The 45,461-nt window shown below is 49.2% G+C and carries 34 protein-coding genes; 24 read left to right on the top strand and 10 right to left on the bottom strand.

Annotated elements, in window-relative coordinates:
* The first annotated feature begins 258 nt into the window (after positions 1 to 258).
* The 3 genes from NATSA_RS10365 (at position 259) to NATSA_RS10355 (ending at position 2,033) form a co-directional block, all read left to right on the top strand.
* Positions 259 to 561 carry a hypothetical protein gene (locus NATSA_RS10365; protein WP_210512335.1) on the top strand — a complete coding sequence of 101 codons (303 nt, stop codon included), beginning with the start codon at positions 259 to 261 and terminating at the stop codon, positions 559 to 561.
* Positions 562 to 723: 162 nt separating this feature from the next.
* Positions 724 to 1,110: a hypothetical protein gene (locus NATSA_RS10360; protein WP_210512333.1), complete on the top strand. Its 387-nt coding sequence runs from the start codon at positions 724 to 726 to the stop codon at positions 1,108 to 1,110.
* A gap of 119 nt (positions 1,111 to 1,229) precedes the next feature.
* Complete coding sequence (locus tag NATSA_RS10355) at positions 1,230 to 2,033, top strand: PGN_0703 family putative restriction endonuclease (protein ID WP_210512331.1); 804 nt, start codon at positions 1,230 to 1,232, stop codon at positions 2,031 to 2,033.
* 303 nt (positions 2,034 to 2,336) lie between these two features.
* Here the strand turns inward: NATSA_RS10355 and NATSA_RS10350 are convergent, their stop codons facing one another.
* Complete coding sequence (locus NATSA_RS10350; protein ID WP_210512329.1) at positions 2,337 to 3,605, bottom strand: transposase; 1,269 nt, start codon at positions 3,603 to 3,605, stop codon at positions 2,337 to 2,339.
* A gap of 378 nt (positions 3,606 to 3,983) precedes the next feature.
* On the opposite strand from NATSA_RS10350, the gene NATSA_RS10345 reads away from it, so the two are divergent.
* From NATSA_RS10345 to NATSA_RS10320, 6 genes are all read left to right on the top strand, one after another.
* On the top strand, positions 3,984 to 4,205 hold the full coding sequence (locus tag NATSA_RS10345; RefSeq protein ID WP_210512327.1) for a DUF433 domain-containing protein: 222 nt from the start codon (positions 3,984 to 3,986) through the stop codon (positions 4,203 to 4,205).
* Entirely contained in the window at positions 4,202 to 4,537 is a 336-nt protein-coding gene (locus NATSA_RS10340; RefSeq protein ID WP_210512325.1) for a DUF5615 family PIN-like protein, read from the top strand. Before NATSA_RS10345 ends, NATSA_RS10340 begins: the two co-directional genes overlap by 4 nt.
* 203 nt (positions 4,538 to 4,740) lie before the next feature.
* Positions 4,741 to 4,965: a DUF433 domain-containing protein gene (locus NATSA_RS10335; RefSeq protein WP_210512324.1), complete on the top strand. Its 225-nt coding sequence runs from the start codon at positions 4,741 to 4,743 to the stop codon at positions 4,963 to 4,965.
* A complete protein-coding gene (locus NATSA_RS10330; protein ID WP_210512323.1) occupies positions 4,962 to 5,303 on the top strand; it encodes a DUF5615 family PIN-like protein in 342 nt (113 codons plus the stop codon). Before NATSA_RS10335 ends, NATSA_RS10330 begins: the two co-directional genes overlap by 4 nt.
* 210 nt (positions 5,304 to 5,513) lie before the next feature.
* Positions 5,514 to 5,732 (top strand): ribbon-helix-helix protein, CopG family, encoded by a 219-nt coding sequence (locus NATSA_RS10325; protein WP_210512322.1) that lies wholly within the window; start codon positions 5,514 to 5,516, stop codon positions 5,730 to 5,732.
* A complete protein-coding gene (locus NATSA_RS10320; RefSeq protein ID WP_210512320.1) occupies positions 5,729 to 6,130 on the top strand; it encodes a putative toxin-antitoxin system toxin component, PIN family in 402 nt (133 codons plus the stop codon). Before NATSA_RS10325 ends, NATSA_RS10320 begins: the two co-directional genes overlap by 4 nt.
* Positions 6,131 to 6,670: 540 nt before the next feature.
* Here NATSA_RS10320 and NATSA_RS10315 read toward each other — a convergent pair.
* Positions 6,671 to 7,558 (bottom strand): IS110 family RNA-guided transposase, encoded by an 888-nt coding sequence (locus tag NATSA_RS10315; RefSeq protein ID WP_210512318.1) that lies wholly within the window; start codon positions 7,556 to 7,558, stop codon positions 6,671 to 6,673.
* Here NATSA_RS10315 and NATSA_RS15900 point away from each other — a divergent pair.
* From NATSA_RS15900 to NATSA_RS10295, 5 genes are all read left to right on the top strand, one after another.
* Positions 7,519 to 7,761 carry a hypothetical protein gene (locus NATSA_RS15900; RefSeq protein ID WP_473763343.1) on the top strand — a complete coding sequence of 81 codons (243 nt, stop codon included), beginning with the start codon at positions 7,519 to 7,521 and terminating at the stop codon, positions 7,759 to 7,761. The two genes, NATSA_RS10315 and NATSA_RS15900, sit on opposite strands and share 40 nt — an antisense overlap.
* A 126-nt stretch (positions 7,762 to 7,887) precedes the next feature.
* Positions 7,888 to 8,298, top strand: a complete 411-nt coding sequence (locus NATSA_RS10310) for a VOC family protein (protein ID WP_210512317.1) — start codon at positions 7,888 to 7,890, stop codon at positions 8,296 to 8,298.
* 230 nt (positions 8,299 to 8,528) lie between these two features.
* Complete coding sequence (locus tag NATSA_RS10305; RefSeq protein WP_210512315.1) at positions 8,529 to 9,437, top strand: homocysteine S-methyltransferase family protein; 909 nt, start codon at positions 8,529 to 8,531, stop codon at positions 9,435 to 9,437.
* A gap of 374 nt (positions 9,438 to 9,811) precedes the next feature.
* Entirely contained in the window at positions 9,812 to 10,174 is a 363-nt protein-coding gene (locus tag NATSA_RS10300; protein ID WP_210512313.1) for a hypothetical protein, read from the top strand.
* Between the two features lie 274 nt (positions 10,175 to 10,448).
* Positions 10,449 to 10,871, top strand: a complete 423-nt coding sequence (locus NATSA_RS10295) for a hypothetical protein (protein ID WP_210512311.1) — start codon at positions 10,449 to 10,451, stop codon at positions 10,869 to 10,871.
* 162 nt (positions 10,872 to 11,033) lie between these two features.
* Here NATSA_RS10295 and NATSA_RS10290 read toward each other — a convergent pair whose 3' ends face one another.
* The 7 genes from NATSA_RS10290 to NATSA_RS10260 form a co-directional block, all read right to left on the bottom strand.
* On the bottom strand, positions 11,034 to 13,082 hold the full coding sequence (locus tag NATSA_RS10290; protein WP_210512309.1) for a tetratricopeptide repeat protein: 2,049 nt from the start codon (positions 13,080 to 13,082) through the stop codon (positions 11,034 to 11,036).
* Positions 13,083 to 13,089: 7 nt separating this feature from the next.
* Positions 13,090 to 15,132, bottom strand: a complete 2,043-nt coding sequence (locus NATSA_RS10285; protein WP_210512307.1) for a fibronectin type III domain-containing protein — start codon at positions 15,130 to 15,132, stop codon at positions 13,090 to 13,092.
* A gap of 18 nt (positions 15,133 to 15,150) precedes the next feature.
* A complete protein-coding gene (locus NATSA_RS10280; protein ID WP_210512305.1) occupies positions 15,151 to 27,273 on the bottom strand; it encodes a hypothetical protein in 12,123 nt (4,040 codons plus the stop codon).
* Entirely contained in the window at positions 27,218 to 28,888 is a 1,671-nt protein-coding gene (locus tag NATSA_RS10275; RefSeq protein WP_210512303.1) for a hypothetical protein, read from the bottom strand. Before NATSA_RS10275 ends, NATSA_RS10280 begins: the two co-directional genes overlap by 56 nt.
* Positions 28,889 to 29,176: 288 nt before the next feature.
* Positions 29,177 to 30,397: an ABC transporter permease gene (locus tag NATSA_RS10270; protein ID WP_210512302.1), complete on the bottom strand. Its 1,221-nt coding sequence runs from the start codon at positions 30,395 to 30,397 to the stop codon at positions 29,177 to 29,179.
* A gap of 197 nt (positions 30,398 to 30,594) precedes the next feature.
* Complete coding sequence (locus NATSA_RS10265; protein ID WP_246481786.1) at positions 30,595 to 31,356, bottom strand: ABC transporter ATP-binding protein; 762 nt, start codon at positions 31,354 to 31,356, stop codon at positions 30,595 to 30,597.
* Positions 31,357 to 31,392: 36 nt separating this feature from the next.
* Positions 31,393 to 32,544 carry an efflux RND transporter periplasmic adaptor subunit gene (locus NATSA_RS10260; protein WP_210512300.1) on the bottom strand — a complete coding sequence of 384 codons (1,152 nt, stop codon included), beginning with the start codon at positions 32,542 to 32,544 and terminating at the stop codon, positions 31,393 to 31,395.
* Between the two features lie 509 nt (positions 32,545 to 33,053).
* On the opposite strand from NATSA_RS10260, the gene NATSA_RS10255 reads away from it, so the two are divergent.
* The 9 genes from NATSA_RS10255 to NATSA_RS10215 all read left to right on the top strand — a co-directional run bounded on the left by NATSA_RS10255 (position 33,054) and on the right by NATSA_RS10215 (position 41,456).
* On the top strand, positions 33,054 to 34,013 hold the full coding sequence (locus NATSA_RS10255) for a hypothetical protein (protein WP_210512298.1): 960 nt from the start codon (positions 33,054 to 33,056) through the stop codon (positions 34,011 to 34,013).
* 252 nt (positions 34,014 to 34,265) lie between these two features.
* Positions 34,266 to 34,910, top strand: a complete 645-nt coding sequence (locus NATSA_RS10250) for a SatD family protein (protein WP_210512296.1) — start codon at positions 34,266 to 34,268, stop codon at positions 34,908 to 34,910.
* A complete protein-coding gene (locus tag NATSA_RS10245) occupies positions 34,907 to 35,227 on the top strand; it encodes a hypothetical protein (RefSeq protein WP_210512294.1) in 321 nt (106 codons plus the stop codon). The genes NATSA_RS10250 and NATSA_RS10245 overlap by 4 nt, the downstream gene beginning before the upstream one ends.
* Before the next feature lie 103 nt (positions 35,228 to 35,330).
* A complete protein-coding gene (locus tag NATSA_RS10240; RefSeq protein ID WP_210512292.1) occupies positions 35,331 to 35,552 on the top strand; it encodes a LapA family protein in 222 nt (73 codons plus the stop codon).
* 376 nt (positions 35,553 to 35,928) lie between these two features.
* Positions 35,929 to 36,954, top strand: coding sequence for a synaptic vesicle VAT-1 family membrane protein (locus NATSA_RS10235; RefSeq protein ID WP_210512290.1), 1,026 nt, complete (start codon positions 35,929 to 35,931; stop codon positions 36,952 to 36,954).
* A gap of 15 nt (positions 36,955 to 36,969) precedes the next feature.
* Positions 36,970 to 37,701, top strand: coding sequence for an SDR family NAD(P)-dependent oxidoreductase (locus NATSA_RS10230; RefSeq protein WP_210512288.1), 732 nt, complete (start codon positions 36,970 to 36,972; stop codon positions 37,699 to 37,701).
* A 78-nt stretch (positions 37,702 to 37,779) separates the two neighbouring features.
* A complete protein-coding gene (locus NATSA_RS10225) occupies positions 37,780 to 38,367 on the top strand; it encodes a LemA family protein (protein ID WP_210512286.1) in 588 nt (195 codons plus the stop codon).
* Positions 38,368 to 38,394: 27 nt separating this feature from the next.
* The gene (locus NATSA_RS10220) at positions 38,395 to 40,404 is read left to right on the top strand and encodes a M48 family metallopeptidase (RefSeq protein WP_210512284.1); all 2,010 of its coding nucleotides are present in this window, start codon (positions 38,395 to 38,397) and stop codon (positions 40,402 to 40,404) included.
* Between the two features lie 11 nt (positions 40,405 to 40,415).
* Positions 40,416 to 41,456 carry a stealth family protein gene (locus NATSA_RS10215; protein ID WP_210512350.1) on the top strand — a complete coding sequence of 347 codons (1,041 nt, stop codon included), beginning with the start codon at positions 40,416 to 40,418 and terminating at the stop codon, positions 41,454 to 41,456.
* Here the strand turns inward: NATSA_RS10215 and NATSA_RS10210 are convergent.
* The gene (locus NATSA_RS10210) at positions 41,419 to 41,838 is read right to left on the bottom strand and encodes a hypothetical protein (RefSeq protein WP_210512282.1); all 420 of its coding nucleotides are present in this window, start codon (positions 41,836 to 41,838) and stop codon (positions 41,419 to 41,421) included. The two genes, NATSA_RS10215 and NATSA_RS10210, sit on opposite strands and share 38 nt — an antisense overlap.
* A 201-nt stretch (positions 41,839 to 42,039) precedes the next feature.
* Here NATSA_RS10210 and NATSA_RS10205 point away from each other — a divergent pair, with 201 nt between their 5' ends.
* A complete protein-coding gene (locus NATSA_RS10205; protein WP_210512280.1) occupies positions 42,040 to 45,396 on the top strand; it encodes a T9SS type A sorting domain-containing protein in 3,357 nt (1,118 codons plus the stop codon).
* Positions 45,397 to 45,461: the final 65 nt, after the last annotated feature.

The raw sequence follows: 45,461 nt of genomic DNA, 5'->3' as shown, positions 1-45,461 counted from the left end.
TGCCGCTATCCTGAAAATGTGTAATCTTGATCATAAGGCATCCTCACTGTTTGAGTTGGTAGCTTGGACAAAGAAGTTGACGTGCTGAAAAGTACGTCAACTTGGAGGATGCCTAATTATAAGATTCGTGCGGACGTGTAAACAATAGTTACCCAATTACTTAACACCTTGCCACGCCGCACAAATGCCGCACCGTTATACCCATTGTTCCTAATCAATAAAACATCAATTTATTCACATTTATATAGGAGTCTTAATATGGATTCGGACGAAATCCTACAAAAAATCATACAGATATTTAGAGATACTCAAATTTCCGAAGTCCCTGGATACAACAAATTTGGTTACATTAGGGAAACAATTTCTGCTGTAATAGTATCTCGTCAAAATGGAGAAGATACAAGAATTCCATTTTCAAAAATAAAGCAAGGAATTGAAGCAGTCAAAGTCGACAAAAAAGTTTATGATGATGGGCCTGCTAGTTTAAGGAAATATGGAATTACTCATATAAATTCTCCAATATGGTCTCTACTTAGGCTCGTTCCAAAATCAGACTATTAACATTTTCTGCGCTGAAGCATTAAATGTATTTAAGTACATCTTAAGTATTACACATCAACATAATATATGAGGGTAACAATGATAAAATATATATCAATATTCGCCTTATTACTGTCGGGATGTGCCACAAGCTTACCCCCGGCAGCTCCAAGCTCAGTACCTATGGAAAGAGCCAATCAAATTATCATTCAGACTCAAGATGAGCCAGAAGATGCTTATAGAAACATTGCAAGCATACTTACAGGACAAGGGCTTACGATTTCAAGTTCTGATCCAGTTTTGTATAGCATTACTACTGAGCGTAAACAACTTGATGCAAGTTTCATTGACGAAGCAATAACAAGTAGAGCAATTATTCAAATATCTTCTCAGGTTAGAAGCACAAGTAATAATACTCAAATCTTATTAACAGGTCGATTGTGGATTGGAGGTGCTGAAAGGCAAATTGAACGTCGTACTGCAAGAGGACAAGCTCGTAATGCGTGGAATGCTTTAAATGATCTCGCAAATAAATATCCCAATGGACGACTTATGTATGCTCGAAATTAGATTAATTTGAATGGATGGGTATAACAAAAAATTTCAAGCGGTCGCGTCCTCTATCCTGCTCGAATTCAAAGATCTTGCCGCGCCGCTCAAATTTAGGCCGTTATACCACAACCATCGTCATGAACTGGTCTGAACGACTTAAAGAACAAATCCGTGAACGAGCAATTGCTTGGACTGAAGATGTCAATGCAAAGTCATACCGTAGCATAGGCAATCCTGGTACAGTTATGTTTCCTTACCATGAAAACCAACACGGAAACTTCTTTCCTGAAGTCTGGGACATCATAACTTCAAATAGCGAGTGGTTTTCTAGGCTCAATAAGCCACATTCTCAACGACGACACCTTCCATTAGAATTTCGAGCAAATGCAAAAGAACTCGATTCCAGTAACAGTTCTGATGCTTTGTTAATGAACTTTTTCTGCTTTCCAAATGCTGCACAAAGACTTGCACCAGCCTTCGGAGCCACTTTCGTCGAGCCTTATCCACAATTCGGAGTTCCTGGTAAAATACAACTTCATAATGGATCATTAGATGCAACGGAGCTTGATATGGTGCTCGGAGATACTATAGTTGAAGCAAAGCTTACGGAGCAAAACTTTACATTTCGTGAAAAGAGCCATGTATCACGATATGAGGCATTTGAAGAGATATTTGAAGTAGAATTGCTCCCCAGTATTGGCAATAAATATTATGGATACCAGCTTATAAGAAATGTATTGGCAGCTGCACAAATGAACCTGCGATTTGCGGTTTTGATAGACTACCGACGCCCAGACCTTCTAAAAGAATGGTGGAGTGTACATACTGCTGTGAAGAATTGCTCACTTCGTTCACGCTGTTTTGTCGTTTTCTGGCAGGAACTTGCTATGGTAGCAAAGACTAAACATCGCATTTTGTTGAATAAAAAATATGGCTTTTAAATTATCACTTTGTGGTATAACAAGCGTTACTCTTAGCCAAGAGTCAAGTATCTGGTAAAAAATCTTGGTTTTAGGCACACCTCTGCTAAAGGGTATTCCCACGATTTCTATTTCATAAATGATTGCTTATCCGGCGATGTTACTCTATCTGGATGCTGATCACCCTTTGGTCAATGGTGACCGCACAATCTTACAGTATGGACCGTTCAAAGCAAACAGCCGGTTGTGACAATGATTCAGGTGAGATCATTCCACAACGAGGATGACATAACGCTTATGTAGATCATCAACCGGCTGTTTTTTCTAACTGGCCGAGCGATACACCCGCTCGGTTGTAAATGCTTGTTTACTCATGGCTGCACCATAAAGCAGTTTCAGAAGCTTTCTCATACATGCCACCTTGGCCTTGCGTCCCGGCATGGATTCCTGGCGCTTTCGATGGTAATACTCCCCCAGAATGCGATCTTTACGCGTGAGCGAAAAAGCAGCTTGTCCCAGAAGCTTGCGCAGCAACACCCGGCCTTTTTTCGTAATGCGATCCTTGCCTATGTACTTGCCGCTTCGGCGCATTCGAATTTTCAATCCGGCATAAGCCACCAGTTGTCTCCAATGAGCAAATCGTTCCAGCGGCCCCGTCTCGGCCAGAATTTTCACCCGCATCAGTTCGGTGAACCCTGGTATGATGGGTGGGATTCGATGTTCTTCACTCAAAATTTCCACCAACTGGATCATTTGTCGGCCAAGGACCTCGCAACGATGGGCATGATGAGTCCAAGTCTTCCACAAGTGCTCTGCCTGATCATTAAGCAAAGCTCGCATATCCTTTCCGGGATCGTACAGGCAACTGCTTTGCGCCTGATCCCAGATACTGCGAAGACAGCGCTCGGGAATGCCTCTGCGGTGAGCCTTAACCCTGTTTATGAACTGCGTATCACCCCCGGCCGTTATCTTCCAAGGATCAAACCCAAAAAGCTCTTGAATGCATATTCCGGTGGGCCCCCAGGTTAAATCCCGGCTTTGGTGATAATCGACAAACAAATTCCTTCGCAACTCTCCCATGCGAACCCGCGCATCGGTAGCGGCCAGTGAACTATCTTCCAGCCACCAGCCCAGCTGGCGAAGCTGTTGCCAGTAATCGTTCAAAGGCTGGTAAAGGTACACCTTGCCCATGCGGGCCATCATATGCAGCACTTTACCGTCCTGAGGATCACTTTTACCGTCATCGCCGTGATGAATCACTCCGGCTTTGTACATGCGTTCGGGATTTACCTGCCATACGGAATATCCGTTTTTATAAGCCATGTGTGTGAATTTTTGTTCATGACGTCCGCTCGGCTCCAGTACGAAAGCAAGTCCGCTATAACCAAGTACCATGGCCTGGCGACTGTACTCAGACAGCAGGTGCATGATGGAACGTACGTTATTGGGAATCGACTCTGACAGTTCAAATTCATTCCCATTTTGCACATAACGCCCATAAATGTCCAGGGTCCGGCTGCTGACATCAATAGCCAACAGCAATTGCGATGGATCGGGCTTGCCGCTATCCTGAAAATGTGTAATCTTGATCATAAGGCATCCTCACTGTTTGAGTTGGTAGCTTGGACAAAGAAGTTGACGTGCTGAAAAGTACGTCAACTTGGAGGATGCCTAATTATAAGATTCAACCGTATAGCGGCTCCTGCTTTTTTCTGGTTCTCGGCTCGAGAGAATGCTTCCGCATTCTCTGTATCCCGCGTCGCCGCTAACGGTTAAACGCGAGACCGTTAGATACCTCATAATCACTACCAGGTTAAATTCATACCCCTTCTCTGATACTGTACCATTCTTCACTTCTTAATCTATGATGAACTGGGACCATACTCGTATTTGTCCCTACTCGTTCTTTATACTGATGACATTGTTCCCTTTTTCGTTTTTTTTTACCGCCTTACTGAGTAAATTCTCTCTATGATTGCTGATAAGCCAAATAAAATCATTTCTCGTAACAAAGACATTCTCGGTGGAACTCCCGTCTTTCATGGCACTCGTGTCCCCATTAAAACGCTTTGGGATTATCTGAAAGCCGGTGATTCTCTGGAAGACTTCCTCGAAGACTTCCCTTCCGTGAAACGAGAGCAGGCTGTTGCCCTTATTGAGCGAGCTCAAAATCGTCTTACCAAAATTTCATGACTCGCATTCTCCTTGACGAATGTCTACCGGTCAAACTTCAGCATCGCTTTTTGGAACTCGATGATTCCTATCGTGTTGCAACCGTCACCGGGAAAAACTGGAATGGGATTAAAAATGGGAAACTGCTCGAATTGGCTCAGGAAAATTTTGATATTTTTATCACTATCGACCAAAATATCCCATATCAGCAAACAGTTTCCAAGTTTTCCATTGCATTAATTGCCTTACAAGCAAAATCAAATCGATATAACGACCTGCTTCCTTTTCTAGAGCCAACCGTTAAGATCATTAAAAATTGCAAACCGGGTAAGTCTTATACCGTTTCAATATGATAACGGGTATTATGCCTGTTCACTGGGAGTTTCGGTATCTAACAACCGCATCAACCGGGCGTGTAACAAGCTATTGCCATATTTTAACTGACAGCCACGCCGGTTATGCTTGGGCCGTTAGCTGCCAGGTATATCGCAGTTTATGAGATTATAGGCATTTTTGTTAAATTTCATCATTCAAGTTAAAGTACCGATACACAGCCATGAGTGACCTTAGTAACAGAATAACGGTAAATCCCGACCAATGTGGAGGCAGACCCTGCATTCGTGGTCTACGTATTCGAGTTGTCGACGTTTTGGACTTGCTTGCTACAGGACTTACACAAGATCAAGTGCTTGCAGAGCTTCCTGATCTTGAACCTGATGATATCAAAGCAGCACTTATTTATGCCAGGGGCAAACTTGATCATCCTGTTGTTGCTGCATGAAACTCTTCATTGATGCTCAAATCTCTCCTGCCATAGCAGCATGGATTAATCGCACCTATGATGACATTAAAGCAGTTTCTGCTCGTTCAGTAGACCTTCAGTTTGCCAAGGATGCTGAAATCTACACGTATGCAAAGCAGAATGGCTATGTTATCTTGTCAAAGGATGATGATTTCCTGAATCAACTTGAAAAACATGGCTCTCCCCCCGCGTTGATCTGGATTACCAGCGGTAATACTTCAAATGCAAGAATGAGAGAAATCCTCACTTCTTCACTGCCTAAGGTAAAGAGTTTGATTGAAAAGGGGGAGCCGATAGTTGAAATCAGTGATTTATAAAAACTCTGGCAGCTAACATTCGCATCAACCGGGCGTGTGAGATGCTCCTGCCCTCTTTTTTAACTTACAGCCACGCCGGTTATGCGTTTGCCGTTAGAGCCTCTTCATTTGAGTAAATGAAAGCCAGGTTGAAACTATCACCCAATAATTTTCAAATTGCTTATGCGTTAAATGTGTATTACATTGTCATACACACCTCATTTTTCTACCATGACTGCTACTCTTTCCATACGTATCAACAAAGAATTACAGGATCTGCTGGAGCAGACTTCCAAACGCACCGGCAAGCCTAAAAGTGATCTGGTGCGCGAAGCCCTTCAGAGACAGCTGGATATCGAGTCTTTTCGACAAGTTCGTAAAAGTATTTTGCCTTTTGCCGAAGCTGAAGGAATACTGACCGAAAATGATGTCTGGCGAGACATTTCATGAAAGTTTTTGCCGATACCAATTTTCTGGTAAGTGCTTTCGCTACCCGTGGTTTAAGTCCTGAGGTATTTGAACTCATTCTCGCAAAACACGAATTGATGACCGGAGAGTTTGTATTATCTGAGCTGGAACGCATACTATCTGAAAAATTTAAGCTGCCAAATGAAATAATCGCCGACACTTTGCGATTGTTAGATCGTCATCATGTTGAACCGATGCCCACGGAACCTTCAATAACACACATTCGCGATGAAGACGACCGATGGGTCCTTGCTTCAGCTCTTAATGCCAAGGCCGATGTGTTAATCACCGGTGACAAGGATCTCCTCGATATTGCCGATAAAGTAAAACAGCTAAAAATTATTACACCCAGGCAGTTTTGGGAACTTACACAACAATAAGGCTCTAACATATATATGGCCTCCAATGTCAACAGACAATATTCATCCCTGACCAGTAAAGAATCCTTTCCGGCCTAAGCGATTCCGCTGTCTTTTAACAGTTTGGTACTGCAAACAATTTTCAGAATCGGTTTTACAGTTCATGTGACTGCACCAAACATATATAGAGGCTCAACGGTTGACGTGTCCGGAACGATTCCGGCACTCACCGGCCCAAGGTCTATTGGACGGCCATAGAAAATATTGCGTTCCCTGAACCCGGATGATCAAACGTTTGGCTATGGCAATCATCCGCCATTCCAGTTATGGTGCATCTCGGAGCAGGGGCAGTACACACCGATACCTCAGTTTATTTGGCTGTTTATCCGACATCAAAAAAATCCAGGGCAGCTGCCGCATCCAATCAAGCGGTGTGAGTTCGGCGTTGCGGTCTATTGCGTCGGGATATGATCGGTCAATGCCGTCATAGTGAAACAACACAATCACAGACTCTTGCCATCGGAACTCAGTTATACGCCGGGCTTGCGGCAGCTCCCGGTTTTAAATTGCTTGCTTCATATTCATATTTAAAAATTTCTGTTCATGGAAGGGTTCGCGGCGTTTAAGCATATAATAAACCGCCGTACCGAGTCGCTTTGCTATAATGGTTAAGGCTTTTGATTTTCCGTGCCGACTCACCAGGCGATGGTAATATTTCCGGGCCTTTTGGTTGCCCCTTATATACAGCAGCGAGGCTTCAGAAAACGCCCAGCGCAGATGAGCGTTTCCAATGCGTGCACCGCTGGTTCCATAATTCTTACCGGCCGATTGCTTCTGTGCTTTGACCAGCCGGGCATAAGAACAAAACTCGCCCCGAGTTGAAAATCGGTTGATCTGACCAACTTCATAAAGGATGGTCAGGGCAAGTACATCGCCGACTCCTTTTATACTTTTTAGCAGGTGAAAACTTGTTTGATCATGATCGGTGGCAAGCGAGAGAATCTTTTTATCCAGTTCTTTGATAATCGGATCATAACTGTCAATGAGTTGCAGATCGGTCTGTACGATGCGGCGTACGACCAAATCGGGAAAATGACCTGGAATGTCTTTATCCCGGCGCCGATCCGACCTCGAAAGACTGCCCAACGATTCCAGATTGTATTGGGTCATGGTGTTCTGAATGTGGGCTAACAGTTCAGCTCGCTTACGCACAAAATGATTGCGACGTCGCATAAGATCTCGCGTGGGGCGCATTTGTGCCGGATATACATAGGCCAAAGGGAAGTTGCCACCACGGATCAACCGGGCGATTTTCAGCGAGTCGACCCGGTCGTTCTTGGTTTTGACACCATGAATGGCCCGCATGTACAGAGCGTGCCCCAAAACAAAATCAATACCCTCCTGTTGACATAAATCAGCCAGCCAGTACCAGCAATAAATACATTCCACCCCAGCTGGTTTCTGACTATCTCAGACAAATCAGGAGAAATCATCTGCTCGGCTTGTCAATGGTGAAAAATAATGATATCGACAAATTTATTTCAGCCACGTTGTACCCTTCGGGTAATGATCACTTTCAGCACGCATTGAGCGACTACCGAAGTCATCTTCACCCAAGTGCACAGAAAGATGTTTTCGGCTGTACTTTTTAACAATACATAAGCATTTTAAACGGAGATAGTGAGATTGAAGCCTGGAAAGAATATTTAAGTACGAGGTATCTTTTTTAAATGGCCGTATAACCAGACCGACAAACGAAGTCCGTTACGGAGGATATAATGAAAATCAAGTGCATCGCCGGTTTTGCATCAATAACAAAAGACCCGGAAGCCAGTGCGTCTCTGTACCAGAAGGTGCTGGGGCTGCCGCTTGAAACGATGGACGACTATCGTTTCATGGATAAGTTTCCCGGAGCGAATCATTTTGGTGTATGGCCCCTTTCAATGGCCGCCCGGTCGTGTTTTGGGCAGGATGAATGGCCGGAGAGAGTTCCTGAGCCCACCGCCACTATTGAGTTTGAGCTGGCGGATGTCGCAGCTTTGGAGGCGGCCGTACAGGAAATGAAACAGAATGGGCAGGAATTTCTCCACGAAGCCCGGACCGAACCCTGGGGACAAACTATTGCAAGGTTCATGAGTCCCGAAGGTGTTTTGGTGGGACTGAGCTATGCGCCATGGCTTCATGAGTGAGCGCCTGACCATAGCGTAGACGAGGATCATATTGTCCGCTGGCGCTCCGGACTCGTCCGGTCACGCATAACATTAGCGCACCACCTCAACATCAACAAATGGTTGACAGAATGACCCTCACGGAAGAACTTTTTTAAAGCAGAGAGCCGGATTTCTCGTGGATTACACGGCTGCTTAATAAATCCTGCCATAAATCTCTGACCTGCATCAAATAACATAAACAGACTGATATGAACCTGAATCGGAGTGAAGTGACCGTTCTGGATGGTGGAATGGGACAGGAGCTTCGTCGGCGCAGCAACCGGCCGGCATCCCCGCTCTGGTCTGCCCAGGTCATGCTGGATGAACCGGATCTGGTTGTGGAAGCCCATCGCGATTTCATAGACGCCGGGGCACGTGTCATCACCTTGAACACCTACAGCGCCACGCCGCAGCGTCTTGCCCGGGACGCCGACCCGGGGTTGCTGGAACCGTTGCATGCTTCTGCGCTGGATGCAGCCCGCAAAGCTTGTGAACAAAGCGGCAAGGATGTCCGCATCGCAGGTTGTCTGCCTCCGCTTGTTGCGAGCTACCGTTCCGAAATTGTACCTGACAATGCTGCCTCTCTGCGGTCCTACCGCCAGATAGTTTCGCTGCAGGCCCGGGGAGTCGACCTCTTTCTTTGCGAAACCATGTCCGTTACCCGAGAAGCCCGTGCGGCGACCATCGCTGCCAGGGAGAGCAACCTGCCGGTATGGGTGGCTTTTACTGTGGATGATGATGACGGCAGATTTCTGCGCTCCGGTGAGTCTCTGACCGAAGCGGCGGAAGAGATCGCATCTGCTGGTGCGGAGAGTATACTGGTAAACTGTTCTGTGCCTGAAGCGGTAACCACTGCCATGGATGTTCTCGCAAAAACCGGTGTCGCGTTTGGAGGCTATGCCAACGCTTTCGCATCGGTGGATGCACTTGCTCCGGGCGGCACGGTGGATGTATTGGAAGTGCGCAAAGATCTGGATCCCGTTTCATATGCGGAACACGGGCTTGGCTGGGTCAGACTGGGCGCCAGCATAGTGGGTGGTTGCTGCGAGGCAGGTCCTGAACATATCAAGGCTTTGACCGGCAAGCTGATCGACGCGGGATATGTAACTGAGCAGTAGCCGTCTTACAGTACTTATTCACCGTGACAAACAGGTTGTCGCTGTCACTTAGCGCAAATATCTCCGACAGTCAAGTGAAATCCGATTTGCAAATGCCGCTGCATAACCGGAGCTCTGACATTCCGTCATTGAATGATTTCATGTGTAACAATACAACAACTTCAGCCGGATCTTATTGAAATCCGCCGAGTTGCAGGTCATCATGAATATTTTAGATTACGTTACGCCTGTGCTTTAGGCAGCCGAGTGCAAACCGCATCACTTTTATATTCTGATTTCTTAGATCACTTTCAAAGGATTATTTTCAAAGTAATGAAGTGCATTTACGTGTAGTTGATATGAACCGAATTCTCATCCTTTAATGGCCCATTCCCATGCATCTGAAAAAACATATCATTCCGCTCGCTGCATTATTTCTGCTTTTTTCCTGTGATCTGATGTCGGATCACAAGCTGATATCTGATGAGCCCGGCGAGGAAAATGAGGCCTGGGTGGAGCAGGTTTTTTCAGGCGGACAACAATGTGATCCTGATGATAATTATGAACCTCCTGATACGGAAAAGCTTCTGAAATCCAGAGGAATTGACCTATTTGATACCGACAAGGAACACTTGGGAGTCTGTGGTGCCTGCAGCTGTCCTTCCTATGCGGCCATCCACTATGCCCTGATTCACACCGATGACGTGGAAAAGGCAGAAAAAATCGGCTTTGAACTATCCGAAGGCCCGAACCAATAGCCTTTTTTGCCGGTTTACGATGATTTTGGAAATATGACCGGATTAATAGTACTTTAAAAATGAATTGCGTTGAGTCAGTACTACTCAGGTTATGAAAACCACTAAGTGCAGTTTGCTGTTTACATGCTGCCTCATCGATTGGATGAGAAAAACGCGTTTGATTTTTTTCAGCTGCTTGCGAAACCGTAACGGTTTCTTCTTTCTGCGCATCTTGTTTCTCCCCTTGTGCTTTCTGCTGTCATTTACAGCGGGTGTGCCGGTTTTTTCACAGCAGATGATTCTGGAAACGGATAAAACCGAATACGAATACGGGGAAACCATTGAAGTCCGTGTTTCCATCTTCAATGACACCGACTCGACACTTTACTACACTGCAAGCGGCGGCAAGGGCGGTACCTATATAGGAATCAACTCCGTGCAATTCCAGACCGTCCAGGATGGCATGGGCTGGGAGTACGAATTTGAAGCTGGGTACACGTACAGCTGGATATGGGAACTTGATCCTGCCAAACACGGGGTTCCGGACAAAGACGGAAAACAGGTAATCCATGGTCAGATTAACGGAAGCTTTCAAAATGCCCGTTTGTCGAAGCGCAAGGATTCACTATTCTTCCGCCGGGACCGCACACAGTCGTTTGGGAACCTGCAGGCATATCCAGTGGCACATACCTGTATCGCCTTGCCTTTGATGATGTAGTGCGGACCAGGCAAATGACATTTGCGAAGTAAGATAAATGATCCACTTCTCGTATTTGGCAAAAATTATTCCCGGTAAATTTTCAGGCAGACCGGGAGCAGATCCCGGAACATAATTGGCCTTCACCGTTTCTGCGGAAGCAAAAAGCCGCCAGCTGTCTGTTCAATTATTGATTAATCTGCCGGCTTCTTCAAAACGATCAGCTTTATGCAAGGCCTCAATCAAAAAGGCTTTCAACGTTTCATCACGGGGCCGTGCCCGGTAGCGCGCCAGCCACCTGTCGCACAGTATGTCCAGTTCTCCCTGCGTCCGGTACAACCTGATCAATGCCCGGTAAGGCTCCGGAGCATCCGGAGCCAATGCACCTGCACGCTCCCAGGCTGCGATGGCACCAATTGGGTCTCCTTGTTCCTCCAGTATGCGGGCCTGCTCTTTGTGCGCTTCCATCAGCCTTGGTGCAAACCTGACAGCATCTGACAGATGAGAAAGTGCTTTGTTTTGGTGTCCCTTTGAAGTATAGTATACACCGGTTAAATAATGGAGCCTGCCAGATGTCCGGTATGTTGTCAGCAGATCATCAATAACCGGATTAACCGTGGATTCGCTGAAATTTCCGGTGAACCAGAGAAAAGATTCTTCCGCCAGCCGATCCAGTTTATCCAATTCTCTGAAATCCGCTTCACCGCTTGTGTAAGCTTGCAATCCTTCCTGCTGAATCCGGGTGTCAAGGGCCTGGCGGTGTTCCGCCATTGCTGCGAGCGTTCTGTAAAGAGCCCTTTCCGCCTGTAAAGCAGCTTCTTCAGGGTCTCCCTTTTCCAGAAAAAACCGGGACAAATACAAATTGGCTTCGGGATCATCTGCCCCCCGGTTAACAGCCTTTTGCAGATACTCAAGAGCTTCTGATTGTTTGCCCGTTTTTTTTGCCGCCACACCGAGACGAAGATAATATTCCGGATGAACGACACCGGCTGTCAACAGCAAGTTTCGATAAACCGCATAGGCTGCTTCCCATTTGCGACGGGTTTCAAGGTTTCTCCCTTTCTTGAAATGCACTTCATCATTGTCCGGAAAGTGTTGTGTGAGCTTTTGGTAGATGTCATATGCAGCCTCAAGAGAGTCCTGAGCTGCGTAAGTGTGCGCTATTGCAAGCCGGTATTTGAGTTCATCACCCGTTTCAAGTGCAAGCGAATCATAAACAGCTCTTGCGTGCTGCCACATTTCTTCTGACTCATATGCCAGTGCAATATTTTTGGAAATTTCCGGTTCGTCCGGAAACTGTTTTTCCATTTTCCGAAGTACGGCGATCCGGGCTTCCGTGTGAAACTGCCGCTCATATATATCGGCCAGCATGTGATAAATCTGCCGCTTTTCCGGGTGACGTTTCAGAAGATCTTCGAGAACTGTGAGAGCTTCGGCTGAACGCTGATGGGCGTGCAACAACCCGGCATATATCAAGCCGTTGGTTACATCTTCCGGAGCATTCTGGTACAGCTCCTCATACTGGTCAAGCAACGCCTTCCGGTCATCCATGCGATAGTAGATTCCGGCTTTCATCTGCAGCAGTTCCGTATCATCCGGGAAAAAATTACGGGCGTAATCGACTGCCTGAATGGCCTCTTTATACGCCTCTGATTCCGTCAGCAGAAAGATAAGGGCTTTGTGCACCTGAACTGAATCTTTCAGATGTTCAACTGCCTGCCGCATCTGACTGACAGCTGTTGTTATTTGATTTTCCTGAAAAGATCTTCCCGACAGTGCCTGATAGACAAGACCTATTCTCTGATCCACCTGCTCATCGGTTATCTCAAGAGGCTTCAATGATTTGCTGCGACTGAACTCATCTTTCAGCTTTTTGTATTCATCAAGAGCCCTGCGGAACATTTTCTGCTGCAGCAAAGCCTCGGCATAAATCCAGCGATGTGCGGGTATGGCCGGAAACAGTTCAACAGCGCGTTCAGCCTTTTGCCCGGCAGTCAGTGCATCGCCTGTTTCCAGATAGGATGAAGCAAGCAGCAGATGTGCATCTGAATGCTGCGGATACCGTTCGATGACCCGCTCCAGTGCAAAGATAGCTCTGTAATAGTCTCCCTGCTGATAAAGCCGAAAACCCTCCCGAAATTCCGGAGGTTTCGCACCGGCCCAAGCTGCTGAAAAGAAGATAATCAGTACCGGTATGGCATATTTGCAGATTTGAAAAACGGCATTATTCATTGTCACATTAACTCCCGGCTCTCACAGGCTCACTCGGTCTGCTTTCATTTCCTGAAATATCCACGGCCCGGATGCGGTACCACATCTGTACGGGGTGCTCTTCAACAATCACCCGTGTATCTTCTATCGGGTCTTCCGTCAACGGCTCATACACCCCTGTCGCCAGACCGGACCGGTAGACTTTATACCCCGCCAGATGGGCGGAAACAACCGGTTCCCAGGAAATTTCCAATCCGTCCTCAATCTCAGCAATGCGAACATTACGTACCTGACGAGGCGGATCATAGTTGCGTACCTGAACCTTATCACTGAACACCGGTTCGCTCTCGTTACCAGCCGAATCCACAGCACTCACAGCGTAACGGTATTCCATGCCCAATTCTACGGTTTCATCTCTCAAGCGTCTTTCCCGGACGGGCAGGCGTCTGAAATGAGTCAGTTCGTTATCCGGTGTCTCCCTGGCCACATTATAGTAGACAACCGCACCGGAAGGAGTCTGTGTCCAACTGACATTGACCCGGATACCGTCATGATTTACAGCCATGACATTACCCGGCGGTTCCGGCGGAGTTACCAGAGGTACTTGCAAGAGTATTTTTGTTGTGTCACTGAAATTACGGGAGCTGTCGGCTGCCAAAACTCCGTATTCATAGAAAACACCCTCTTCAAAACCGAGACCTCCTGCACCGGGATCCATAAACTCATTCCGGCGGTAGTCATCATGCGTCAGCTGATCAAAAATGGTTTCTCCTGCTTCTGAAATTTTTCGGCGAAGTACAATATATGTCCGAAAATCCCGGGGTCGTTCTCCTACAGCCCATCTCAAATGGACTGTCCCTTCATCTTTCAGGAATTCGGCCCGGAATTCTTCCGGGGCCGGAGGCGGAGTCCGGTCGGGCACATGCCGCATTGCTGCAGCGCTCATTGCACTTTCATTGCCGGAGAAATCGACGGCAGTTACCTTGTAGAAATAGCGTACATTTTCCTCAATATCACGGTCTCTGTAAACGGGGAAAAAAGGATCGACAAGATCTTCCTGAAGTAATTCAAACTCACCTGACAAATCGGTACTGCGATAAACCCGGTAGCCGGAAAGGTCCGGTTCCGGGCTCACCGGCCAGGTGACTTCAATAACATCTTCCACGAATTGTGCGGCAACGTGTTCAACAACACCGGGCGGGATGTTATCTTCGATGAAGAAATCCACAATTTCCCCTGCAGGTCCTTGTCTGCCGGTGATGTCCACGGCGGTAATCGTATACTGTACCGGTATTCCCAGTCTGCTGGTGGTAAAATGGTGCACATATTCGGTTTGATTGTCATCCCGGAGAATAAACCGGGTATTGACTACCCTGAAATCATCGCGGTCGGGGCCGGATTCCAGGATTTCAAACCGGATAACCTTATCATCCACTCTTCCGGATGAAGGATAGTGCCAATTGATGGTCATGGCATAGCCGTCATTGGACAGCTGAATATCTGACGGTGGTTCAGGGATCATCTCTTCCAGTGTAACATCTTCCTCCAGTACTGTTCCTGTAGGCCGGCCGAGATCATCCACAAACTCAATACGGTAGGAGACTTTTTCTCCGGGGGCTGCGGTGGTATCGATATAAAGACGCCCCAGAGCTGCGGCCACTTCCGGATGAACAAAAGTATACAGTCGCCCCAGAATGGAGTTTGACCGGAGAGCAAAAAATGTCTGAACCGGGTTTTGGGCTTCAAGCGCGGATTGTACCTGTTCATACAATTCACCCAGAGCGGATGGCAATTCGTCGGGATAAACCACTCCCTGAACCGGAAATTCATTCAGGCGGACAAACTCATCGACCCCCTCATCCCGGCGATAGATATTGAACCCCTGTCCGACAGGCACCTGCTGAATATGGTAGACAAAAACACTATCGCCCCTCACTGCATGGCGCAGCCGGTCGGCATCAATCTGTGCTGCTGCATCATTCCAGATGAAGACTGCGGATAGTGCCAGCACCGGTGCTAGTACAATTGCTCTTTGCATGCCGGCCGCCAGTAAGCTTGTTCTATTTATCACATCATCCCTCAGGCTTAATTATCGTAAAAGGAGCAAGGGTTGCTCCAGCTGAAACAGATCTTTGTTTACTGGTGAGTAATGAAAGGACGGTGTCCGGGTAACTGTGGTTTGCATTCCGTTGCCATTGGTCACTCTCACATAAACCTTAAGTTGCTGATAGTCATGGTCTCCGATAGCAACCGTCTGACTTCCGCCAAGGGTACCGTATTGAATATGTCCGATCGGGAATAAGTCCGTCCAGCCGACGACATTGGCTAATCTGGGAGTTAAACTCCGCAACCTGTCATCATGATAAGATGTATCGACCACCCGGTACTCTACCCTGGAAATACCGCTTTGCGGATCCCGGATGTTGCCTACCTCTATAGTCATCGAATCACCGGTTCTGCTCAGAGATACCGACGGGTTCAAAGGCGGTGTGGTATCATGAGCGACCCAACCGCTGTGTCCGGTACCTGAAACGGTTCCCTGATGATTGACGGATCGCAGGCGCAGATAAAGCCTGGTGTTCACCGGAATGTTATCCAGCGGGATTTTCAGATAGGGAGCAGCAAGACTGGTGGCAGACTGTCCGTGCATGGCAAACATTTTGTACCTCAGCAATTCCTGGCGTACCTCATATGTCCCAAGCGGGGTCCATGGAAACAGATTTTCGGCAGAGTGGTGCGTGCCTGCTGTGAATTCATAGCGTGCGACATCGGTTTCCCAGTCCAGCGACGGACGGATCAAGTGGAAACCGATACCGTCCGGTTTTCCACGGGCTCTGATTACCGGAATAGACGGCCTGGTCGGATCCAGTGCCACAATCGGTCCGACCTGAGCAGCTGTTTGACTTCGGTTGCCGGCATTGTCAACAGAGCGGACAAAAACATATATTTCATCGGTAAAGCTAAGCGGTGCCTCGCTGAAAGAAGCCCGGGTATCGCTGGTAAAGACTACATCATCCAGGTTCATAAAGGCCGCTTCATCGTCATTATCAGTCGTGATTACATATTCATAACCATGAATACCCGACAGCTGATCGGTTGCTCCGGACCAGTTTATCGTCATCATCGGCTCAGCTACCGACATGGGTGAGGGGTCAACAAATTGCTGATCACTGGTGGTTGCTGCCTGAGTTATGTGTAACAGACCGTCGACCGGGGGCATTACGATGTCTTCATCGGTTATGAGAGGAGCTGATGGCGGCTCAGCATCAAACCGGATGGGGTCAGCCACTTCCCTGACTTCGCTTACCAAATCCACTCCGTTTATCGCCCGCACACTCAGATAGTGAGGTGCGGTCTCCAGGTGCAGGTGTCTGATGATTATTTCCTGAGTCAGGTTCTGACCTCCGTAGGTTACCTGATCCGGCTGAATGACCTCACGGCCCGGAGTTCGTGTCCAGTCCTTGATATCTGTTGCTCCCCTGGTACTTCCAAGTGCGTACTCAAAGGCTGCAATATCCGATTCTGCATCAAAGGAGCTTGCAACGAACCGCAGTTCATCCGGCAGATTAGTCCAGTAGCAGCGCTCTGTCCACGTATGGAATCTTGCCCCGGCCGAATGTATACGGTTTCTTACCGTCTGATTGTAATCCAGACTAACCACCGGCGTGGAAGGGGGGGGCGTATCGACGGCTTCGATATTCTGCGACACGCCATCGGCTTCTGCATAACCCTGGTAACTTGCGTATTGATCAACTGCAGCAGAAAACGTAGCCGGACGGCTTATGGCAGTTCCTGAAGGTCCCCTGACCCGGATTACAGCACGCATATTCCGTACAATTTCTTCTGAGTGTTCTTTGAACAGATACCGGGTTACATCGGTTTCATCACCGGCGGACAGCAATCCGTCCACAAAAACGCTTGCGACGGTACCCGGTGCCAGATAATAGCCGGATTCCACAATGTTACCGGATTCATGCTGTGCATTCCAGCTGAGGGTGACTTTATTGCTATAACCGGAGAGGTTTTTGTTGACCTGTATTCCGGTGATGCGTGGCGGCATCAGCAACTGTTCCAGCTCTTCCTTCATTGACAAGAGGTCAGCGGCTGCTTCTTCACCTGCAAGATCAGCCCGCCGGCCGGCATAGATATCCACCATACCGTGGAGGCTCATCGTCAGGGAAGCTTTAATTTTGTAGATTTCATCAATGGTAGTTGTAAAGGCCTGATGTGCTGCTTCCAGCTCCTGAATACCTTCGCGGTAAATAGCGGAAACTGAGTCGGCCTGAACCAATGAGATATCACGCACTCCTTCCAGCCCCATCCTTGGCATTTGATACCAGAACTCAATGCCCTTTTGAACAAAATTGATAAACAGACTTTGAAGGTCATCTGAAGCAAACCCCTCCATTTGATCAATGAAGTTCTGCCTTTCCGTCAGGGCTTCATCAGCGGTGGTTCCAGGATCCAGGCTATGAACATAGAACTGTCTGTAGGCAGCTACCTCTATAAGTTTATTTACCGTCTGATCCGGAAGATAATCAGCCAGGTTATAAGATATGCCGGGAGCAAGCCTCAGGGAAGTGGGATTGATATTACCGGGAAACTGGGTTATCCAGTAATCAAGCCGGTGTTCATGGATGTAGTTAAAAGCCAGACTGAAGTTTGTTCCATACAAGTTGACAAAGTTTTCAAAAGCTTCGGTCAGCATGTTTTCATTTCCCCGGATAACTGCCTCACGAACCGAGGCAGCTCCTGTACCGAGCCGGAGGTTGTGAAAATCAGACAGTTGTTGTCCGGCCCACCTGTGAGTACTCCGGCGATGGGAGACATAATTTCCGTAGAAATGGTCAATGGCTTCGGTTGTTTTTGCATATTGCCGTGAAACTGAATTGGCTCCGGGTCTGGTGGCCTGCAAGCTGCGGAGTTGACCGGTACGTCCTGGACGCGGAAGAGCCCGGGTGTAGTCTATCACCTGATCTGCCAGGGCCATTTCAATACGGCTGATGTAGCTGCTAACCGAGTCAATAGCTGTCATATAGTAGGCATCCAGTTCATCTACAGCCCGTTTCAAATCCTCAAGAGACTCCCTGTTATGTGCCGCCTGGTCGGGGTCTACCCGGAATGATGGGGGCTGGTTGGTTTCCTGGTTCCAGTTCATATTGACTACCTGGCGGGGATCCGCCACTTCGCCTTCCAGCAGTATACCGGCACGTTCTTCCCACTCCAGAGCCAGTTCATAAGTCTGACTCAAATGTCCCTCCACCTGCTGAATTACATCCATCAGTTGATCAAAATTCTGATCCATAGCAGTTCTCAGGGCAGCCAGCTGATAATCAGATGCCGGCGGCGGGCGGTCTCCCTGTAAGAAGAGGTTGGCAATATTCCTATGTATCGATGGCTGCTCTGCCATCCCCAGCTCATTGGAAGTTATAAAAATAAAGTACATATACTGAATGAACAGAGGCGCTCCGGCCAGTCTTTCCCCGGCTGCGGCAAGTACTTCCTCACTCATCATCAACACTTCCGGCATATCTCTGAGGGCTCCGGCGGCGGCAAGTGCTTCGTTCATCTGATCCCCCATTTCCCCGGCTTGCCTGCGGGCTTCGGCAATGAGTTCGTCGTACTCGCTGTTGGAACCGCGACCTCCCCGGAATCTTCCGTCCTGCATCGATACCCACACCGTTACATCTCCTGTATAAACCCATCTGACACTAACATAAGCGTTGGCTGAAGCGTATACGAGATAGCCTGCATCCACAATGAGTGCTCCTTTCAGGCTGCCTCCGATACTGGCCACTTGAAAAAGAGTTGCTTCAAAACCTATTTCAACATAAGCACCGAACTGTCCGCCATAAATCCACCAGATAGCCCCTTCCCAATTGCTGCTTGCAGAAATAAGCCAGACGTCAAAACCCTGTGCCACTTTCACTTCTGTATAGAATCCTCCGGTACTGATCATAAAAGCGGCTTCTGCGGTTGCAATACCTCCGATGATATCCAGGTAGCCGTCACCATGAATGGCCCAGTGTACGGCCATTTCATCGTCTGTGCTGTTTTGATGATCTTCAATAACGAAGAAATCGATAGCAATTTCACCTGAAAGAATGGAGGCGTAATCCAGCCGGGCGCCGACACCTCCGGCAATACGAAGAACGGGAGTCCATTCTGCTTCCAGATACATACCCGCTGTCAGCCGGCTGCCCTGACTGAGCAGCGTTCCCTGCACATCCATTGCGAACCACTGATCCGTAATCAAAATCATGGTTCTGCCGTCAACAGCATAAGCACCGCCTACACCGACCACTCCTGCTCCTGCTACCAGAGCGACGGCAAAATCATAGTCTCCGGATTTTTCCACCCAGGGCTCAGTTTCGCTGTAGAAATCATAATCGGTCAGAGCTGCCACATCTTCAAAGTCCTGATTAGTGGCATTATAGAAAAAACCACCTCCAGCTTCTGTAAGAGACACCACACCGGGAAAGAGCGGAATATCGGCCTGAACGGATACAAATATTCCGAAACTGAACTGATTATTCAATGTCGACATACGTCCCATTGCAGCCAGTCCGTAACTTTGTCCTGCTGCAGTTTCAAACGATCCGCCACCGGCTACCCGCATCATAAAACCATTGGGCTGATGTTCATACTCCAGGCTGGCAAAAAGGCGGGCGTGATCGCTGAATTTTAAATCGACACCTTCAATATTCAGATACAGGGATTCCGAAGTGCGATAATAGAAGATCTCTTCAATTTCGCCGCTGAATCCGCCTTCAACAGATATACTGACGGCGCTGCCGTTGTCGCTTGCAAAGCGAAGAAACTCATTGACATAAAAGGATTCTTCCGAACCTCCGGGATTACTCTTGTCGTCTCCGTCCTGGCGAATTACAGTAATTTGTTCATTTCTGCCCCAGTCAAAACTGCCGACTTGCACACTTATGGCACTGGCAAAACTGAAACCGCCGCCAGTCACGTTACCCATTGATCCGATGCCTGCGGTTGTAATTTCGAATCCTTCAAGTTGCAGGCCGGCTCCTCCCACACCTTCCAGCAGAAAACTGGCGTTGGCATCCAGTGAGACTCCGAACAACGCATCTGCTGGATTTGTCAGGTAGGTGTTACTAATCGTCAAGGCAAAGAATCCGGTTTCAAACTGGAAGTCCGGTGTATTGGTGATATCCCATTCCAGTTTCTGATCTGCCATCCGGTATCTGATGCCCCATGTTTCTGAGCTTCCGGGCTGACCGAATTGAATGACATTGCCGTTGATATCGATCTCTGCGGATGCAAAGAATGTCATCTGCGAGTGAAATATATTGTCGATTTTCATTCCGGCTCCGGTGAGTCTGAATGTTGCCAGATCTCCAAGCCCTGCGTACACATTCTCGATGACAAAAGCCGGTCCGTCTACGGACACATTGCCCTGATGATCCACAGTGATGTGCATGGGAGCGGAAGCCGAAAGCGGGTCGGGCAGGGTTGCCTGGGTGGAAGCTGTCAGCATCACCATGCCATCCTGAATGTTGAGCTGAAGTGCGTTGAGTACCAGGTAATCCCCCATCAACACCACCGGGGGATCACCTAAAAGTGCCATACTTCCGGCTCCCAGTTCCAGAGTACCGTCTGTTCCGAGTTTTAAGTCACTGAAATAGAACGGATCCTTTCCTTCGAACAAATTCAGGTTGCCGCTGAGCTCAATAAGCAGATGATTGGCCGGTGTAAGTTCGATATCCAGCCCGGTAATCGTAAGCATGTCGGGCTGTCCGAACATGGTCAGGCTTTGCGGCACCAGGTCGTCTGTGTTTACATTGGCTATCGACACGCCGCTGGTGCCGATCCGAAGCCCCTCAATTCCTACTTCCATCTCATCCCCGGTGAGGTCACTCATCACTATTCTGCCGTCGAGAACAAGGTTAAAATCACCTCCGTCAAACTCGGGGCTCAGAGCGTCCAGAATGAGCCAGGCCTGACCGATAGGCATTTCCTGCGGGGTGATGTGATCCACATCAAGGGAAAACGCCCAGTTATCAGCGGAATAATCGGCTGCAATATGGATTATGGTAGTATCCCCGTCCGCGTTGGTCAGGAATGAGCTGCTGATATCGCCGGAAAACTTGTAGGAAGGATTATCTCCGAAGGTAAGTTCCACCCCGCGAACATCAATGGCAAAGGCTCCGTCCGCAAATGAGCGACTATATACGGCCGGAGCATCCCCTTCGGTATGACTGGTGGTATAGGTACCCACAGAGAATGTAGCATCTGCAAAACCTCCGGGTCCCATCATTATTTGCTCTACGAGAATTTCAAGATCCGTAAGTGCCTCAGGCAGTGTTAATCTGGCATCTGCATACAGCCTGTAGGGTTGATCCGGCAGCTTTTGAAAATGGAGAGCGGTGATTGAGACCGGAAAATCACCGTATTGAGCGAGATTCAGCGGCGTCTGGCTGACATCCACTGAGATGCTGCCGCCGGTGACTTCGTAAGCATCATTGATGACGACATCACTGAAGCTGACATCAATTTGCATTACATCTGCGGGGTCATCGGCAAAAGCGGCAATTACCAGCGGCACGGGCTGGTCGGTATAAATCTCCACCCCTCCTTCAACAGCCCGTGATTGAACAAGATGCTGCCCCTGCTCATTTTTCAGTACAATATATGCAATATCGGGAGACGGGAGGTTAAGCGTATCGGGAAACGGTACTGCCCGGAGCAGCTGATCGGCATGGAAGCCATCGGCATCGAACCAGGCGAGCCGCACCGGTTCATCTCCATCATCCAGCATGAGGTCGGCCCGGCCCGAAGTAACTCCGACTGGCCGGATTCCAACAGCCATTTCCACAAAATGGAGGCTGAGAGCATCATAGGTCTCATCTCCGAAACTCAGGGCAGCCCAGCTAGCGCCATCCACCATCAAACCATCTTTATCAATAGTCAGATCAGGGGGCATCACCAGCCTAAGGCCGTATTCGTAATCCCTTTCGGCATCCGGATCCGAAATTTTCCATTGCGTGGGGTAAAGACTTACATCAATGGCAAATGCACTTAGAATATCCACGCTTCCTGCTGATACCGACCCGTCCCTGAGGTTGAGATTAAAGTCATTAAAATTCGTACTGATTGTACCTTCACCGACGTTCATTGTGCCTCCGGCACTGAATGTCAGTCCGTCAGAATCGATACTTGCCGAATAGACGGTAAATCCAAACAGGGGGTCTTCTATCGGCATATGCCAGGTAAACGAATCACTGATGCCAATGGAGCCGCTGATGATCTCCATATTGATGAGGTCGAAGGTGAGTGCACCGCTTGCGGTAACCGGGCTCATACCCTCCCGCTCAATCACAGCAGATGCTGTACCGGAAAGGAGGGCGCTTTGCGCTCCGTCGGCAAAAGCCAGTTCCAGCTGCGAGGTTCCGAAGCCGAGGCTGAGCGGTCCCAGCACCAGCTCGCCGCACGGCAGAAAATCATCAATGGTACCGTTAAATCCGCCTTCGGAAGACAAACTAAAGGAGACGCGAGAAGTTTCGCAGGCCTCATCATCGCCTGAGAACATTTCGGGCATATCAAAATAGCCGCCGAGCTGAACATCAAACCCCTGGGTGTTTTCATCAGTGGTATACAGACCTCCGCTTATTTCATCGACATGCAAACCAGCCGGACCGAGCGGCAGGAAAACCGACTCCCGTGGAGGTGTATACGGAAGCAGAGAGCCGCTCAGAATTCCGTTGCTGAATCCGACACTGTTTAATGTCAGCGACTGCTGAGCCATCGCCGGGGCGTTATCGCTGAAAGCAGGGAATGATAGTTCAAAATCCATTTCCGGCACCAGTGCGAGCAGATCACCTGGTGAAAAATCGTGGATGTTGATAGTATCGCGTTCCATCCGGAAAGCCAGCGGCTGCAGTCGAAAAACTCCCATATCAAGTGCGCGGGGAGCAAAGCCCGGCAATGAACCGGCGTGAATATCCTGCGGGGGGATCACAATACCGATATCATTGCGTATATCCACATTTTTCAGTGGGATTTCGACAAGATCCCATCCCGGCAGTTTCATTCCTATCGTGAAGTCCAGATCGGCAAAATAGGAGAATCCGGCGGCGGGTGAATAATTCATGCTCAGAGAGGATATCTGATCGACCTTCAGACTGAAGTAAGTCAGATCAAGCACGGCATCTTCGGAAAGAGCGGAAGCCTCGAAACGGGTAACCGAAAAACCCTGATCGTTGAAGCGTGCTTCCATTTCGGCGCTGCCGAGCGGTGTGCCGTCAAACTTATTGATCCGGAACCCGCCGGCCAGATCGAAAACAAAATTCGGATTGCCGGCGGGCAGCATCGGGATATCCACATTCCCGAAAACTGATGACACATGGATTTCCACCATGTTGCTGTTAGGATCCAGCGGGATAGTGGTATCCAGATCAGGCAACGCCACACTGCCCTGTACGCGGCCGTCACTTTGTATATACAGGCTTGCCCCGGCTTCATTACCGAGATCGTGTTCCATAAGTGTCAGGTATCCTTCGAGAAACAGTGCAGAAAAATCTGAACCGTTGATGTTTTGGGTAGCGTACTGAATTTCATTGAGGGTGAGCGGTATGCCAAATCCTGACAGATCGAATTCCGGGCTGTCCGGAGGAACATCAGCATGGACGCTTCCGGCTATATAGTTGCCGGTGGTCGGGTTCAACCGGAAAGCGGAGAGGCTGACGTCGAGTTCAGGGGGGTGCGGCTGATCACCCTGCAGAACCGGAAGCACGAGTTTCAGCGGCTCTCCGGGTTTGGTCTGCATCTCGTAGGTCCCGTCATCCAGCCTATTGAGTTCCACGACGAGCTGCTCGTTCTGCTTTATCTGCAAATAGGCGATTTCTTCGGTAGGCAGCGGGATGCGATCCGGCAAAAACTCGTCACCGAAAAAGGAGAAGTCAGGCCGGAACCCCGAATGGTCAATCATGGCAATCCGCTGGTTATCCCAAAATATATCGGCCTGTCCTTCTCTCACTCCGAATGGTGACAGTCCCATGGCAAAATCGTCGGTGAACACCACTTCCAGATTTTCGAAGGCAAATTCTCCGAAATGCAATGCACCACTGGAGCTTCCGGAGGTGTGAAGACCCCGGCTGTCAATAATTACCGTACCCGCAAGCTGCATCAGAACACCCGGAGTCAGCGACAGAGTCGTATCACTGAGACTTGCTGAATAGGTTAGTTCATGGGTTTGTTCGTCAATTCCGGCTTCAAACGTAAACACTTCATCCAGGACGATACGTCCGCTTATTACCTCAAACGAACGCCAGTCGACCAGGAGTTCATCGAAGGTGACTCCCATGGTTTCGGCTCCGAGCTGCAGGGACTGGCGGCCGTCGATGAACAATCCCTCTCTGGTCAATACAGCGGAATCGACGATGAATACGAGAACGGAGTTTTCCTTCGGAATGGCCCACTCAAAAGGACCTTCCAGCTCAAACTGCATGTCTGAAAAATCACCGGTGATGAGGTTCAGCAGAAATGACCCCGAGGCTGATTTATCTTCACCGAGATCAATAACCGCACTGCCGGATAATATCGCTTCTGCCTGTCCGCCTGCAGCGTAAGAAAATGACAGATCCGACCGGGTAACATCAGCCGTATAGGGTCCGACTTCAAGCGGGACAGCAGGAGCAAAGTTCTCAATCCCGCCTGTAAACCCGGAAGCGGTAGAGGTAAAACTGACATGATTGCGGATTTTTTCAATTTCGGGCGGTTCTTCGACAAAGGGAATCCCCAGGAATATCTCAGCATCAATGTCGAGGTCTGCGACCGGTGTCAATGCACCGTCTTCAAAAAGAATGGCGAGTTCACCACCTATGTCATGGATTTCCAGAGCATAACCGGCGCCGAAATCCCAACGACAATCCGTCATACCCTCCATGTGAACTTCTCCTCTAACGGCTTCTCCGCTAATGTGCGCGTTGAAAATATCAATGGAAGTATTTCTGAGCCCTTCCGGATAAGCGGGGATATCCGGTAAACGCATCCCGGCATCGAAAGAAAAAGCCCACGGTCCGGCACCGGTTCCATCCCACTCAAACCAGGGAAATACAAAATTTTCGAGGGAGAAATTTTTCAGGGCGAGCTCCAGATGATCCAGAGCAACTGTCATATGAGGCTGAAGGATCGATTCATCGAATGTTACTTGTGGAAACTGAATGCCGGCAGGAGTAACTGTGATATTTTCAATCACCGGTATTTTTACATTTGGTGCCGTTGGCAGAAAGAGCTCCGCATCAAAATTGAACTCGAAATCCCAGTCATCCGGTGCGTGATATTCAAGAGCGGTCAACCCGGGGTTACGAAAAGCCAGATTAAGGAAGCCGAGATTCAGGGAAGGCTCAGGCAGTACACAATCTGATCTGAAGTTGCTCATGTCAATACCATCTTCATCCGAAAGCATCAATGTTCCTGACGCACCGCAGTATCTCCCCTGTTCTCCATCCAGTAACATACCGAAACTGCTCCGGATACTTGCGGAGTAGCTGAACTCCCCTTCATCCTGCCATGAACCGGTTACGTGTCCGTTAAAATCCTGAAGTGTGATTTTGAGTTTATCCGAATCTTCTGCGGGATAGAACGTCTCGTCAAGATTACAATTAATGTATGTTGTAAATGTATCTTCACCGAGCGACATGGAGGGTATTTCACAACTGACTTCTCCTATGGTCAGTACCCTGGCAGTTGCTGTGACATTGCCATCCGGAAAAGTTGCGGTTATTGCGGTTAAGCCCAGTTCTAGAGGCTTAGTCCCGGTTAATGCAAGAAACGACCCTTCACCTGCTTTTGCTGTGACCGTTCCGGATATGCCGCTGCGCTGCAGGGTCAGGTTTCCACTTGCCTGAACCGTCGCATCCTCCGGTGTAATAATGCCGGCTGATGCCGTGACGCCGGTTCCTGTTCTCCACTGGATTTCTTTCAGTTGCACATAGGAGGCCGCCTGCCCCTTCAGATACTGAAGATCCGGGGCGGTACCCTTTACCGTTCCCCCGAGCAAAACAGGATTGTTGAGTGAGTGTTTTTGAAGCCTCAGGTCTTGTACACTCACCCTCATTTCTGTCGGCTGCTGCCCTTCGAAGTCCATAATGAGAACAGCCTGCCCGTTGAGGACATAGGTGTCCATCGTTTCGCTGACTTCCAGTGCATCCAAACCGGTCAGACGGGCAAAACCGGGAACCAGCACAAGCTCTGAGATTTGCCTAATCTGGTCCAGGGTTCCGGGCTCTGTTTTTTTCCGGTATGTGAATGTATAGATTTCACTTCTGCCTTCATTGCGGATTGGCAGTACTCCTGAAAGATCGAAAGCCGTGATTTGCCAGGCATAATTAACACCTTCTTCCAGTGGTAAAAAATCAGGTGTATAAGGAATATCTGTCCGGCCGGTGACATTTGTGAGAGCATAAGCGCGGTTGCTGCGAATAGCCTGATGCGGAGTTTGTCCCTGAAACAATTCCACAAGCAGCATTTCATAGGAAAAAATTGCCTGTTCCGTGCCGATGACCGGTGTCCATACAAACGAAGGCATATCCTGGATGACATTAGACCCGTCGGATGGAGAAACCAGTACCGGAGGCTGCGGGAACCGGACATTGAAAACGGCCATACCCTGCACATAGCTGATACCTGTTTGCCAAACGGGACGGGCTTCAATACGGATCGTGTACTGTCCCTCAGGCAGCGTACCAGCCTGAACAACCTGGCTGCGAAGCTTGCTGTCCAACTGATCGATGATATCACCGACGTCTTCTTCGAATGCAATATCATCAAAAAACGAGGTAAATATATGCGTACCGGGACGAAGTGAAACAGGTTCGGAGGTGATGTTAATCTGTTCGGCTCCGTCTTTGGAGAGCACAAAATTAAATTCAAACATTTCCGGAGCTGAAGCAGTGGTGTTGTAATTAAAGATTACCTGATACTGCCCTGTCCGGAAATTCTGTTCAAGCTGATCGGTATACGGGGAAGGCAGAGTTGAGGGAATTCCGACAATGGTAACCTGGGTCATGCCCTGCGCTGCTGCAGTATTGTGAAGCATAAAACCGGCTGCCAGCACCACCAAACCCAAAAGAGCTGCCGGCTGTTTCAGGTAAACGGCTATCCGTTTCATCACATTGTCACCATGCATTTTAGAATGTTCTTTGATATCTGAGGCTGGATTCCAGTTCGGTGTAGTCTCCAGCATCCCCTTCAATTGCCTGATTATTGCGGGTCCGGATCAAAAAGTTAAAGGAATCCCTGGCAGTAACCCTGTAGGAGGCATTAAGGTTGGCGTTGAGTTGAAGCATGCTGTTTTTATTTGCAGCTCTGTCAGCTGTTACCGGTTTTACTTCGCTGGTACTGATGTTGGCTCCGGTGTTGAGGTTAATATTCAGAGAGCGCTGAAAAACTGCATAGCTTCCACCAACAGTAATCCCGTATGTATTGCTGGTAAAACGCCCTGAATCGTTTACCATATAATTTCCCGTAGAATTGAGTGTGAGGCCTGTCGGAAGTACAATCGAATAGCTGACAGCAGCCGTAATCGTCTCTGCAGACATATCCTGCAAGTCCGCCCTTGAGAGTTCGTTTTTCAGGGTCATGTATGTGCCGGTAACAGAAACCGAATGGGAGTAATCGCCTGAAATGATGTTTAAAGATGGCTGGAGCATCAGAGTGTGGGAATTCTGAAGCTGATCTATCAATCCGTCCCTTGTCTGAACGTTATCATCGGTACTGATGTCATTTTGGTACCAGCTGTAGCTGGTTATTACCATAAGCCTTTGTGTCAGAGCCGCCTGTATATTCGTTCCAAGTGTGCGGCTGGACTGGGTCTGCAGGCGATTGCCCAGAAGATTGTCCCGGCCCTGAATAACGTTAGCTGAAACGTTGAGCCGGCCATGGAAGAAACGCATGGAAGGACTCACGTTAATGCGTTGCTGATCATCCCGGATACGGCTGAGTCCCAGTGACTGAAAACCCGGCTGGATACGCTCATAGCCAGCAGTGACACTAAAACGCGTCAGTGATAGTTCGGCCTGAGTTCTGCCGGCATAAGTAACACGGGTACTGGTTGTGGGTTTATACAGTTTAGCGAAAAATTCAGGCAACACTTCATCAACAGGAACTTTTTTACTGTTCAGGTCCCGGGTAAACACGGAACCTGTTATTTCACCCTGCACATTGAACCGGCCCCCAAACATACTGATGCGCATATCCGGAGTCACTGTCAGGTTTTCTGACGGGGTTATTAATCCGGCATTACCCAGCGAGTGGCGTTCATCTCTTGAATAATGGGAGCTCAGATGAAAATAGGATCGGTTCTGCCGTCCGACACCGATTTTTCCGGCTGCCGTCCACCGTTCAAATGCCGGCTCCCGGAAGGCCCTGTCATTACTGAGCATGACCTTTCTTTGTGACCGGCCGCCGGCTGCCTCAAAAAGAAAACGGCCGGGATTCATGCGGATGTGCCCGCCTCTCATGGTGACTCCCCTCAAGCCATAATTGGAAATTGCCGGACTCACATCCCCGGCACTAACCTGAAGCCATTGCCAGGCAGCATCGAACTGTACGCTGTTGATATTTTGTCTGAACTGCGACTGATCTGTATTATACAGAACGTTAAGCCCGGACCTGAAGCCATAAGCTGAAAAGTTCAGATTTGCTGTTGTAACATTTCCCCATGGAGCCCGGCGGTTGGCATCAAGAGTAGTTGTGTAGCCATGAGCCACACTTGAGATACTTCCAGACATGCGGAAACTTTCAACATCCGTATCTCCTATCGTACCCTGAGCCAGTGAGAGATACGGAAGTAATAACATACCCCCTGCAGCACTTAGTAATAATTTTTTAAAAGTGTGCAGACCTAAATGCCATATATGTCTGAAAACACGCAGATACACACCCCACCTCCCCTCTCACACAAGTCACAAGAATGATTTTTACAGCATTTTGCTAACTTATATCAAAATTTACAAACCATTTTGACATAAAACTCATAATATTTATTAATTAGAGCCAGCCGACTGTTTCGATTTTCTTTAATTAACTGTAGAAAAGACGTGCGTTGGCCGGTTTTGCTAACAAAGGGGAGGATTGCAGTACCCTCTCTACTCCTGCCTCAGTGCCACAATCGGATCCAGCCGCGAGGCTTTCCAGGCAGGGTAAAACCCGAAGAAGATTCCGACCGCCGCCGACACGCTGACGGCCAGGGCCATGGCGTGGACGGAAAACAGAGCCGGCCACCCGGCATATACGGCGATCACCTCGGTCGATGCGTATCCGATAACTATCCCTCCCAGACCGCCAAGCAGGCAGAGAATGACCGCTTCGAACAGAAACTGGGACAGCACATCCCGGTTGCGGGCGCCTAATGCAAGTCGAAGTCCGATTTCCCTGGTTCGCTCGGTCACGCTGACCAGCATCACATTCATGATACCGATACCGCCGACAAACAGCGAGATGCCGGCGATGGTGGAGAGCAGGACCGTCATTACCCGTGACGTCTCGGTTGCGGCGTCCGCTACCTCCTCTTGTGTCTGGATAGTGAAGCCGTCATCCTGGTGGGATGCCCGGCCGTGACGCTCGCGAAGCAGGTCGGTGATTTTCAGGGCCGCCATATCCATTGCCGACTCGTCATAAACCTGCGTGTTGATCACCATGGCATGTGTGCGGCCTGAAATTCGCTGAAATGCCGTTGTGTAGGGAACCAGGATGAGGTCATCCTGCACCGAGCCCATCAGCGACATGCCTTTAGGTTCCAGAACACCGATGATTCTCAGGGGAAGGCCATGCACCCGGATGGTTTCGCCTATGGGATCGGCCCCGTCAAAAAGTGCATCAAGAACGGTCTGTCCGATAACGGCTACCGTTTCGGCATTTTCAAGTTCCTCCTCAGTGTACATCCGTCCGCTTTCAATACCCCAGTTCCGGATCTGCAAATAGTGGGCAGACTGCCCGTAGATTGGCGTGTGCCAGTATTCATTTCCGTAGGTGACCACCCGCTGCGAACGGACTTCCGGACTCGCCGCGATGACTTCCGGAATTTCCTCTTCTATGGCCAGGGCATCTTCGACGGTGAGCCGGTTGACCCGATGGGTGGAAATGGGTTCATCTCCGCCAAGCTGGCGCTCTTCCGGAAAAACCAGCACCACATTCTGACCAAGCCGGTTAACCTGTTCTTCAACCTGATAACTGGCTCCCTGACCGAGTCCGACGACGGCAATCACTGCACCGATACCGATGACGATTCCCAGGGCAGTCAGCAATGTCCGCATCAAGTTACGGCGTAAAGCCGTTGCGGCAGTATATGGTACAGCACTCCATTTCATGTGTTTAAAATTTTTGATTAAGTGGACACATGCAATTCCATGACCGGTTTTAATCATGCGCCTGTGTGTCCTGACGCCCGTTCGGTCATGTTCATTTCATCTGTTTAAAATTTCTGATTTATAATGTCAGATAGAATGACATGACCGTTTTTAATCATACGCCTGTGTGCCCGGGCACCGGCCCGGTCATGTTCAGTTCATGAGGTTACCTTGTCTTCTGAATGGTGATGATCCTCGTCGACATCTTCCAGTGCTTCCGATGCAGACATGGATTCATGGTGTTCATCACTGATAATGCGGCCGTCGTGCAGACGGATGACCCTCCGGGCAAACCGGGCGATTTCTGCCTCGTGAGTTACCATCAGCGTTGTCAGACCCTGGCTGTTCAGATTCTGGATGAGATCGATCAGTTCCAGACCTGTGCGGCTGTCAAGGTTTCCAGTAGGTTCATCGGCCAGAAGAATTTCCGGCTCGGTGACCAGGGCCCGGGCAACGGCAACCCGCTGTTTTTGTCCCCCGGAAAGTTCATTCGGGGTATGTTTCATACGATCCTGAAGTCCGACCCGCTCAATGGCTTCCCTTGCCCGCCGCCGGATCTCCTTCCAGCTCAGCTCTTCCCGGCTGTAAATAAGCGGCAGCTCAACATTTTCCAGGGCTGTTGTCCGCGGCAAAAGGTGGAAAGACTGAAAAACAAAACCGAGCATTTTATTTCGAATTTCAGAAAGCTGATTGCGGTGCATTTGCGCCACATCCTGACCGTTTAGCAGATACTGCCCGCCGGTAGCCTGATCCAGACAGCCTATGATATTCATCAGTGTGGATTTTCCAGAACCGCTTGATCCCATGATTGCAGAAAACTCACCGCGTTGCACCGTAAGGTCAATACCGCGAAGTGCTTCAACCGCCACCGATTCGGTTTTGTAGGTTTTTGTTATGTCTTTTACTTCAATCAGAGCCATATATTATTATCAGCCGGACAGATTCCGGCAGCTTTTTCAGTATGTGGCCTGTCTTCCCTGCAGAAGACCGGGACCGCCCTCTTCTTCCCGGGTATCAAGAGAAATTCCCACGGCCAGCTCATCGCCTTCTTCGAGCCCGTCCAGAATTTCCGTGTTTAGTCCGTCGCTCAGGCCTGTTTCGACCTTCTGAGCAACAAGTTCATCCTCCCGTAAGATATAGACGACCGTATCTGTATCATCGGCATCGCCGGGATGGTCCGGCCGGATGTGATCAGGCAGTCGGGCCCGCAGCGCATTGTTTCGTACACGCAGTACATTGTCTCTTTCTTCGGTGATGATACTGACTTCTGCAGTCATGCCCGGTTTCAGCAAATGGTCCTCGTTACTGACTGAAATGATGGCCTGATAGTAGACGACATTATCTTCGGTGATAGGGGCATTGCGGACCTGTATCACCTCTCCTTCAAACTCGTCGTCACGGTAGGCATCGACATGAAACCGGACTTCGTTTCCTTCCTGCACCCTGCCAATATCGGCTTCTGATACATTGGCATAGATATGCATATGGTCGAGGTGGGTGGCAATAAGAAAAATTTCCGGAGCGTCCAGATTGGCAGAAACAGTCTGACCAACATCCACTTCGCGGGATATGACCATTCCGTCGGTTGGCGAGTGTATCGTTGTCTGGTTCAGCTCCAGCTGTGCACGGTTCAGCGCGTGCCGGCGCACTTCCACTTCTGACTCAGCCTGTTTCAGTGCAGCTTGCGCCTCATCAAGCTCCGAAGGCGAAATAAATTCGCGTTCCCGCAGCTCCATTGTGCGGCTGTGATGCATTCTGGCGTATTCAAGGGCGGCTTTGGCCGATTCGAGCTGTGCTTCGGCGGAGCTGACATCAGCCCTGAAAGTGGACGGATCTATTTGGGCGACAACCTGTCCCCTTTCAACTTCATCGTTAAAATCGGCATGAATCTCTTCGATAATGCCGGATACCTGACTTCCTACAAGTACCTCCTCCACCGGCTGGAGCGTACCATGCGCTGTGACATGGCTTGAAATATCTCCGTAATTGACGGTTTCGGTATTCAATGGCGGCAGGGAGTCGTCCTGTCCGCCAAAGTATTGAAACCCGAGCCAGCTAGCCAAAGCCACTGCGACGGCAATGAGCAACGCATATTTTAAAAATTTCATCAGTTTTAGGTAATGTTTGCCTTCGATACGCCCGCTGATAATACACTAATTATGGCAAATTATCAGTATTGCATACACCATTTGTGCGGGATTAATCAATTTTTACATTATCTTCGGCAATCTTTGTTGGTTAATGAATATGTAACAGCATATTCTTCGCGGAAGTTTACACTGCATTGACATCGGAGATTACCCATATACATCCGATTCTGATTAATACTCTTTTCTAATGCACCGCTTATGCGTATTATTATAAAGAAATTTTTTCTGATTCTATGAGCTGACCAGGGGCGGACTGTTGCAGCCATAATTCCGGCTGCGCCTCTCGTGGCATTTGAAACACGAAGGAGAGTACGTCACTGTTGGCGAGGCCGAAACAGATCTGACCATCTATTAGGCAGCTAACAAGAAAATCCGTCTCTGTTGTCTTTACTCGTGATTATTGTGACATTTCCTGCAACACGAAATCCCCTGTCTGTTCCGGAACATCCCTCTCTAACAGCTAATACATGATCACGATTGCCCATGCCGACTGGTCGGCGAATCCGGATAAACGCTGGATCACTATGGCCACTGGTCCGGATCCGAACAATCTGTATGTCACCTCTCCTGAACGCGTGCCGTCAGCCGGGAATCTGCTCAATGAATTGATTTCGGCCGGCTACCGGCGTGAGGATACAAACAGCGGCCGCAATCACCGCTTATGGATCGGGTTTGACTTTCCTCTCGGAATCCCCCTGGCTTACGCAAAAAAACTTGGAGTGTCATCGTTCCGCGAACTTCTCCGCAAGGCCGGAAAGGACTCGCTGTCCAAATTTTTCGACCCTGCGGAAACGGCTTCGGACGTTTCCATTTTCCGTCCCTTCTACCCCAGGCGTCCGGGCGGAACTTCCCGGTCTCATCTTGCTGAGGGACTTGGCATTAAAAGCTATACGGATCTCCTGCGTCATTGTGACCGTGCAACCAGACACCGGAAAGCCGCCGGCGCGATCTTCTGGACCATGGGCAGCCAGCAAGTCGGCAAAGCTGCCATATCCGGCTGGAAAGACATATTGCAGCCGGCCCTTAATGATCCCGGCCTGGATACGGCACTCTGGCCTTTCGATGGCAATCTTCACGACTTGCTGGCCGAACGACAGATTGTGGCAGCAGAAGTATATTCCGCAGAAGCTGCTATTCAATTAGGGCTTGGTGTTCCGGGGCGTGGGTGGAGCAAGCGATCCGTTACAGACAGAATGAGCAAGGCATCTTCATTATGTGATTTTCTCGACAGGATGGATATTACAATATCACAACAATTACGTGATGACATTCTGCATGGTTTTGGTGAAGACAGGCACGGTGAGGACCGGTTTGATTCGGTGCCTGGGCTCTTTTCAATGATTGGTATTCTGAAGGGTGAGAGACCGGAAGGAACCGTTCCGGATGGATTGATACGTTCGACGGAGGGATGGATACTTGGCCAGTAACCATCTTAGCAGCAACATTGTCATAAACTGACCGAAATCTGTATAATAAAGGTCTTCCGATAGTATCAGAGAGGATAATGCAGCAACACTGAACATTTCTCTTACAATAGGACACATTGTTGAGATAAACTTCGTTGGGGTAACCCTCGCATGCTGTTATTATATTGCATCATATATATTTGATGCATATTTTATGCACTATCAAGTACTGTTGCAGTATAACTACATCATAAACAACATTGCCGTGCAGCCATGCGAAAGAGCACATATTATATACTGATGGGAGATGTAGTCCAAAGCAGTGATTATCAACCGGATCAACTTGGCCGGGATCTGAAAAAGCTGGTATCATCCGCCAACCGTGACCTTGAAAATCATACGCTTTCTCCGTATACGGTGACTCTGGGGGATGAATTCCAGGGCGTCACCAAATCACTTTCATCCGCCGTAGAAACACTTTTTTACTTTGAAGAGCAAAAACTGGCCATGAATCTGGACTTCAGCCTGCACTATGTACTTCATTTCGGGAAAATCGAAACGGAAATCAACCCGGATACATCCTACGGTATGCTTGGTGAAGGATTGACGGAAGCGAGGAAAATGCTGACTGCAAAAAAAAGAGACCGCAGGCGATTCAACTTCAGCTTAAAAAAGAGGATGCTGTCACAGCAGCTAAACCGCATTTTTGTGGTGCTGGACGGTATTGCGGGGCGCTGGAAACGTGACGATTTTTCCCTGATACTGGACATGATCAAAACAGAGAGTGACCGGGAGGTCGGAGAAAAGTACGGAAAGGATCGCTCGCAGATCTACCGCCGGCGAAAAACCCTGATGATTGACGAATACTTAATGCTAAAGGCCTTCATTATAAATTACAGCAAAACGGAGTCGTCATGAACTGGATATGGCTCATTCTCACATATGCTGCAATGGAAATCATTATCAACGTGGTGTTTCATTTTGTGAGCACCCGGATGGAACCGGATGAAAACCGTTTTATGTCGGTATTCAAAGGGGTACTGGAGCGGCTGTTCCTGATCACCGGGTTGTTATCGGGATATCCGCAGGTGATCATTGCATTCGGCGCCATAAAAATCGGCACCCGTTTCCAGAAGAACACGAAAATATCCAATGACTACTTTTTAATCGGAAATTTCATCTCACTGCTGACGGCACTTGTTTACAGTCAGCTTGTCATGACGTTGATATTCTGAGTTACCGGCATTTTCCGAGCGGGTTTCAGATATTACCTTTTAAGGTAGTATCTTCCGGAGTGTCTGATGATACTCACATCCAACAATATTCAACCATTACAAAATGAGATATATTTACCTGACACTGATCATTGTCCTGACTGCTATAGTGCTGATTTTTACATTTCAGAATCTGGATCTGGCGACTCTGAAGTTTCTGAACATGAGAATTGAACTTCCGATATCCCTGATTGTCATTCTTGTCTATATTCTGGGCATGATGACGGGCGGATCACTGATCATGCTGATCAAAAACTGGCTCAACCGGGCGCGCATCAGGCGATAATTTTTCGTTGGTCAGAGCATCGGTTTCTTTCTGCTAAACTGTACTATTGAATCATACAAATTATGAAATACCCATGGCGGCTCACCGTCACAAAGGAGCATGATTATAGCCAACATGGGTATTTCACTTCGTGACCTTCGGTTCATGTGACGTTAGAGTCATGAATTATAAACACATGAAATGTCCATGACCGGGCTGGCGCCCGGACAAACAGGCGTATGATTAAATACGGTCATGGCATTACATCTGACCATATGAATCAAAAATTTTAAACAGATGAAATCATCATGACCGGCTAAAATCCGGACAAACATGAGCATGATTAAAAACGGTCATGTCATTCTATCTGACATTATAAATCAGAAATTTTTAACAGATGAAAGCTGCCACCATTACCAGATCAGGCGGACCGGAGGTAATTGAAGTCCGCGATTATCCTGATCCTGTTCCGGGTCCGGATGAAATTTCCATCAAAGTTTTTGCTGCCGGAGTCAATTTCGCGGATATCCTGGCGCGCAGGGGCCTGTATCCCGATGCACCGAAACCGCCGGTTGTCGTCGGCTATGAAGTGGCCGGTACCATTCTGAAAACTGGTAAAAATGTAAGCCGAAAGCCCGGTGAGCGGGTGCTTGCCCTGACACGGTTTCATGGCTACTCCGAAATCGTGGTCGTAAAAGAAGAGCAGGTATTTCGTGTTCCGGACAATCTGACGCTATCACAGGCCGCGGCCATACCGGTGAACTATCTGACCGCCTGGCAGCTATCGGAAATGGGAGGCCTGGGGAAAGATGACGTTCTGCTTGTCCATAACGCCGGTGGTGGTGTAGGGCTGGCCGCACTTGATATTGCACGTCACCGGGGCGCCAAAACCATTGGCACCGCATCGGCGTCCAAACATGAACGGCTCCTCGACCGGGGATATAATCATGTGATTGATTACCGGACCGAAAACTGGACTGAGCGGGTCCGGGAGATCACCGGCGGACGCGGTGTGGATCTGGTTTTTGATCCGCTCGGCGGAGCCAGCTGGAAAAACAGCTACCGGGTGCTGGCACCTTCCGGCAGACTGGGCATGTTCGGTGTCTCCGAAGTGACCACCTCCAGACTGGCCGGACCATTAAAATACCTTTCGGTGATGCGCCGCCTGCCTTTTTATACGCCCATACAGCTGATGAACGGAAACAAAGGCGTATACGGAGTCAACATAGGCCGGCTCTGGAACGAAAAGAAGAAAGTGCGCAGATGGGCCGAAGCCATACTGGCAGGCGCCGGGGAGGGCTGGATATCCCCTCACATCGATGCGGCATTCAAGCTTGAGGAGGCAGCGGATGCCCACAGATATATTGAAGAGCGAAAAAACTTTGGCAAAATTATATTGCTGCCAAATGCAAACGAGGAATAAAAAAAGTGATCGTATATGCTGGTACTTGTACTTGGCGGAAATTCAGAAATCGGATTAGCCGCAGCCAAACAATTTGCCGAAAAGGAAAAAGCTGACATTATTCTTGCCTCCCGCAACCTGGAAAAAGCCAGGGAAAACGCCCGTGACATTTCAGAAGAGTTCGGTGTCCGGGCCGAGGGCATGGCCTTTGATGCAACTGCATTCGATACACATCCAAAATTTTATAATGACCTGGCTGACAAGCCTGACATTGTTATTCAGGCGTTCGGCGTGCTGATCAAACAGCAGGAATGCCAGGAGGATTTTAAAAAGGCGCGCCAGGTGATCGACGGCAACCTGACCGGGGCAATCAGCATTCTTGAAATCGTGGCCCGGGATTTTGAAAGCCGCGGAGCGGGGACCATCATCGGACTAAGCTCGGTTGCCGGTGAGCGCGGCAGAAAAAGCAGTTATATTTACGCCGCAGCCAAATCGGGCCTGACCGTTTACCTGGATGGGTTGCGGCACAGACTGTACGGATCGGGCGCCACCGCAATCACCGTCCTTCCGGGCTTTGTCCCCACCAAAATGGTTGCAGGCCGATCTTCCAAGTTCGGCGTTACTCCGCTCGAAACGGCCGGGAAAGACATCTATGAAGCCTGGAAGAAAGGCAGACACAAAATCTACACCGGGAAAAAAATGCGCTGGGTAATGGCATATATAAGAAACCTGCCTGAATCTGTGATATTGAAGCGCAGGGATTTATAGTGCTTCACTGTCAGCAATTTCTTACATTATTGTCTGAAATCCCACCATAGCAACCCTGCAATCCAATTTCAAAAAACCATGACCATACTCATCGTTGTACTAATACTGCTTGTTATCATGGTCGGCACATCGATCGCCATTTATAACCGGCTTGTGGCGCTTCGCAACCGATTCAAAAACGCCTTTGCCCAGATCGATGTCCAGCTCAAACGACGCTATGACCTGATCCCAAACCTGGTTGAGACGGCCAAGGGGTATCTCAAGCATGAAAGGGAGACTCTGGAAGCGGTCATACAGGCCCGGAATCAGGCGCAACAGATTGAAAAGCAGGTTGCGCAGCAGCCGGATGATCCGGATGCGATGAAAAAGCTGATGGGTGCCGAGCAGTCCCTGAGCGGCGCACTTGGAAGACTGTTTGCCTTATCGGAGAACTATCCTGATCTGAAAGCCAATCAGAACATGATGCAGTTATCCGAAGGGCTCTCATCCACGGAAAACAAGATTGCTTTTGCCCGTCAGTCATTCAACGATGCGGTGATGAACTATAACACAGCCCGGGAAAAGTTTCCCAACATCATGTTTGCCAATATGTTCGGATTTCAGCCTGCCCAGCTCTTTGAGGTTGACACCACCGAAGAAAGGCAGGCACCGCAAATTTCGTTTTAACGCTGTTTCCTATTTAACCGTCAGATCATGGATTTTTTCGAAGCACAAGACCGGGCGCGCCGGGCAACCTGGAAGCTGGTAGGATTGTACATGATATCCATTCTGCTGATCATTGCCGCGGTGTATCTTGTTGTGCTGATACTGCTCGGCTATGGTGGACAGGTGCCTCCTGACGCTTCCGTCATGGAGCGGGTGTGGTTTCCTGATGTCCTGATGACGGTATCCACCATCCTGGTCATCATCATTCTTGCCGGAACATTATTCCGTGTGGCCCAGCTCAGGAAAGGCGGCTCGGCGGTGGCCGAAATGCTCGGCGGACGGAAAGTTGAGCCCTCCACCCGTGACCAGCAAGAGCGGCAGCTCATGAATGTTGTGGAAGAGATGTCGATCGCATCCGGGCTGCCGGTTCCCGATGTTTACCTGCTGGACAATGAGCAGAGCATCAACGCCTTTGCGGCCGGTTTCGGTACCGATGATGCCGCGGTCGGTGTCACAAAAGGAACGCTGGACAAGCTCAACCGTGATGAACTGCAGGGCGTCATTGCTCATGAGTTCAGCCATATTTTCAATGGCGATATGAGGCTGAATATCCGGCTCATCGGTATTCTGAACGGTATTTTGCTGCTGCATATCATGGGAATGATAATGATGCGCAGTGCCGCCTTTTCCCGCATGGGCGGATCGGGGCGCGGGGGCAGCGGCGGCGGAGGCCAGGCTGCGCTGGTGATGATCCTGCTTGGTGTCGCCCTTCTGATCATCGGATACATCGGCATGCTCTTCGGGCGGATGATCCAGGCGGCCATTTCCCGTCAGCGGGAATATCTGGCCGATGCGGCAGCAGTACAATATACCCGCAATCCTGACGGCATCGCGGGCGCCCTGCGGAAAATCGCTGAAACCAGGCACGGCGGCAAAATCAATGACGGACACGCCATGGAGATGAGTCACCTGTTCTTTGCCAGCAGTTTTCACTCTGCCCTTGACCGCATGTTTGCCACCCATCCGCCGCTGGAAAAACGAATCAGGGCAATCGATCCGGCATTTGACAAGGAAAATGAGAAGAAGAAGGCGCGCATCAAAAAGCGGCTTGAAAAAGATCGTGTTGCAGACACGGCCCGGGCTGGCGGTTCCGCTCCCGGGAAAGCATCCGGACAAGCTGCATCCGAATCCGGTACGGCAGTTCCAGGAATTCCGGGCATTGGCGCAGATTCGGCCCATCCTGCCTTGAGGCCGGAAATTATCCTTGCTGCCATTGGTACGGTGGACGGGGACCGGATGCGGGTCGCGGGTCAGCTGATTGAGCGCATCCCGGTGAAACTGAGGGAAGTGGCGCACGAGCCGCTCGGGGCCGAAGCTCTTACCATTGCGCTGTTGCTATCCGGACGTGAACCATCTTCAGAAAAGCTGCCGGAATGGTATCGTGAGGAGTCCGGCAAGGAGCTGACCCGACTTACGCAAAAGCTTTTGCGTGATCTGAAAAAAGGAAGCCGGGAGTGGTTCCTCCCGCTTGCCGAACTGGCATTGCCTGCACTAAGACAGATGAGCGAGCTCCAGTATACACAGTTCCGTGAAACCATCGAGCGGCTGATACGCGATGACGAGAACGTAAGTCTGTTCGAGTTCGCCATGGAAAAAATGATTGTTCATCAACTGGACACCGCCTATTCCAAAAGAAAAGATCCGAAAATCAGGCATTATCATTTCAAGACACTGTCAGACGAGTTTGCCGTCCTGCTGTCGGCCATGGCCCATGCATCGGAAAGTGATACGCAGGCAGCCTGGGATGCCGGACTTGAGCCTGTGCGGGAGCTGCTGCCCGGTGACATCCGGCTGCTGGGTCCGGATGAGTACACTTTTGAAGTACTGGATAACGCACTGAAAGAAATTGCCGCGTCGGCAAATCCGGTAAAAAAATACCTGCTTTCATCTCTTGCACACAGCATTTCGGCCGATGATCAGATATCCGCCCGTGAACGGGAGCTGTTCCGGGCAATTTCCATTGCAATAGGAAGTCCGGTACCCCTCGGAGCATTTTAACACATTCCCTAATGGCAGATTTTCAGGAAGGATCACAGCAGACAGACGCGGTTATTACGTGGGTCGACGGGAACGACCAGGCGCACCGGGAAAAACGGGAAAAGGCAGAGGCATCGCAATGCGGCTTGTCATCAGAGCCGGTAAAAACCGGACAGGATGCGACCCGATTTCTTGACAACAAAGAGCTGGTCTATTGCATCAACTCCATCCGGCTCTTTGCCCCCTGGATCCGGAAGATTTTTCTTGTGACGGATAATCAGAAACCGGACTTCCTTACACCGGAGCTTCAGAAAACATGCAATCTGGAGATTGTTGACCACAAAGTGATTTTTGAATCATACGAATGGGCATTGCCGACGTTCAATTCGCGTACAGTTGAAACTGCGCTCTGGCGAATTCCCGGACTGGCACCGCGCTTTATTTATTTCAACGATGATTTTTTCCTGGCCGGCAAAACCGTACCCGGGCACTTTTTCACCGATGACGGGGTGGTTTTGCGCGGGAGCTGGGACAAGATGCACAGCTACGGTCCCCTCAGAATGAAGCTGAACGATGCCGGCACGTTTTTTTCAAAAAAAATCCTCGGGATCACCAGGTCGATGAATCTTCTTCTGCAGATCCGGTCTGCCCGCCTTGCAGGGTTCACCGACAAGTACTTCAGAACCCCGCACATCCCCCACCCCATCCGTACAGAGACACTGAAAAAATTTTTTGAAACGCATCCCCGCCCTTTCGAGGAAAACATCCGATACCAGTTCAGAAACACGGCCCAGTTTTCATCGGTATATCTGGCGCATCATCTGGAAATCGCCTCTGGTCACGCGGAGTTGAGGGATGCTTCGGACTTTGTGATGCTCAACGGTGAAATGGACTTCGGATTTACCCTGCGCCGCAAGCTGCGTCTGATCCGCAATCAGGATGTGCGTTTTGCCTGTTTGCATGGATTTGAGAGTTTCAGCAGGAAGCACCGTGAGGAGATCCGGCAGACACTTGGCAATCATATTGACGGGCCCGTCAGTTTGAACGGATCTGATCGGGCCGGCGCACCCTGATTTGCGGCACGCCTTCATGCATTTCTATTCTGCCTGAAATACAGACTTCCCGTGTCAGATAGCGCTCCTCTGGCGGCACCTGCCATTTTGCCCGGTCATCGCCCCAGATAACTGCTGTGAAGGGCTGATCGGGATGCGGTCGCCCCAGGTTGAGGAATGTCGGCTCACCGCCAATCCGTGGCACATAATCGGCGGACTCCACCACACCGCACACTTCGGCCATTTCACCGACATGGTCTTTGGCGTCAAAAGCTGAAATGCGTATTTCGGGGTCGGGATCGGAGGGCTCCGGCTGATACACACGTGACAGGATAAGTCCGGCGAGCATAATGACAGCCAGGACCGGCAGGATGTAGGCAAGCATTTTCCGGAAGTATTTCATACTGCAATGTACGGAGTTTATACGAGTGCCTAAACTGCTAAAAGTATCGCTTGCAACTATTCCGGCCTGTTCCGGACGATACTCACAGTATTATTATTGCGTGATTTGTACACATATTACTGTTTTTTATTTATTTATTTTTTAATATGGTGGCTGGTCCATTCACTATATCACAAAGAATAACCAACAGAGAGGCCTGTCATGATCAGATTTACGGTTCAGTTTATCATTCTGCTGCTTTTTGTGCCCTCGTTTGCCGCCTCACAGGAAACGGTAAATGACACTACCGATCATCCACTGGATGGTTTTGAAGATTATCTGCGAACAGACGAGCTGGTTGTTTTCTGGCTTGAGGACGTATATGATCCGAATACCGCAACAACCGAGAGAAAACTGTTCTCTCAGATTGTCTACGGTGACAAAACTCCGGATATGGATCAGTTTTTATTTCAGGAGCATGAGACGCTTCCCGAAAGGAGAGTTCATCAGTACGATACGGAAGGTTTTGAGCCCCGGTTTTCTTTCGATGATTTCCACCGAAGCCATGTGGATGTCGTTACCGGAGACTTCAACGGCGATGATTATGAAACCTTTGTCGGCGGTTATGCCGGTGACGGAGCCATTCATTTTGTCATAAACGACCTGGATCCTGAGCGTCTTGAAGGTGATAATGTCGACAATTTTGATATGGACATTTCTGAATACAGCATTCAGACAGCTGCTGATGATTTTATCGGAGGCTTGTTCAGGATGTATGCGGAAGATCTTACACGCAACGGCCGGGACGAAATCATTCTTGCATACAGAAATGATTCGGATTATATCATCGAAATTTTCACTGTTACCGATGATCTTGAGCTCAGTCAGATAGCCGATTACAATATGGGGCCGTTTCCGGACGATTACAGCGCCTTCGACATTGCAGCGGGTAAAATGACCTTGAGCAACACCCGTGAGATCATTTTTTCCTACGCCGCCGACGGGTCATCATTTTCCAATGTCATCATTGAGACAAAAATTTTCTACACAGAACCGAATGGTGATCAGCTCACTCTGATACCGGGCGAAACCAGACAACTTTATGATGGATTTACAGTGACTTCTGACATTAATATATCCACTGTAATGGGTGATTTTACCGGAAATGTTGTCCAGGAAACAGCAGTGGGATTCAATATGCAGAAGGAAACGCAAGGTGCTCAGGAAGAGGACAATCTTTTTGTCAGGATACTTGACCTTGCGGATGAATCACTTGAAGTCTGGCCCGGTTTTGACTTCATGGTGAGCATGATCAACGAGCTTTCTGCCTTTTCCATGGCCAGCGGTGATATCGACGGCACCGGGCAGGATGAAATTGTGGTTATGAATGACGGCCGGGCTCTGATTCTCAAAGCTCCGGAACGGCCGGAAATAACCGATGACATAGAGGAAAATGACGAGGACGAAAACGGTAATGACATCCAAAGAGAAGTTGCCATTTTTGTTGATCAATCACTGGATTTCAGCGTTCCGCAACAAACGGCCAGTTATTCATCCCGGTACGTGACCGTGTCCGATGTCAATCAAAGAAGAGATCTTATCCGCACGGGTGACAGTGGATTCACCACAGAAATAATTGCTCTGGCAAGCGGTAATCCGGAATGGCTGAGTCAGGGCGACAGCTACAATTTCTGGATCGAGGCGTTTGGGATCGATGAACCCGGGCAGGATCAGCTAAGCTCGCTGTTTGATGATCAGTTCGAAGAACTTACGAAAGAGAGTGATGAAAAAGGCCGGTCCTATGCCATTGCCGGAGGGGATTTCACGCAGTCGCGCATCCGGTATGAAAATCCCAGACGTTCGCAGCTCACGGATATAAACCAGCCATGGATCATTCTCAAGGCGCCTCCTACTCATTTCGACAAAATCGGTGAAACCATTTACGATGTTAACAACTGCTTCGGGGATGATTGCGGCTTCCGTGCAACATTCACTTCTGTGGAAACTGAGGAGCGTTCGGTATCAACGTCCGTTGAAAGCGACTGGACCGTGGATGCATCCGTAGAGGGCGCGATGAATGTCATTTCCTTTGGCATGAGTGCCAAATATGGTGAACGTTTTGGCCATTCCGAGTTCAAAGCCGAACGGGAGACCTTTACCCAAAGCCGAACTGCCAGAGATACGGATCAGGTGTATGCCGCTATTACGACCTTCGATCTTTGGGAATATGACGTATATGACAGCGGTGAATTTGCAGGCACCGTTCTGGCAGTGTTCCCGACCGGCACGGCAAACACCTGGATGTCATCCGACAGCTTCTTTGCCTACCAATACCGTTCACTGTCAGAGGAAACCAATTTGTTGTCATATCCCAGAAATGATCACATTCTGGAATCAGATGACGATGACATCGACATATTACTTAAGGGACTTCGTGAAGATGATCCCAATTTCAGCATAGACGGAGGTTCCAGTTCCACATGGTCTCTGGAATTCAGTGATTTTGTAGAAGAAGAAGAATTTACGGAGTCCAATGTAGCCATTGGCGGCTCTCTTGGTTTTGAGCCGCTGGGACTCAGCCTCGGCGGAAGCTACAGCACATCAGAACTGCAGACAAACCGGATGTCGGTTGGTGAAGAAATCAAAATCGAAGTTGAACTGGGTTCCATAAGCTCACAATTTCCTACAGCACAGTATATCATTTATCCCTACGCCTACTGGCACAGAGACGGACCACTCGTAATTGACTATGCTGTACGTCTTGACAAGCAGCTTCTTGGCGGCCCCAGCAGCTTCTGGGATGAGAGATACGGCGACAAACCCGATCCTGCAATCAAACTGCCATGGAGACACCTCAGAGAAAAATCAGAGCTGCGTTCCAATGGCGGCGATGTAGAATTCGACGAGGATCTGCTCGAGCTGACCAAATCAATAAGCGTATTGCCCGAACGCATCAATTCAGGAGATACGGTAACGGTTGATGTGGATGTACACAACTTCAGTCTTGTGGAGCTTGAACAGGCCGTGGATGTCCATCTTTATCTTGGAAAGCCCGAGAGCGGTGAGCGCATCACATTCCTGGATGGAGATGACAAGCTGCAGACCGATCCGCTGATGCCGATCCGGGGGCAGCAAACTATCACCGCTCAGTTTGTAATGCCGGAAACCGTAACAGAGCCCCGGCTTTTTGCTGTTCTTGATCCTGACGATGCCATTGATGAAATCCATACCAGTAATAACAGAGGGTTTATCCCCCTTTCGACAACGGCAACTGTCGTGGGAGCTGATCCGGATGATTTGGCCGAAAATGTACCCTCCGAATTTCAACTCCATCAGAACTATCCCAACCCGTTCAATCCGGCCACTAACATCCGGTTTGATTTACCCGAAGAGACCCGCGTGGTCATTGATGTTTTCGATGTGCTGGGCCGGCGGGTCGCAACTCTGACGGATCAAGTTATGTCACAGGGAACTCATTCCGTGACGTTTGATGCCGACAATCTGACCAGCGGCGTATACCTGTACCGCATTCAGGCCGGAAGTTTCACCGAAACAAAAAAAATGATGCTGCTGAAATGAGGAAATTTTTCCAGATAGTAAATAGAGTTGCCCCCTGACCGGGCAAACATCACGGACTGAATAGC

Source organism: Natronogracilivirga saccharolytica, from assembly GCF_017921895.1.
Taxonomy (GTDB): Bacteria; Bacteroidota; Rhodothermia; order Balneolales; family Natronogracilivirgulaceae; genus Natronogracilivirga; species Natronogracilivirga saccharolytica.
Note: the sequence above shows the minus strand (reverse complement) of the source record. Positions and strands in the feature narration are given on the sequence as shown.

Excerpts from the sequence above, each read along its gene's own strand:
- NATSA_RS10365 (WP_210512335.1), top strand. The coding sequence starts at position 259 with ATGGATTCGGACGAAATCCTACAAAAAATCATACAGATATTTAGAGAT.
- NATSA_RS10360 (WP_210512333.1), top strand. The coding sequence starts at position 724 with ATGGAAAGAGCCAATCAAATTATCATTCAGACTCAAGATGAGCCAGAA.
- NATSA_RS10355 (WP_210512331.1), top strand. The coding sequence starts at position 1,230 with ATGAACTGGTCTGAACGACTTAAAGAACAAATCCGTGAACGAGCAATT.
- NATSA_RS10350 (WP_210512329.1), bottom strand. The coding sequence starts at position 3,605 with ATGATCAAGATTACACATTTTCAGGATAGCGGCAAGCCCGATCCATCG.
- NATSA_RS10345 (WP_210512327.1), top strand. The coding sequence starts at position 3,984 with ATGATTGCTGATAAGCCAAATAAAATCATTTCTCGTAACAAAGACATT.
- NATSA_RS10340 (WP_210512325.1), top strand. The coding sequence starts at position 4,202 with ATGACTCGCATTCTCCTTGACGAATGTCTACCGGTCAAACTTCAGCAT.
- NATSA_RS10335 (WP_210512324.1), top strand. The coding sequence starts at position 4,741 with ATGAGTGACCTTAGTAACAGAATAACGGTAAATCCCGACCAATGTGGA.
- NATSA_RS10330 (WP_210512323.1), top strand. The coding sequence starts at position 4,962 with ATGAAACTCTTCATTGATGCTCAAATCTCTCCTGCCATAGCAGCATGG.
- NATSA_RS10325 (WP_210512322.1), top strand. The coding sequence starts at position 5,514 with ATGACTGCTACTCTTTCCATACGTATCAACAAAGAATTACAGGATCTG.
- NATSA_RS10320 (WP_210512320.1), top strand. The coding sequence starts at position 5,729 with ATGAAAGTTTTTGCCGATACCAATTTTCTGGTAAGTGCTTTCGCTACC.
- NATSA_RS10310 (WP_210512317.1), top strand. The coding sequence starts at position 7,888 with ATGAAAATCAAGTGCATCGCCGGTTTTGCATCAATAACAAAAGACCCG.
- NATSA_RS10305 (WP_210512315.1), top strand. The coding sequence starts at position 8,529 with ATGAACCTGAATCGGAGTGAAGTGACCGTTCTGGATGGTGGAATGGGA.
- NATSA_RS10300 (WP_210512313.1), top strand. The coding sequence starts at position 9,812 with ATGCATCTGAAAAAACATATCATTCCGCTCGCTGCATTATTTCTGCTT.
- NATSA_RS10295 (WP_210512311.1), top strand. The coding sequence starts at position 10,449 with ATGATTCTGGAAACGGATAAAACCGAATACGAATACGGGGAAACCATT.
- NATSA_RS10290 (WP_210512309.1), bottom strand. The coding sequence starts at position 13,082 with ATGAATAATGCCGTTTTTCAAATCTGCAAATATGCCATACCGGTACTG.
- NATSA_RS10280 (WP_210512305.1), bottom strand. The coding sequence starts at position 27,273 with ATGCTGGAGACTACACCGAACTGGAATCCAGCCTCAGATATCAAAGAA.
- NATSA_RS10275 (WP_210512303.1), bottom strand. The coding sequence starts at position 28,888 with ATGTTATTACTTCCGTATCTCTCACTGGCTCAGGGTACGATAGGAGAT.
- NATSA_RS10270 (WP_210512302.1), bottom strand. The coding sequence starts at position 30,397 with ATGAAATGGAGTGCTGTACCATATACTGCCGCAACGGCTTTACGCCGT.
- NATSA_RS10265 (WP_246481786.1), bottom strand. The coding sequence starts at position 31,356 with ATGGCTCTGATTGAAGTAAAAGACATAACAAAAACCTACAAAACCGAA.
- NATSA_RS10260 (WP_210512300.1), bottom strand. The coding sequence starts at position 32,544 with ATGAAATTTTTAAAATATGCGTTGCTCATTGCCGTCGCAGTGGCTTTG.
- NATSA_RS10255 (WP_210512298.1), top strand. The coding sequence starts at position 33,054 with ATGATCACGATTGCCCATGCCGACTGGTCGGCGAATCCGGATAAACGC.
- NATSA_RS10250 (WP_210512296.1), top strand. The coding sequence starts at position 34,266 with ATGCGAAAGAGCACATATTATATACTGATGGGAGATGTAGTCCAAAGC.
- NATSA_RS10245 (WP_210512294.1), top strand. The coding sequence starts at position 34,907 with ATGAACTGGATATGGCTCATTCTCACATATGCTGCAATGGAAATCATT.
- NATSA_RS10240 (WP_210512292.1), top strand. The coding sequence starts at position 35,331 with ATGAGATATATTTACCTGACACTGATCATTGTCCTGACTGCTATAGTG.
- NATSA_RS10235 (WP_210512290.1), top strand. The coding sequence starts at position 35,929 with ATGAAAGCTGCCACCATTACCAGATCAGGCGGACCGGAGGTAATTGAA.
- NATSA_RS10230 (WP_210512288.1), top strand. The coding sequence starts at position 36,970 with ATGCTGGTACTTGTACTTGGCGGAAATTCAGAAATCGGATTAGCCGCA.
- NATSA_RS10225 (WP_210512286.1), top strand. The coding sequence starts at position 37,780 with ATGACCATACTCATCGTTGTACTAATACTGCTTGTTATCATGGTCGGC.
- NATSA_RS10220 (WP_210512284.1), top strand. The coding sequence starts at position 38,395 with ATGGATTTTTTCGAAGCACAAGACCGGGCGCGCCGGGCAACCTGGAAG.
- NATSA_RS10215 (WP_210512350.1), top strand. The coding sequence starts at position 40,416 with ATGGCAGATTTTCAGGAAGGATCACAGCAGACAGACGCGGTTATTACG.
- NATSA_RS10210 (WP_210512282.1), bottom strand. The coding sequence starts at position 41,838 with ATGAAATACTTCCGGAAAATGCTTGCCTACATCCTGCCGGTCCTGGCT.
- NATSA_RS10205 (WP_210512280.1), top strand. The coding sequence starts at position 42,040 with ATGATCAGATTTACGGTTCAGTTTATCATTCTGCTGCTTTTTGTGCCC.